The organism is Enterococcus sp. DIV0682, assembly GCF_051712685.1.
Lineage (GTDB): Bacteria > Bacillota > Bacilli > Lactobacillales > Enterococcaceae > Enterococcus > Enterococcus faecalis.
In genome coordinates, this window is record NZ_JBIOPK010000001.1 from 1,201,898 (window position 1) to 1,259,568 (window position 57,671).

A 57,671-nucleotide genomic window follows, 5' to 3' on the forward strand; every position below is an offset into this window, starting at 1 on the left:
ACGACAATTACTTCGGAAGAAAAAGTAATTGAAACAACCGAAACAACTGTTGCTACATCGACAACGTCCACTAGTAGTTCGTCATCTGAATCAAGTAGTTTTACCGATACGACTACCGAATCAACGAGTCAGTCAACGACAGAAACGACAACCACAAATACTAGTTCTGAAACAAAAAAAGAACCTACAGAGCCAACGGTATCATCAGAAATCACGCAGCCTGTTGAACAATCGCAACCACCACAAGTTCCTGTGACCAAGCAAGAACCTGAAGAACCTATTCAAGTTCCTGAAGCCACCAATAACGTTGTTGAAGAAAATCAGGCTGTATCGTTAAATCCGTCCCTCAAAGTAGATGAAATAGCTTCTTCAAATTTAAAAGGCTACGAACTTCCACTGTTGTCGTCTTTTGGCGAAAAGAAACGGGCAGTCGTGGTGGCTGAAGCATTAAGACACGTTGGGAAAACAAAAAAAGAATTTAATTTGACGGAGCAAGCATTGACCAGTAGTTTCCTTGCCCAAAAAATTTACCAACAATTATTTAAAATAGACATTGGCAGTACACCGCAAGAACAAATGACATTTGGTAAAGTTCGTTCTATAGAGGAGGCAGAACCTGGTGATCTGATTTTTTGGCAAACAGCTGAAGGAAAAACGCTTCAAAATGGTGTTTATCTTGGCCAAGGAAAATATTTAATTGCCGCAGCGGAAGCGGATTCTAAGGAGGAACCAGAAGTAATCGCTCAGTTAGAGAATATCTATACTGCCAAACAACAACCAGACTCAAAAGAGGAAATACGCTTGGTAGTGACTAATCCTTTCAAGGAGTTCACATTAACGGAGTATGGCAAAGAAGTTTTAGCAACATATGGTGCGTCATTTGAAATGCAGAAGTCAGAACAAACCACAGCGTTTATTAAAAAAATTGGTGAGACAGCCAGAGAACTTGGCGAAAAATACGATGTTTTTGCATCAGTGATGATAGCTCAGGCTATTTTAGAAAGTGGCTCTGGCGAAAGTCAACTAGCCAAAGAACCTTATTATAATCTCTTTGGCGTGAAAGGTTCGTTCCAAGGAAATAGTGTTAGCTTTTCAACAAAAGAGGCTGATCAGAGGGGCCAACTTTATACAATTTCCGCTGGGTTTCGCGATTACGGTGGCTATAATGACTCACTGCAAGATTATGTTCAATTACTCCGACAAGGGATTGACGGAAATCAAGATTTTTATAAACCAGCGTGGCGTTCGGAAGCCAAAAACTACCTTCAAGCAACGCGTTTTTTAACAGGTAAATATGCAACAGACAAGCAATACGATAATAAATTAAATTCGTTAATTGCGGTTTATAACTTAACGCAATTTGATTTACCAAAAACAGTGGACGGTTTGATTATCCAATCTAAAAATAAGCTGTCGGAAGCGGAACAGCAACAAATGCATTTTCCAGTCTATGATGGGATCAATTATAATCGAAGTGGTAGCTATCCCGTGGGCCAATGTACGTGGTATGTCTATAATCGTTTCAAACAGTTGGGCACTTCTTTGGATGAATTTATGGGAAATGGCAGTGACTGGGGAAGAAAAGGACGTGCATTAGGCTATCAAGTTAGTTCATTGCCTAAAGCTGGTCGTGCGATTAGTTTCCAACCAGGAGTTGCTGGCGCAGATAATCAATATGGACATGTTGCTTTTGTTGAAGCGGTCACTTCTGATGGAATCATTATTTCTGAAAGCAATGTCATCAATGATCAAACGATTTCGTATCGTGTCTTACCTAATGCAATTGCTTATAGTAGTGGCGTGACCTACATTGGCGCTTAAGCGACTCATTCAACAGGAAGAAGTGTGGATGTTTAAGTAAAAAATTAGCACAATGATCCATGTGTGAACTAACAAATTAAAATAACCAGAATCGACCAATGAATTGATTTTGTCATGTATAAAATGACAAGAACAGTTTGGCGGTTGATTCTTTGTTTTTCATCAACGAAGAGACAATAGTCCTCATGATTCGTTAGAAAAAGATGAATAGTCCAAAGTACTCTTTCTTGATGCTTTGTTATTTTATGTTTTTGTTTGCAGGAAACTACTGAAATCGCTATACTAAATTTATGTGAATATACTAACAGACAATCAATTTTTTTATCTCTTTTATTGGTGTATAAATTGATTGAACATTATAATCATTTGTCTTTTGTTGTGTAATTTTATATCTTCTTGAGAAAGGGATGAGTGAACAAATGGCTATTTATATATTAGAAGACCAAATTATTCAAGCAAAAGCGTTAGAAGCATTGTTAACAAATATCCTACATTCAAGAAATATTTATAATGAAACAATCCATTTATTTTCACGTTCAGATGAATTATTACAAGTGGCACACCAGGACGCCCAACTAAATATCTTTTTCCTAGATATTCAAATGAACAATCATATCCAGGCAGGATTTGAGGTTGCTAAAGAAATCAGAAAAACAGACAGTGAAAGTCTGATTGTATTTATTTCTACTCACACAGAATTAGTTTTAACTTCCTACAAATATATGGTTTCAGCTCTTCAATTTATTCAAAAGAACGTGGATTTTCTAGATTTCCAAAAAGAAGTTGAAACATGTGTCGATGCATATATTCAACAAAAAGAAAATATAAAGACAAAAAGTGAATATATTATCATTAACTTAAAAGCGTCTTCTATAAAAATGGATATTAATGATATTTATTTCTTTCAAACGGAATACGATCATCGTGTATCAATGGTTGGTAAAAATTTTAAAAGAGAATTTTATGGAACGTTATCAAAAATTGAACAACTGCATCCAGATTTGATTAGAGTCCATCAATCAATCATCATCAATAAAAAATATGCGTCAAAATTAAATTATAAAACGCATCTTTTAACCATGAGAGACGGAACGGAAGTACCAGTCTCAAGAAGATATTATACTCAGGTCAAGGCACTATTTCTTACTTAGGGAGGGATAATGACTAATTAAGGAATTATCTATCTATTAGTCGCTATATTCGTTATAATTTAGTGCAATACTTGAAGAGGAGGGCGATATGCTAATCGATTGGATTCTAAAAAATATTATGGATATGGATCAGGAAGATCAATCAGGAAAAACACAATGGACAAAGTATTATCTAACCGTTTATTTTTCTGGCTTATTTAATTTTCTGATGATTCTGATTTTATCAGTTTTATTTGGGACGTTAAGCGAAACCTTTATTGTATACGTCGTACTGATTTTTTTACGGCCTGTCGCAGGTGGCTGGCATGCAAAAACTAAATGGCTCTGTCGTCTAGAAAGCATTGTTATCTATGTCGCCATACCATTTGTATTGAAAAATTCTTCTGTGAGCTTACCGTTTATTTATAAAATTCTATTGATTTGCCTCTTAGTTGTATTATTTTATTGGTATGCGCCACAAGGAACAGCAATTGAACCTGTTCAACCATCTGATTTAAACGTGCTCAAAAAGCAAAGCTTTATAAGGGTGTGTTTACTTATTTTATGTAGTCTGTTTGTCAAAGAAAAGATTGCTTCAGTAATACTCTACGGTCTCGTCATCCAAGGTCTGATGATACTCCCTGTAACAAAAAATTTAATTGAAGGAAGTGTTTTTATGAAATTTGGTAAAAAAATAATTAAAAATGTTATTGAAAAAAGAGTTGCAAAAGTCAGTGATGGTGTGGGAACTAAGCCTAGATTAAATCAAAATTCGCCCAATATATTTGGACAATGGATGGGACAAACTGAAAAACCTAAAAAGAATATTGAAAAATGATTTTGTCGTTATTAGCTACTAACGTTTTGCTTGTATCTAGCTTTATCGTTTTTGTCTTTTTACGAGTAACATTGATTAAGATTGAATGTAAAATACCGTTACTTTCATTGCTTATTGTCATTAATCTTTGTTCGTTTGCGGCATTAATGTTGGGCTACTCTTGGTTGATTTATGCGCTGACAGTCGTTGTTTTTACAGGATTTTTACTCATTCACAAAAAGAGGTTCTCAATTTTTAAAGCGATATTTTTATCCGTTTTTACATTGCTTATGGTTTCGTTTATCAATTACACGGAGCAAACGATTTTAAGTGTTTTTTTTCAACAGATTTATCAAAATAAATTATTATGGATTGCCTCAAATGTTCTTCTGTTGCTTATAAATATCTGGATTGCTTTAAAAATTCCCAATAGTGTTTTTTTAAGATTAAATCGTGTGTTAGAAAATAGCCGAATTTTTTTTGGTTGTTTACTTTTATTGTTGATTCTGTTGTTACTTTTTGTGTTTTTGATTTCGCCAGAGATTTCACCTGACTTTATGCGAGGATTTGTCACGGTAAATAGTTCTAAATTGGAGTTATTAATAAGTGTAGGTTTATTTTTAATTCTGATTGGTTTAGTCATTGAAGCTTATTTGGAAGAACAACGTATCAACACTCAATTATTGAATAATTTAACGATTTATACTGAAAAAATAGAATCCATTAACGAAGAGCTAGCGATGTTTCGTCATGATTATAAAAATTTATTGTATAGTTTACAAATTGCTATTTCATACGAAGATATTCTGGAAATCAAAAGAATTTATGAAGAAACGATTGCACCAACCAAAAAAATTATTGATAATGAAGAATTTGAACTTATGAAGTTAAATCGTTTGAAAAATATGGAACTTAAGGCACTCATAAGTATGAAAATTAATACCGCAAAGCAAGCAAAACTAAAAGTGATTGTTGATGTGCCAGAAGTATTTATTCTTGATACATCAATCGACTTAGTGGTTGTGATTCGTTTGTTGGCTATTCTATTAGATAACGCGATTGAAAACAGTGCAAAATCAGAATTGAAAATGTTCGCTATCTCAATTTTCAATAAAAATGAAACACAAGAGTTTGTGATAACAAATAGTGTCCAAGCCGAATTTGATTTTAAAATTATGAAGAAAACCAAATTTAGTTCTAAAAGTAACCCAGAAGAGCACGGTTGGGGATTGTTATATGTAAAAGAAATTGTTGATTTTTCAGATCAATTTGATTTGCAAACGTCCTTCAATGAAGGATCGGTTACTCAACATTTAATTATTGAAAAAAATCATAATAGTAAAAAAGTTGTTAACGAATGAATTTGTTAACAACTTTTTTGCTATGGTATTGAGTTATGAGGGGCAATACAGGGAAAAATGTCGGCTGATTAAGGAATTTAGATAGTGCCGGTTAGGTAGTTGTCTATAATGAAAATAGCAACAAATATTTACGCAGGGAAAGGGGCGGTCGTTTAACGGGAAAAATTAGGGAGGATAAAGCAATACTTTTGTTGGGAAAAGAAATAAAAGGAAACTGGGGAAGGAGTTAATTGTTTGATGAAGGGAAATAAAATTTTATACATTTTAGGTACAGGCATCTTTGTTGGAAGTTCATGTCTATTTTCTTCACTTTTTGTAGCCGCAGAAGAACAAGTTTATTCAGAAAGTGAAGTTTCAACAGTTTTATCGAAGTTGGAAAAGGAGGCAATTTCTGAGGCAGCTGCTGAACAATATACGGTTGTAGATCGAAAAGAAGATGCGTGGGGGATGAAGCATCTTAAGTTAGAAAAGCAAACGGAAGGCGTTACTGTTGATTCAGATAATGTGATTATTCATTTAGATAGAAATGGTGCAGTAACAAGTGTTACAGGAAATCCAGTTGATCAAGTAGTGAAAATTCAATCGGTTGATGCAATCGGTGAAGAAGGAGTTAAAAAAATTATTGCTTCTGATAATCCAGAAACTAAAGATATTGTCTTTTTAGCTATTGACAAACGTGTAAATAATGAAGGGCAATTATTTTATAAAGTCAGAGTAACTTCTTCACCAACTGGTGACCCCGTATCATTGGTTTATAAAGTGAACGCTACAGATGGAACAATTATGGAAAAACAAGATTTAACGGAACATGTCGGTAGTGAAGTAACGTTAAAAAACTCTTTTCAAGTAACGTTTAATGTACCAGTTGAAAAAAGCAATACGGGAATTGCTTTACACGGAACGGATAACACAGGGGTTTACCATGCAGTAGTTGATGGCAAAAATAATTATTCTATTATTCAAGCGCCATCACTAGCGACATTAAATCAGAATGCTGTTGACGCCTATACGCATGGAAAATTTGTGAAAACATATTATGAAGATCATTTCCAACGACACAGTATTGATGATCGAGGGATGCCCATCTTGTCAGTTGTTGATGAACAACATCCAGATGCTTATGACAATGCTTTTTGGGATGGAAAAGCAATGCGTTATGGTGAAACAAGTACACCAACAGGAAAAACGTATGCTTCCTCTTTAGATGTAGTTGGTCATGAAATGACACATGGTGTGACGGAACATACTGCCGGTTTAGAATATTTAGGACAATCAGGTGCGTTGAATGAATCTTATTCTGATTTGATGGGTTATATTATTTCGGGTGCATCTAATCCAGAAATTGGTGCGGATACTCAGAGTGTTGACCGAAAAACAGGTATTCGAAATTTACAAACGCCAAGTAAACACGGACAACCAGAAACCATGGCTCAATACGACGATCGAGCACGGTATAAAGGAACGCCTTATTATGATCAAGGCGGTGTTCATTATAATAGTGGAATTATTAATCGGATTGGTTACACCATTATCCAGAACTTAGGCATTGAAAAAGCACAGACTATTTTCTACAGCTCGTTAGTAAATTACTTAACACCTAAAGCACAATTCAGTGATGCTCGTGATGCGATGCTTGCTGCTGCAAAAGTTCAATATGGCGATGAAGCAGCTTCAGTGGTGTCAGCAGCCTTTAACTCTGCTGGAATCGGAGCTAAAGAGGATATTCAGGTAAACCAACCAAGTGAATCTGTTCTGGTCAATGAATGAAAAAAATTCCCCAATTAAATAAAAATGGATAAGGAGTGGCATAATCTTATGAAAAAGTTCTCCATACGAAAAATTAGTGCTGGTTTTTTGTTTCTGATTTTAGTAACTTTGATAGCCGGTTTTAGCTTGTCTGCAAATGCAGAAGAGTATATCGTTCCTGCCGAAAGTCATTCACGACAAAAAAGATCGTTACTGGACCCTGAAGACAGAAGACAAGAAGTGGCAGATACAACCGAAGCGCCTTTTGCGTCAATCGGAAGAATCATTTCCCCTGCCAGTAAACCAGGCTATATTTCTTTAGGAACAGGCTTTGTTGTTGGAACCAATACAATTGTCACCAATAATCATGTGGCTGAAAGTTTTAAGAATGCCAAAGTATTAAATCCGAATGCCAAAGATGATGCTTGGTTTTATCCAGGTCGAGATGGCAGTGCGACACCATTTGGCAAATTCAAAGTGATTGATGTAGCTTTTTCCCCGAATGCGGATATTGCGGTAGTGACTGTCGGCAAACAAAACGATCGTCCAGATGGCCCAGAGTTGGGAGAAATTTTAACGCCATTTGTTTTGAAAAAGTTTGAATCTTCAGATACCCATGTCACAATATCAGGCTATCCAGGTGAGAAAAACCACACACAATGGTCTCATGAAAATGATTTGTTCACATCTAACTTTACAGACTTAGAAAATCCATTACTATTTTATGATATCGATACAACCGGTGGTCAATCTGGTTCACCAATCTATAATGCTCGGTTTGAAGTAGTTGGTGTTCATTCCAATGGGGGTATTAAGCAAACAGGAAATCATGGTCAAAGACTAAATGAAGTGAATTATAACTTTATTGTCAATCGAGTGGATGAAGAAGAAAATAAACGTTTATCCGCTGTGCCAGCAGCGTAAAGAACCATAAAAATACTCGGAATTTCCAGAATCACGGGAAATTTCGAGTATTTTTGTTTTTTAAGATAGTGTAAGTTACGATAAAAGTACCTTGTAATTATCGGTTAAAAGCATATAATAGTGCTGAAAAGAAGGCAAATAATCCGATTAAGTTAGTATTTCTAAACCATCATAACTCGTAATGATTTCATGCTTTTGAGATAAAGCCGCCATCTCCGCATAAGACAAGCCGCCATTGTGAGAAAAATGGTTGGCAACGTAAATCGTTTTATCTGTGACGAGTTTTCTTTCTTTTAATTCTGCAATTAATTTTAAATTTTCTTCCCAATTCATATGACTATTGCCAGTTTCGTTTGTTTGACTAGTACAATCTAAAGAAACAATACTAAGAAGTAAGTGGCTCTTTTCAAGATATTCAAACATTTCTGACGTAAAGTAACCTGTATCATGGGTGGATAAAAAAGCATCTTTACCATCGTCTATAACGAAAATAAAACAATCTTCACTGAAATTTCCATGTTGTGCAGGAAGGGGATAAATCGTATAGTTCGCAATAGTAAAACATTTGTAGGGCTGAATAACCTGATACTGTAATCGGGTATCGTCTTGGCGACCTTCTAAATCAAAGGCGCGCTGATAAAACGTCTTAACTGCTTCATTTCCGTAAACAGTTAAACGATTGGGAATATCTAATGCATAACCAGACATTCGATAAGCCAAATCCTCACCGTAAAAATGATCGGAATGCCAATGAGAGATTAGTAAAGAGTTAAATTCTGCAAAACACAAGTCGTACTGCAACAGGTGTAAATAAGAATCCCCTGGAAAATCAATCAGCAGGACATCATCAATAATTAATTGAGTTTGTGTACGAATTTCTCGTCCTTTTTTCTCTCGAGCGTACTTACATAATTTACAATTACAAAAAATTCCTGGAATCCGTTCTGCTGCACCCGTACCTAAATAGTTGATTTTCATTGGGAGTACCTAACCTTTCTTTGACATTCTTCATACTTAGTAGATAACGCTGAACCTTAAAGTAAATGGGCATGGAAACTGAAACATTTGTTGTGTCCATCTTACCTTTTTTAGAAAAGAATTGAAATGGAATTTCTTAAGTAAATTTGCGTAAAATAGAAAAAGCTAGACGCCTTTGTTAATAAGCTGAATTTACTGCGAATGCTCGTACTATTTCCGAAAAAAAGTTTTACCAAAGGCACTTTCATATCCATCTGCTATTAGTTATAGAAAAATAACAAGATGGACATAGCTTATTAGAGCAAAAATAACTACGCTATTGATAAAGAGTGAGGCGTGTTTTGAACAGGTTACGTGGGCAAATGAATTTGAATAAAAGGGATGACAAAAGATGACTATTGAAAAATTAGAATATTTTTATACCATTGCAAAATATAATAGTATTTCCAAAGCAGCCTCTGAACTCCATGTTAGTAAATCAACCTTAAGTGCGTCATTAAAAGATTTGGAAAGTGAATTGGGCCATTTACTTTTTGACCGTAACGGGAATTCTTTGACGTTAAATTCCTATGGTGATAAAATCGTCCAATCTGTATATATCATTTTAAACGAGGCTAAGAAAATGAAACTTAATTTGCATGAAATGATTGAGAATCCAGTGATGCGTTTAGGTTTTGGAAATACGTCCTTGATGTATAAAGTGACAGAAAATGAGGATCAACTGAATCGTTTTTGGGAATGTTACCATGGTTCATCGTTTGAGTTATTGAATAAATTGGAGAATCATGAGTTGGATTTTGTGATTACTTCTGCAGATGTGAATAGTCCAGTTTTAAAGAAAGAACAATTAATTGAACTAAAAATGTATCTTTGTGTTTCAAGAGAAATTAAACAAGAAATTGAGGAAGAAGGCTTCACCTGTTTGACCAACTATCCATTTCTATTTTTGCCGCATCACTTAGATCATTTAGAAGCTACCAAGAGTGTGCTAGAAATGTTGCACTTAACAAGTCCGCTTGTTTGTTGCTACGATACGTTGATGCTTACTCGTCTCATTGAAAAAAGTAAAGGAGTTTATGCGGTGATCTCTCTTCGGAAAGAACAACTGCAGGAAATTGATTCTAAACTCTTCTTTTTACCGATTGAACGAAAACAAAAATTTTATTTATACCGAAATGTTTCCAGTTCGGTTTTTGTCCAACCTGGTCAAATCAAGGCAACTTTACAAAAGTTGCTAGAGACTTAGCCATTAAAATTACTTTGGAATAGTTACCAAAAATAGCTTTATTCGCTTAGATTTACTTCTGCTGCGGATAAGGCTATTTTTGTTGTTCATTGTTTAAAAGAGATGCTCAATTATGGGGCTGTTCGATATTTCTGAACAGAATGTTCAATTATTTAATAACTTAAGAATCGATAAATCGTATCTATTACGGTTCAATTTAAAGGGGTTCTGGTGTATAGTTTGGCTATCTAAAGATTTACTTTTTTAAGTATAAAATAACTAAATGGCAAGCAATATAAAGAACTGTTGATACGTGAGTACTTGCGATAACTGTGTCGTTAGAAGTTTAAGTGTCATTGTTGCTTTTCCTGTTTTATGTAGTTGCTAGAAAGGACTGTTTTTATGATCGATAGAAAAAAAGTTATTTTGTATACTTGTTGCATGAGTTTGTTTGTAGTGACCATGGATGTTACGGTTGTCAATGTGGCGTTACCATCCATTCAAAGTGATTTTCACACGAATCTGTCTACATTACAGTGGGTAACAGATGGGTACACTTTAATGGTAGCATCCTTATTATTGTTATCTGGGTCTACAGCAGATCGAATTGGCCGTAAACGAGTCCTTCAATTGGGCTTAGCCTGTTTTGGTTTAGCGTCTTTCCTATGTGGGATTTCGCAAACCCCAGGGCAATTGATTGCGTTTCGCATGTTGCAAGGGATTGGTGGTTCTATGTTAAATCCGGTAGCAATGTCTATTATTACACAGGTATTTACCGAAAAGTTAGAACGTGCGAAAGCAATTGGCTTGTGGGGCTCTGTTACAGGGATTTCCTTAGGCATGGGCCCGATTATTGGCGGACTGATTGTTTCTTATTTTAGCTGGCGGTATGTCTTTTTTGTAAATGTACCGATCATTGCTGCGGCAATCATCCTTACACAAAAGTTTGTACCTGAGTCAAAAGTAGAGAAAACGGTGAAAAATGATTTTGTTGGTCAAGCATTGATGATTCTTTTTCTATTTAGTTCTATCTATTCCATTATCGGACTACCTAGAAAAGGGCTTTTCGCGCCAGATATTTTAAGTACTGGGATAATCGGCTGCTTAGCCATTGTCATTTTCTTTATTTATGAATATAACATTGACAATCCGTTAATCAACCCGCGTTTCTTTTTATCTATTCCATTTACATCGGCTTCTTTTTTAGCTATTTTTGGCTTTATCATATATAACGGCTATTTATTTTTAAACACGCTATATTTGCAAGAGATGAGAGGCTTCAGCCCGTTGGAAGCTGGCTTATCAACCATTCCTTTGGCTTTTGTTAGTTTTCTTGTTGCCCCGAGAGCCGGCGAAATGGTAGGGAGAATAGGGACGAAACGTCCTATTATGCTTTGTGGTATTTCAATGTTGGCTGTTAGCTTTTTACAATTATTTGTAACTAAAACAACGCCTATGATTATTTTATTTATTATTTATATCTTTTTAGGCATTGGGTTTGGGATGTTAAATTCGCCGATTACCATTACAGCGATTGAAGGAATGCCACTTTCTCAGTCAGGAACGGCAGCAGCCATTGCGGTGACATGTAAGCAAATTGGCAATTCTTTAGGGGTTGCGCTACCAAGTCTTTTAATTACAAAGCCTATTACTAGTTCGCTTACTCGAACACCTTTTACAAACGTATGGCTTTTATTTGGATGTTGCGCCATTGCGATTATCTTTTTAAGTTATTTATCCAATTCTCCGCTAGCGAAAAAGTCATTGCGCAGAGTTAGGTTTTATTTTTAACAAATCAAGATTTTTTTGAAGGGAAAGGAAGACAAACTTAGATGAAAAAAATAAATAACCGATTAGGACTCTTTTTATTTTTTGTTTTACTCTTTTGGGCAAAAACGATTCTGGCGTATTACCTAGATTTCTCATTGGGCGTTAAGGGCAGTCTCCAGCGAGAAATTTTATGGTTCAATCCAGTTGCTACTACGCTGTTATTATTTGGTTTTAGTTTGTATTTTAAAAAGCATAAAACATTTAGAGAGTGTAAAATATTTTGTGTAAATGAAAAAATCCATACAAAAAAGGAAGTCGCTTCTGTAGAATAAAGTTAACGACAACCAATTCACAGAAAAGAGGACTTCCCTATGAATGATTTTACTACAGAAATTGTGCAAACTCTAGTCACTAAAGGCGATTTAAATGAATTATTCCGTTCGCACTTAGAAAAAGCGATAAACACACTCCTACGGACTGAATTAACGGCTTTTTTAGATTACGAAAAATATGATCGCACTGGTTTTAATTCAGGTAATTCGAGAAACGGTTCTTACTTTCGATCAATCAAAACCGAATATGGTGAATTAACATTGGAAATACCTAGAGATCGTAATGGTGAGTTTAAACAACAAACTTTACCAGCCTACAAAAGAACAAACGATACATTGGAAACCACTATTATCCATTTATTCGAAAAAGGTGTTACGATGTCTGAAATTGCTGATTTGATCGAAAAAATGTACGGTCATCACTATACTCCACAAACCATGTCCAACATGACTAAAGTTCTGACTGAAGAAGTAAATGCCTTTAAATCCAGAGCCTTAAATGATAAGTATGTCGCTATTTTTATGGACGCTACTTACATTCCACTAAAACGTCAAACCGTATCCAAAGAAGCGATTTATATTGCCATTGGTATACGAGAAGACGGCACTAAAGAAGTACTGAGTTATGCGATTGCTCCAACTGAATCAACATACGTTTGGAATGAGCTGCTACAGGATATTAACTCCAGAGGAGTTCAAGAAGTCTTGCTTTTTATTACGGACGGCTTAAAAGGCATGAAAGATACTATCCATCAAATTTATCCTAAAGCAAAATATCAGCATTGTTGTATCCATGTATCTCGTAATATCGCTCATAAAGTACGTGTCAAAGACCGAAAAGAAATCTGTGATGACTTTAAGGCTGTTTATCAAGCTAACTCAAAAGAAGAAGCGAATACCTTCTTATCCGGCATGATTGAGAAATGGAAGAAAAACTATCCTAAAGTGACGCAGTCACTCATAGAAAACCAAGACTTATTAACTTTTTATGATTTTCCACCTAGCATTCGTAGAACCATTTACTCAACCAATCTAATCGAGTCTTTCAATAAGCAAATTAAAAGATACAGCCGTAGAAAAGAGCAGTTTCAAAATGAAGAATCACTAGAACGCTTTCTAGTCAGCATTTTTGATACATACAATCAAAAATTTCTAAACAGAAGCCATAAAGGTTTTCAACAGGTAACCGATACATTAGTTTCAATGTTTACTGAGTAACTAATTATTTTGCAGGAGGACAATTTATTTACACAAAATTATTGACGCTCCCAACATTTATGCTTAGCTTAACTCTTTTAAATGTTTTAAATACATTAATTTTATATTTGAATATTATTTTTTATCGTGAATTCACTGACTTTATTACCATCCAATCTGTTTTTGGCTTTTCAAAAGTTTCAGAAGGGATTTCTGGTGATTTACTTGCTTTAATGAGAGTCCACGATGTCTTTTATTGGCTAGATACTTTAGTACTGCTCGTTTTGGTATTTTACTCTTTTAAACAGCGACGGAATCATCAAGTCTTTGTGACCAAACCTATCAACAGAAGATTGGCGATCTCAATTAGTTGTTTAAGTGTCTTGCTCTTTTCGGTTAACTTATTTTTAAGCGAAACCGATCGTCCTCAATTGCTTCAAAGAATTTTTGACCGTAATTATATTGTAAAATATCTTGGCTTGGATGCATTCACAGCCATCGATGGTGTCAAAACAGCCATGTCAAATGAGGTAAGAGCAGAAGCTAGTTCAAACGAATTACCTGAAATCATGAAATTTACCAAGCAAAACAATTTACCGCTTAATCCACAGTATGCCGGAATTGCCAAAGGAAAAAATGTATTTGTGATTCATTTAGAAAGTTTTCAACAATTTTTGATTAATATGAAAGTCCAAGGCCAAGAGGTTACACCGTTTTTAAATCAGCTCTATCAAAACAAAGCGACAATCAGTTTTGATAATTTCTTTCATGAAGTAGGGCAAGGAAAAACGAGTGATGCGGAGAATATGTTGGAAACAGGAACATTCGGGCTCCCGCAAGGCTCTCTTTTTACACAATTAGGATCAGACAATACTTTCGAAGCGGCTCCTGCAGTTTTAGGACAAAAAGGCTATACAACCGCTGTTTTCCATGGAAATGTGGGGAGTTTTTGGAATCGAGACCATGTGTATAAAAACTTAGGTTATCAATACTTTTTTGATCGGTCATATTTTTCAAAAGATGACAAAATGCTAGGTTACGGTATTTTAGATAAACAATTGTTGCGTGAATCAGCTAGTGAGCTTGAACATTTACAGCAGCCATTCTATGCGAAGTTTTTAACTGTGACCAATCATACCCCTTATTATACGGATGACCAAAACTTCCCGTTTCCTAAATTGAACACAGGCAATTCGATTGTGGATGATTATGTTCGAACAGCGCACTATTTGGATCAATCGCTAGAACAATTTTTCCATTACTTGCAAACAACAAGTTTATACAATCATTCTATTTTTGTTATTTATGGTGACCACTTCGGTATTTCAGATGCGAACAACAAGGACTTATGTAAAGCCTTCAACCGCGATCCAAAAACGTGGACAAACTATGACAATGCGCAATTGCAAAGAGTACCTTTGATGTTTTACATGCCAGGCTATACGCAAGGGAAAATCATGCACGAATATGGTGGGGAAATTGACGTTTTACCGACACTGTACCATCTTTTAGGTGTCGATGATAAAAATTATATCCATTTTGGCACGGACCTTTTATCTCCTCAATGTAAACAAGTGGTTCCTTTTAGAAATGGCGATTTTGTAACGCCTCAATTTTCGTATCTAGGTGGGGAAATCTACAATAATCAAGGGAAAAAATTAGACCAAGTTCCAGCAGATTTAAAAGCAGAAGTCACGAAAGATAACGATTGGGTGAAAAAATCGTTAAGTTTATCTGACAAATTAAATCAGGAAAACCTTTTACGTTTTTATAAACCACAAGGATTCCAAGAAGTGCAACCAAAGGACTACAACTATGATGTAGCTTTTGAAAAAAACAAAGTCTTAGAAGTAGAAAAACAAAAAAATGCACAATCAACTAGCTTGTTTAGTCAAAATGGCAATCAAACGACAGTCCAAAATTATCCGACTACGCCATAGATCATTTAAGAAGGATAACTTTTGGAAGGGAAAGAGAATCATATATGAAGTGAAAGAGGTCAGAACAGAGCCGTTTATTTTCGAAGGAATTGCTTCTGTTCCCGCCGTTTATCCGGTTTTGAGCCTGGAACAAAAATCCAAAGTGATTTTTGTCCCAGGCTTTTTCGCTCTTTTATTGAGTAAGAAGTCAGTTTAGAATTTATATTAAGTTTCGCTGTACATTTTAAAATTATAATCAACAGAAAATACAACAGGCGGATTTTTAGATAAAAAAATTAGTAAAACAAGTATTAAATAAATAGTATTTTTGAGGATAAAGTAAGAGAAATGTTGTTTTTTTTATAGTTGTTAACGGAAAACAAAATTATTTTATAGCCATAAAATATATTTTTATTATAATTATATTATAAAACAATGAGCATATGATTTGCAGATAAGTTTTTCAGGGCCTATTCTGAATAGGAACTTAGCTATAAAAATAAAAGAGGAGAGTGGTTTTGATGAGAAAAAATCAGAAGATTGTGCCAATTGTGACAGCTTCAGACGAAAATTATGCTCCTTATTTGAATGTAATGATGACAACTGTTTTAGAAAATTGTCATTCGGAGAGATCTGTTCATTTTTATGTGATTGATGATGGGCTGTCGCTATCTAGCAAAAAAGCACTCCAAGAAACGGTTAGTAGTAACTCACAAAATGCGACTGTTGAATTTCTAACAGCAGACAAAGAAGTCTATCAAAATTTTTTAGTGAGTGATCATATTACAACGACCGCATACTTACGCATTTCTTTACCGTCACTTTTACAAAAATATAGCTATAAAAAGGTTCTTTATTTAGATGCAGATACGCTGGTTTTAGATGATATTGTCCAGTTGTATGATACGCCATTAGTGAACCAAACGATTGGCGCGGTTATTGATCCTGGTCAAGCATATGCCTTGAAACGTTTGGGCATCCATTCCTCCGATTATTATTTTAATTCAGGAGTTATGATTATTGATATTGACCGATGGAACGAGAAAGCAATCACGCAAAAAACAATTCAGTATCTAGAAGAAAATGGGGACCGCATAGTTTATCATGACCAAGATGCTTTAAACGCCGTTCTTTATGAAGATTGGCTAGCTTTAGAACCAAGATGGAATATGCAGACGTCTTTAGTTTTTAATCGTCATGAAGCGCCTAATGAGGCTTACCAAAAATTATATGCAGCGGGAAATCAAGAGCCAGCGATTATTCATTTTACTGGTCACGATAAACCCTGGAATACGTTAGAAAATCATCCTTATACAGCTCTTTATCTAAACAAGTTAAAGAAAGTAGGTGCAAGAAATGGAAAATAGAAAAGAATTAGCGATTGTCTCATGTTGCAATACCAACTTTGTACCGCATCTTGCTGCTATGTTTGTTTCAATTTTAGAAAATAGTCCTTCAGCGGCAGCTGTTCATTTTTATGTGATTGATGACAATATCAATTTTGAAAGCAAGCAACTACTGTATTTTACGATTAAACATACCCAAATCAATGCAGAGTTAACATTTTTAAAAATCAACCCCCATTTTTTCAAAAATGTTGTAACCAGTGAACGAATTCCCAAAACAGCTTACTACAGGATTGCTATTCCAGAGTTGTTTAGAGGAAGCCAGATCGAACGGCTGTTGTATATGGATTGTGACATGATTGCCTTAGATGATGTCGCAAAATTATGGACAGTTGATTTAGGTGAAAATATCATCGCCGCTGTTGAAGATGCAGGGTTCCATCAACGTTTGGAAAAAATGGCGATTCCTGCAGAATCTATGTGTTATTTTAACTCAGGCTTGTTGCTAATCGATGTTAAAAAATGGTTGAATTTAGATGTAACCACTAAAGTCTTAAGATTTATTGAAGAAAATCCAGATAAATTACGTTTCCATGATCAAGATGCATTGAATGCGGTTTTACACGACCGTTGGACCCAGTTACATCCTAAGTGGAATGCCCAAGGTTATATTCTGTCAAAAGCGAAAAAACATCCGACTATTTATGGAGAAAGACAATATGACGAAACGAGAAGAGCACCATCCATTATCCACTTTACTGGCCATGTCAAACCTTGGACGAAAGAATTTCAGTGGTATACCAAGCGTTATTATGATCAATATGCGAACAGGACTGCCTTTCGTTGTGTCAACACATTCAATCAATATTTATCTTATACGAAAATTAGCAGAAGGATTGAATATGCTCAATAATGAATATTGTCATGGATTTCGTAAAATCAGTTACTTGTTAGTTGTTGCCAAAACCAAACAATAGAAACGAAGAAGTCGGGATCGAACTGTTTTTCAGATTTTGAGTATGAGACAAAAATCTAAAGTGATTTTTGTCTCATACTCTTTTTTGTCTATTTAAAATAAAGCCAGCAACTGGTATCATATTTAAGGATGGTTTTTTATAAAAAAATGATTTCTTGAGGGAAAAAATATTACAATAAAGAAAAATAAAAAAATGTAAACGTTATCATTTCAAGGTTATAGCGGTATGAAGATATTTATTAATACTTTTTATTGACAAAATAAAAAAAACCACCGTACTATTGGTTTGTGGTTATAACCAGTTAGGGTAAAGGAGAAAGTTATGGAAAATGCCTTTAAAAACAAAGCTTTGTATCATCAACTTGTTGATTTGCTGCAGGAACGAATCGAAACATGCATGATTCCTCATGACAAGTTGCCCTCTGAACGTGAATTGACTGCACAATATGGAGTGAGTCGGACGACGGTCCGGTTAGCGCTACAAGAACTAGAAAATAGAGGTTCCATCTATCGTCGTCATGGCAAAGGAACATTTGTTTCAGATATAAAAAAAGAGGCCGCTGATTTAGCTGGCGCATATAGTTTTACAGAACAAATGAAAGGGCTGGGTCGAAAACCACATACCCGTATATTATCCTTCGAAAAATTGGAAGCGGATAAATTTATTTGTCAGCATTTGAATCTTTCGTTAGGAGAGGCAGTTTTTAAATTAAGTCGGTTGCGGATTGCTGATAACGAGCCATTAATGGTTGAAGACACATACTTGCCTGTGAAATTTTTCTTATCACTCACGGATCAATTACTACGTAGCAAACCATTATATGATCTATTTTCGGAAGATTTTAAGCAAACCGTTCGTTTAGCTGATGAAGAATTATACGCTAGCATTGCTTCAAAAGAAGATGCCAAATTATTGATGATTCCAGAAGGAGCGCCAGTCCTTCATTTAGCACGCCAGACATATAACATGAAAAATGAAATTATTGAATTTACGTTGAGTGTGGCACGAGCAGACCAATTTCATTATCAGATACGCCATATTCGGAATAGTTAGGAGAGTTAAGTATGTTTACAGCAGAAAAAGAAGAACTAGAACAACTAGGAGCGGAAATCACGACACGTGAAATTCGTCAGCAACCTGAGCTTTGGCAAGAAACCGTGACACTTTATCATGAAAATCAAACAGCTTTGGAAAACTTTTTAAAAGAAGTCCAAGCCAAAGCGCAAGGAAAACGCACAAGAGTAATTTTTACAGGAGCAGGGACTTCGCAATATGTCGGTGATACGGTTGTACCTTATCTCCGAGCACACGGCGACACACAAGCTTTTTCATTCGAAAGTATTGGGACAACGGATATTGTGGCCAAACCAGAAGATTATCTGATTAAAGACGAACCAACATTGTTAGTTTCGTTTGCAAGAAGTGGAAATAGTCCTGAAAGTTTAGCGGCAGTTGAAGTAGCTAATCAAGTGGTTGAAACAATTCATCATTTAGCGATTACTTGTGCTGAAGAAGGACAACTGGCACAAATAAGCCAAAAAGAAGAAAACAGCTTTTTATTCTTAATGCCAACACGTTCCAATGATGGTGGTTTTGCGATGACTGGTAGCTTTTCTTGCATGACCTTGGGTACATTACTACTCTTTGATCAAACAGCCTTTGAGCAAAAACAAGATTATGTAACCGCTCTAATTAAATTAGGTGAAGAAGTGCTATCCCGTGAAGAAGAATTAAATGAAATTGTTAACCTTGATTTTGAACGCATTGTTTATGTTGGTTCTGGAAGTTTAGCTGGTTTGACAAGAGAAGCGCAATTGAAAATTTTAGAACTAACAGCCGGCAAAGTTGCCACAATTTTTGACTCTTCTATGGGCTTCCGTCATGGACCAAAATCATTTATTAATGAAAAAACAATAATGTTTGGTTTTGTTAATAATACACCATACACAAGAGATTATGACTTGGATATCTTAGAAGAAGTTCACGGTGACGAAATTGCGGCGGGTGTTTTTGCGATTGCTCAACCTGGCAAACGTAATTTCTCAGGTTCAACTATTGAATATTCCGCAGAAACTGCTCTATTACCTGATGGCTATTTAGCATTAGCAGATATCATGGTAGCCCAAACAGTCGCACTTTTAACATCTATTAAAGTTGGAAATAAACCGGATACCCCTTCACCGACAGGTACAGTGAATCGTGTGGTTAAAGGTGTAACGATTTATGACTATAAATAATACAACATTTGGAGGAGGAACTATGCTTACGTTAACAGCTGGAAAAAAAGCGGCAATGGATCGTTTGTCAACCCAAGAAGGAATCATTAGCGCATTAGCCATTGATCAACGAGGTGCCTTGAAAAAAATGATCAAAGCGCTAGATGTAGAGCCAACTGATGCACAAATTGAAACGTTTAAAGAATTAGTCTCGAAAGAATTGACACCTTATGCGTCCGCCATTTTATTGGATCCAGAATATGGATTGCCTGCTGCAAAAGCACGCGATACCGAGGCTGGATTGTTACTCGCTTATGAAAAAACGGGCTATGATGCAACAACTCCGGGACGATTGCCTGATTTACTAGCAGATTGGTCTGTTTTACGCTTGAAAGAAGAAGGCGCAGATGCGATTAAATTTTTACTCTACTATGATGTGGATGAGGATCCAGAAATCAATCATCAAAAACATGTATTTATTGAACGCTTAGGGAGTGAATGTGCAGAAGAAGACCTACCATTTTACTTAGAATTAGTTTCTTATGATGCACAAATAGCAGATGCAACTTCTTTAGAATATGCAAAAGTTAAACCGCATAAAGTGAATGAAATGATGAAAGAATTTTCTAAACCCCAATATAAAGTAGATGTATTGAAAGTGGAAGTTCCAGTTAATATGAATTTTGTAGAAGGTTTTGCGCCGGCTGAAACAGCGTATACAAAAGAGGAAGCGGCGAATTATTTCTTAGAACAAAGTCAAGCCACTGATTTACCATTTATCTTTTTAAGTGCCGGTGTCTCAACAGAGCTATTCCAAGAAACACTACGTTTCGCTAAAGAAGCTGGTTCAACATTTAATGGTGTTTTATGTGGCCGTGCTACGTGGAAAAATGGCGTGAAACCTTTCGTTGAAGCAGGAGAAACTGCGGCTTGTGATTGGTTAAAAACAGAAGGCCGAGAAAACATTGAAAGTTTAAATGAAGTCATCGCAGCAACCGCCAGCTCTTGGCATGCGAAAGTTCAAGTAAACGAAGGGTAATTGGGAGGCATAGCTGTGATAGTAACAGTAACAATGAATCCGTCAATTGACATCTCCTACCTATTAGATCATCTAAAGCTTGATACCGTTAATCGGACCAGTCAGGTGACCAAAACCCCTGGTGGCAAAGGACTAAATGTCACTCGCGTTATTCATGATTTAGGTGGAGATGTTATCGCTACCGGCGTTCTTGGTGGTTTTCATGGGGCGTTTATTGCAAATGAGTTAAAGAAAGCAAACATCCCCCAAGCATTTACGTCAATCAAAGAAGAAACACGTGATTCGATTGCGATTTTGCACGAGGGGAATCAAACTGAAATTTTAGAAGCTGGACCAACTGTTTCCCCAGAAGAAATCAGTAACTTCCTTGAAAATTTCGATCAATTAATTAAGCAAGCAGAAATTGTCACAATTTCTGGCAGTTTAGCGAAAGGATTACCATCAGATTTTTATCAAGAATTAGTTCAAAAAGCTCACGCACAAGAGGTTAAAGTGCTACTAGATACTTCTGGTGATAGTTTAAGGCAAGTTCTTCAAGGACCATGGAAACCGTATTTAATTAAACCTAATTTAGAGGAACTAGAAGGATTGCTAGGGCAAGATTTTTCAGAAAATCCATTAGCAGCTGTACAAACAGCTTTAACAAAACCAATGTTTGCGGGAATTGAATGGATTGTCATATCTTTAGGAAAAGATGGTGCAATTGCCAAACATCACGATCAATTCTATCGTGTAAAAATTCCAACGATTCAAGCTAAAAATCCTGTTGGTTCAGGAGATGCAACCATTGCTGGTCTTGCATATGGACTAGCCAAGGATGCCCCAGCGGCCGAACTGCTAAAATGGGGCATGGCGGCTGGAATGGCTAATGCCCAAGAAAGAATGACTGGGCATGTAGACGTAGAGAACGTGAAGAAACATCTTATGAACATCCAAGTAGTCGAAATTGCTAAATAAAGAGCTTTCTTTATTTAGCAATTATCCAGTGATTGAAAGCGTTTACTAGAAAGGGTGGCAATGTGGACAGATTTGAAATTAAAGAGGAGTTTCTTTTAAATGGTCAACCATTTAAAATTTTATCAGGCGCCATTCATTATTTTCGTGTAGATCCCTCAGATTGGTATCATTCACTTTATAACTTGAAAGCTTTAGGCTTCAATACAGTTGAGACATATGTACCATGGAATTTACATGAACCGCAAAAAGAAACATTTCATTTTGAGGGAATATTAGATTTGGAGCGCTTTTTAAAATTAGCACAAGAACTTGGACTATATGCGATTGTGCGGCCGTCTCCTTATATTTGTGCAGAATGGGAGTTTGGCGGTTTTCCAGCCTGGCTATTAAATGAACCAGGACGGATGCGTTCGAATAATCCAACCTATCTGAAGCATGTTGCGGAATATTATGATGTTTTAATGGAAAAAATTGTTCCGCATCAACTTGCTAACGGTGGCAATATTTTAATGATTCAAATCGAAAACGAATATGGTTCATTTGGCGAAGAAAAAGCGTATTTACGGGCGATTCGCGATTTGATGATTGCACGTGGCGTGACAGCACCATTTTTTACTTCTGACGGGCCATGGCGCGCAACATTGCGGGCAGGCAGCATGATTGAAGATGATATTTTAGTAACTGGGAATTTTGGCTCAAAAGCCAAAGAAAATTTCGGTATGATGCAAGCCTTTTTTGAAGAACATGGTAAAAAATGGCCGCTAATGTGTATGGAATTTTGGGATGGCTGGTTTAATCGTTGGAAAGAGCCAATTATTAAACGAGATCCGCAAGAATTGGCTGAATCAGTTAGAGAAGCATTAGCATTAGGCAGTATCAACTTATATATGTTTCATGGCGGCACCAATTTTGGGTTTATGAATGGCTGCTCCGCACGAGGAACCATTGATTTACCACAAATCACTTCCTATGATTATGATGCGCCACTTGATGAACAAGGGAACCCAACCGAAAAGTATTTCGCGTTACAAAAAATGCTTCACGAAGAGTACCCTGCGTTACCACAAGCTGAACCATTAGTAAAAGATTCTTTTGCGCAAACAGCAATTCCTTTAACCAACAAAGTGAGTTTGTTTGCGACTTTAGAAACGATTAGTCAGCCAGTGGTCAGCGTTTATCCGCAAACCATGGAACAATTAGGACAAAATACCGGCTATCTTCTTTACCGAACAAGCATTGAAAAAGATGCTGCAGAAGAAAAGCTAAGAGTGATTGACGGTCGTGATCGTCTGCAATTATTTGTCAATCAGGTACATCAAGCAACGCAATATCAAACGGAAATTGGCGAAGATATTTACGTTACACTGCCGCAAGAGAATAATCAAATCGATATTTTAATGGAAAATATGGGTCGTGTCAATTACGGGCATAAACTATTTGCAGATACTCAGAAAAAAGGGATTCGAACGGGTGTCATGGCAGATTTACATTTTATGACGCAATGGCAACAATATTGTTTACCTATGACAAGCTGTGAACAGGTAGACTATTCAAGAGAATGGCAACCTGATCAACCAAGCTTTTACCAGTATCATATGGAGTTAGCAGAAGTGAAAGATACATTTATTGATGTTTCTAAATTCGGCAAAGGAATTGTTTTTGTTAACCAAACCAATCTTGGTCGTTTCTGGAATGTTGGTCCGACGCTTTCCTTATATATTCCCAAAGGATTATTAAAAGAAGGGCAAAATGAGATCGTCATTTTTGAAACGGAAGGAACGTACCAACCAGAAATTCAGTTAGTAAAAGAACCACTATATAAAGAAATGAAAGAGGGATTACAATGAGTATTATTGGCGTAAGAATTGATGGACGTTTGATTCATGGACAAGTGGCAAATTTATGGGCGACAAAATTGAATATTTCCAGAATTATGGTCGTTGATGATGAGGTTGCAGGGAATGCCATTGAAAAAAGTGGTTTGAAATTAGCAACACCAGCTGGCGTGAAACTAAGCGTGTTACCAATTGAAAAAGCTGCTCAAAATATTTTAGCAGGAAAATACGACTCACAACGTTTATTAATTGTGGTACGGAAACCAGATCGTTTATTAAAACTAGTAGAACTTGGGGTGCCGATTAAAGAAATCAATGTTGGGAACATGTCTCAAACAAACGAAACACGGTCGATTACTAAGTCAATCAATGTGGTCGATCAAGATATTGAGGTTTTTAAAGAGTTAAATGCTAAAGGTGTCCATCTGATTGCTCAAATGGTGCCAAGTGACAAAGCGGAAGACTTTATGAGTTTGATAACAAAATAGGAGGGAACAAAAAATGAATATCTTATGGTGGCAGATCTTATTATTAACATTATACGCAGGATACCAAATTTTAGATGAATTACAAATTTATTCTTCATTAAGTGCACCAGTGTTTGCAGGTCTTTTTGCAGGATTAGTGATGGGGGATATTAAAGCAGGACTTATTATTGGTGGAAGTATGCAATTAACTGTATTAGGAGTTGGGACTTTCGGGGGTGCCTCCAAAATTGATGCTAACTCAGGTACGATTCTTGCCACAGCATTTTCTGTGTCTTTAGGAATGAACCCTGAACAAGCAATCGCTGCTATTGCAGTACCAGTTGCTAGTTTAATGATTCAATTAGACATTTTGGCTCGTTTTGCGAATACCTACTTTGCACATCGGATTGATAAAATGGTCGAAGATATGAACTACAAAGGAATTGAACGTAACTTCTTAATGGGTGCCTTACCTTGGTCTCTTTCTCGAATGATTCCAGTCTTCTTAGCACTTGCTTTTGGTGGTGGTTTAGTACAAAAAGTTGTATCTGTCCTAAATGGCGATTTGAAATGGTTAGGTGATGGCTTGTCTGTTGCTGGGGCGGTCTTACCAGCGGTCGGTTTTGCAATTTTACTACGTTACTTACCAGTGAAAAAACATTTCCCTTATTTAATTCTTGGTTTCACTGTAACTGCTTTACTAGGAACAATCTTTACAAACATGCAACTTTTAGGAACATCTGTTGCGAGCGTTGTGAAAGACTTCAGTGGTGTATTTAACGCACTACCAATGTTAGCAGTCGCTTTAATTGGTTTCGCTTTAGCCGCAATTAGCTACAAAAATGGCCAAATGATTCCGAGTGGGCCAGCAGCCAAAAAAGAACATGCAGCGAATGATTCAGACGAAGGAGAGATTGAAGATGACGAAATCTAATTATAAATTGACGAAAGAAGATTTTAAACAAATTAATCGCAGAAGCTTGTTTACTTTCCAATTAGGTTGGAACTACGAAAGAATGCAAGGATCAGGTTACTTGTATACGATTTTGCCACAATTGCGTAAAATTTATGGGGATGATACGCCTGAATTAAAAGAAGTAATGAAAACACACACGCAATTTTTCAATACTTCAAACTTCTTTAATACAATTATTACAGGGATCGATTTGGCCATTGAAGAAAAAGAAGGCATTGCTGGAAAACAAACAGTTTCAGGTTTGAAAACTGGTTTAATGGGACCGTTTGCAGCAATTGGGGATTCAATTTTCGCAGCTTTAATTCCAACTATTTTTGGGGCGCTAGCTGCCAACATGGCGATTAATGGCAACCCAACTGGTATCTTTATCTGGATTGTTGCTCAAATTGCCGTGATGGTCTTCCGTTGGAAACAATTGGAATTTGCGTATCGCGAAGGAATTTCTTTGGTAACAACTATGCAACACCGCTTAACTGCCTTAACAGACGCTGCAACTTTACTAGGGGTCTTCATGGTTGGCGCTTTAGTGGCAACGATGGTTAATGTCAAACTATCATGGGCACCAAGTATTGGGGATGTAACACTTAACATGCAAAATAACTTGGATATGATTTTACCACGCCTACTTCCTGCAGGAATTGTCGGTGGCGTTTATTGGATGCTAGGTAAAAAGAATATGACGTCTACTAAAGCCATTTTTATCGTATTAATTGTCTGTGTCGCATTGTCTGCGTTAGGTGTTATTTCAAAATAAGTAAGACAGGAGAAAATCGATGAGTGAACATTTAGTTTTAGTAAGTCATGGCCGTTTTTGCGAGGAATTGAAAAAAAGTGCGGAGATGATTATGGGACCGCAAGAAACAATTTCCACTGTTGCTTTATTACCAGAAGAAGGTGAAGCTGACTTTTTAGAAAAATTTGAAGCGATTACGGAATCGTTAGAAGATTTTGTTGTCTTTGCTGATCTATTAGGGGGGACACCTTGTAATATATTATCTAAAAAAATTATGCAAGGTGCTTCGTTTGACTTATATACTGGAATGAATTTACCGATGGTTATCAGCTATGTAAATGCAAGTTTATTAGCGATTGAAGGTGACTATGTTAAGGAATCAGCAGAAAGTATTGTGAAAGTCAACGAATTGCTGCTAAATGTTGCAGTAGATGACGAGGATGAATAATTCTGACTTGTTGTCGTAAGTAATCAAAGTTTTTAAGAGAATGATTTAGAGATGGACGTTCCAAAAATAAAAGAATTTATTTTTGGAACGCCCCTTTAATTGTTAATAATGAAAGCGTGTTCAAAAAATGTTAGGGGGCTGATTTATCAGATGAAACATGGAAAAATAAAACGATTTAGTACATTGACACTATTGGCAAGCGCAACGATTTTAGTACCATTAAGTACGTCTGCAGAAGAAACAACAAACAGCAGCACTGAAACAAGCTCATCAATGGTGGAACCTGCCGCAACAGAAGAAAAATTGTGGCAATCTGATTTTCCAGGAGGGAAAATTGGTGAGTGGCAAGATGTGATTGGTAAAACAAATCGAGAATTAGCAGGAGAGTCATTGGCGATTTCACGAGATGCAGCAGCAGGTAATAATGCCGTATCTTTAAATTTAGATTCCCCTAAATTAGCTGATGGTGAAGTAGAAACAAAGTTTAAATACACTGCTGGAAGCGGTCGAACGGGTGTGATTATTCGTGGTAATACCAAAGATAGCTGGGTTTTTGTAGGCTACAACGCGAATGGCAAATGGTTAGTTGAAAGCCCTAATTCGTGGAATGATTCGATTTCTGGGCCAACGTTAAATGAAGATACGAATTATTTGTTGAAAGTACGTTATGTTGGTGAAAAAATTACTATCTGGCTTAACACCACGTTGATTTACGAAGGAGAACCTGTTTTGGCCAACGGAGACAAAATTCCAACAGAAGCCGGACATGTGGGTGTCCGTTTGTGGTATGACAAAAAAATTGTCAATTATGACTATTTTAAAAATGGCCCCGTAGATAGCATTCCAGAAATTGTGCCAGAAGTGACACAAATTGCGCCAGTCAAAGTTTTTACAAAAATTGGTGTCGCACCAAAATTACCGAAACAAGTAAAAGTGACCTATAATACTGGTAAAGAAGCCAATGAAGCAGTCCGTTGGGATGAAATCGATCCTGATGCATACAAAGAACCAGGGACTTTTGAAGTCGACGGTACTTTGGAAAATACAAACATCAAAGCAAAAGCCAGCGTTGTTGTTGCTAAAGACAATGAAGCTGAAAAAGGCGACAAAATCTCTTCTGCAGATTTAACAGCCGTGGTTGATCCACAATTTCCACGAATTATTCGCTACGAAGACCCTCAGAGTAATCAAGTGATTTTTAATGGCCAACACGAGAAAATTGACCAAGTAATGATTGATGGCAAAGCATATAAAGCAACTGCTGAAAAACAAAAGAGTGAAGCAAATCAAGCCGTTTATAACGTAGCTGTCCCAGAAATTGGCCTGCGTTTCACAACGACATTGACTGTTTCCGAAGGCCAAGAATTAGCTATGAAACTCTCAGATATTCGTGAAGAAGGAACCAAAATACACACAATTTCAATTCCAAATCAAGGCTTGATTTCTGTCAATAGTACAGATGAAGGGGCGACTTTTGCTGGCGTTGTGATGAATACTGGGACAAATGCAAATAACGGAAATAAAAATGGTGATACTATCCAAGATTTAACTACAACTAGTCAAGAAGAAACGAAAAAATATATGTACGGTTTCTTAAATACAGCAAATTATGCTGCAAGTTTTTGGACGAACGCCTATGGAGACGGCTCTGTCGATGGTAGTGACAACAATCGAATCCATAAACAAACAAAAGAAGCGGCGACTGGTTTTGTAACAACCTTGTCAAGTGGGGCATGGACCTATCGACCATTTGATGCACCGGAAGATTACACAACTGGAGAAACGCCAGAAGTGAAAGTTAAATTCTCAAAAGATAGCAACGACGACAAGCGGGTGGATTGGCAAGATGCGGCAATTGGGTTCCGTTCAATTATGAATAACCCAATGGGCGCGGAAAAAGTCCCTGAATTAGTCAACCAACGGATTCCTTTTAACTTTGCTAGTCAGGCGACGAACCCATTCTTAGTGACGTTAGACGAATCAAAACGCATTTACAATTTAACAGATGGATTAGGACAAATGAATTTACTAAAAGGGTATCAAAATGAAGGACATGATTCTGCGCATCCAGATTACGGTGCTATTGGTCAGCGACCTGGTGGGGAACAAGCGTTGAATCAATTAATTGATGAAGGCCATAAATTAAATGCCGTTTTCGGTGTGCATATTAATGACACCGAGTCTTACCCAGAAGCAAAAGGATTTAATGAGGAATTAGTTGATCCAACGAAGCGTGGCTGGGATTGGTTAGATCCGTCTTATTTTATTAAACAAAGACCCGATGCATTGAGTGGTCGTCGTTATGAGCGCTTTAAAGAATTAAAACAAAAAGCACCGAATCTAGATTATATTTATGTTGATGTTTGGGGCAATCAAGGCGAATCAGGTTGGGCAAGTCGTCAACTAAGTAAAGAAATTAATTCACTCGGTTGGTTTACAACCAATGAATTTCCGAATGCTTTAGAGTATGACTCGGTTTGGAACCATTGGTCTGCAGAAAAAGATTACGGCGGTACAACAACGAAAGGCTTTAACAGTACAATCGTTCGTTTTATTCGGAATCATCAAAAAGACACTTGGATTATTTCGGACAACCCTTTGTTAGGTGGAGCTGAATTTGAAGCCTATGAAGGTTGGGTGGGTAAAACCAATTTTAATACCTATCGCCAAAAAACTTTTGCCATTAATGTCCCAACTAAGTTCTTACAACATTACCAAATTACAAACTGGGAAACTACAACAGCAGCAGATGGTCAAATCTATGGCACAATTAAATTAGCGAACGGTGCTGAAAAAGTGACCGTTACTCAAGCAGATGCTAATTCGCCAAGAAGCATTACGTTAAATGAGAAAGAAGTTCTAAAAGGTGATGCGTATCTACTGCCTTGGAATGTCAATGGTCAAGACAAACTATATCACTGGAATCTAAAAGGCGGTACCAGCACTTGGTCATTGGATAAGAAAATGCAAGGAAAAACGAATTTACATTTATATGAATTAACAGATCAAGGGCGTATTGACAAAGGCACAATTGCCACTACAAATAACCAAGTGACCATCCAAGCCGAGGCTAATACACCGTATGTCATTGCTGAACCTGACAGTATTGAACCGATGACATTTGGAACAGGAACACCATTTAAAGATCCTGGATTTAATGAAGCCAATACCTTAAAAAATAACTGGAAAGTTTTCCGAGGTGATGGAGAGGTTAAAAAAGATGCTAACGGTGATTATGTCTTTAGTTCAGAAAAAGAAAGAACCGAAATCAAACAAGACATCAATCTTCCTAAATCAGGAAAATATAGTTTGTATCTAAACACAGAAACACATGATCGCAAAGCCACAGTAACTGTTAAAATTGGTGGTAAAAAATATACGCGGACAGTGAATAATTCGGTTGCCCAAAACTATATTCAGGCAGATATTAACCATACAAGCAGGAAAAATCCGCAGTATATGCAAAATATGCGAATTGATTTTGAAATCCCAGATAATGCCAAAAAAGGCTCGGTGACGTTAGCGGTTGATAAAGGCAATTCCGTTACAAAATTTGATGATTTACGAATTGTTGAGCGTCAAACGGATATCATGAACCCAGACAAACAAACAGTTATTAAGCAAGATTTTGAAGACACACAAGCAGTTGGGTTATATCCGTTTGTTAAAGGCTCAGCTGGTGGTGTAGAAGATCCACGGATTCATTTATCAGAAAGAAATGAACCTTACACACAATATGGTTGGAATGGAAACCTTGTTTCAGATGTATTAGAAGGCAACTGGTCCTTGAAAGCCCATAAACAAGGAGCAGGTTTGATGCTTCAAACAATTCCGCAAAATATTAAATTTGAACCGAACAAGAAATATACGGTCCAATTTGATTATCAAACTGATGGTGAAAATGTCTTTACTGCTGGGACCATTAATGGGGAGTTGAAAAATAACAATGACTTTAAGCCAGTCGGTGAGTTGACTTCGACAGCAGCAGATGGTCAAACCAAGCATTATGAAGCAGAAATAATTGGGGATGCTTCAGGAAACACTACGTTTGGTATTTTTACAACAGGTGCCGATAAAGATTTCATTATGGATAACTTTACGGTCACAGTGGAATCGAAAAAATAAATTTAGTCTATCTAAGCAACTTGGGCTACAAGTTAAACGTACTTGTAGCCCAAATTGCTTCTTTTATGAAAAGAAGAAAGGCCTAGTGCCTCATTTTTATACTGCAGAATAAACAGACACATTTTTTAAAGTGTTTGGCTTCTTTGTGTATTTCATCAAGAACGAATGGACAAACTTGCCTTTTGCCACAAATCGTTTACAATTACAATGATAGGCATAATTTATTTAGAGGTGAAGTGATTGAAGAAATACAATGTTGATTGGAATTACTGGGTTGTCCGCTTTTTATTTGTAATGGCGCTGATTGTTGGCTATTTATTAATCACGAATTATCAGCACTTTGTCCATAGTGTTTCGGGTTTGTTAGGCATCTTATCCCCATTCATTACTGGGTTCGTGATTGCTTATTTATTGAGTGGAAGTCAGAAAAAAATCGAGGGATTACTAGAAAGAGTTCCTTTACCAGTCGTTAAAAAAGCGAAACACGGCTTGAGTGTACTCCTTTTGTACCTGATTATTTTGTTTATTTTTGTCTTGACATTAAACTATATCGTTCCGCTACTCATTAGTAATTTAGTAGATTTAGCAAACTCTTTACCCACTTTTTATGATCACATGGTTCAGTTTGTGATGAGTTTAGAAGATAAAGGGATTTTAAAAACAGCCGCGATTGAAAAATATTTAAATAGTGTCCTTAAAGATTTGTCGCCGGAACGTTTTTTAAATCAATGGACACAAGCGTTATTTTCATTAGGAACGTTGACTAAAAATGTTTCCTCATTCTTTTTAAATGCATTTTTAACGTTGATTATCTCAATATATGCGCTGGTATTTAAGCAATCTATTTTGACATTTGTTGAAAAGGCCGCCCACAAATTGCTGTCTGAAAAAGTGTACAAGCAAACACAAACCTGGTTAAATACAACGAATAAAATTTTCTATAAATTTATCAGTTGCCAATTTCTTGATGCTTGTATAATTGGCGTTTCATCAACGATTTTGTTAAGTATTTTGAATGTGAAATTTGCTGTGACTTTGGGGATTTTATTAGGTATTTGTAATATGATTCCTTATTTTGGTTCGATTTTTGCGTCAATTGTTGCTGGTGTGATTACGCTTTTCACAGGTGGTGTTACTCAAGCCATTACGGTGTTACTAGTTTTATTAATTTTACAACAAATTGACGGTAATATTATTGGTCCTCGAATTATGGGAGATGCCCTAAATGTCAATCCGATTTTAATTATTGTTTCAATCACGATTGGGGGAGCGTACTTCGGCGTCTTAGGGATGTTTTTAGCAGTTCCTGTTGCTGCAATCATTAAAATTATTGTCTCGGAGTGGCTAAATGAATCAAAAGAAAATGATAAGATTGTAGATTCTATTGAATCCTAAAGTAAAACTTTTCGTCTCGCGCTGACGAAAAGTTTTTTAGTGGAAAAGAAAGTTTCATTATTTGGAATTTTTGATATGCTATACTTAAAGTAAATAGAAAATCAAAATTGAGGTGAATAAATGCAGCTTTTAAAAAAATATGGCGGCTATTTTTTAGTTTTAGGGGTCTTACTTGATTTTTTTACACCTTATTATGTCGGATTCAAAGATCAAGGTTACAATCAATTGACAGAAGTAATTAGCTTATTAGGTGATGTGAATAGTCCAGTTAGGGAAAACTTTAATCGGTTAACTATCATTGCGGGAATGTTGATGTTAGCAAGTTTACCTAGGATATATGCTATTTTTTCCAGAAAAACGAAAAAAGGTGCTTGGTTAGTAGTGGCAATGATTGGCGCTTATGGTTTATTTGATTGTATTTTCAGTGGGCTCTTCAGCGTAGACACTTCAAGCGCTGGCACAGTTGCTACCGCGCTTCATAACGGAGGATCAGCAGTCGGTTATACAGGCTTTTTGTTATTATCGGGCGTCTTAACCATTATCTATAGTAAAGACGGTTCGCAAAAAAATAAAAACCTTTTTGGCTTTTTGTTTATTTTATGTATGCTTGCAGCCAGCTTATATGGCTTAGCAAGGATTCCACAGCTACAACAGGTAAAACCATTTAATTATTTAGGCTTATGGCAAAGAGTGAGTTCATTTTGTAATTATCTACCAATGCTGGCACTGTGTTTACAAACTAAAACCAATGACAAATTTGATTGAACATTTGTCATTGGTTTTTTACTAGTTAAAATTGTCTGGTAAGAACTTAATTATTGGCTACGGTGACTTCACCAGTAACAGTGGCACCATCTTTTTCTAAGTCAGCAGAATCTTTGTATTCTTGTTTATCAAAAGTAATATTGCCATTAACTTTGGTACCATTTAAAGTAAAGCCATTTGCTTTCACCTCAATATCACCTTTGACAGTCCCGTGAACGATGTTGAAATTTTCAGAAGAAACGATTAGCTTAGGAACCGTGATTTCATATTCAGCAGTTACTTTTTTATTATCATCTTGAGAATAAAGCGCTAATTTACGATAGACATCGTTGGAATCTTTCCCCTTATCATGGAAAGTACCAGCAACTGTTACCTCTTTATCAAAAGTGACATTGTCAGTAGCTGCGACAATCCAATTTCCTTTATCACTTAACGCCATTTCGAGCTCTTCAGGCTTGGCACTAATTGAAGCACCAGAGACTACTTCTGTACTTGAATTAGCTGTTTCTTTGCTACTAGAACTACTATCTGTTTTTTTATCAGATGAACAAGCACTAAGCAACACAAGAGCAGCAGTTGCCGTCAAAACAGTGGTGAGTACTTTAGACATTTTCATGAAAATCCCTCCAAAAAATTTATTTATTTCTTCCTTTATCATAACTGATTCAAAGGGAAATGAGTAATCATACACTCAAAGATTGAGAAGTTTGGCCAACGGGAAATTAGGTTTATTCTCTCAAGAATGTTCAGGAAATATTCAAAGTAATCATTTCTTTTTCAAATGTTCCTTTTCTGTAGTAAGCTAGTAATAGACAGAATTTAAGGAGGAGATTTTGATGCCTTGGAATATGAATGATTATCCTACATCAATGAAAAATTTAGCACCTTTGATTCGGAAAAAAGCGATAGATATTGGCAATGCGTTGCTTGCGGATGGCTACCCTGATGATCGCGCCATTCCAATTGCGATTAGTCAAGCGGAGAAATGGTATCAAGAGGCAAGTGCAGCAGACAAAAAGGCATTTGAACAAGAAGCAAATCCTACGAAACAAGATTCGCATAAACAGAATAAACATGCGGGAAAATTATTAACGGCGGCTGTCAACGTTAAATATAAAGACGGCCAATGGTTGGTGATTTCAGACAGCGCTGAAAAAGCAAGTAATACATTTACCCACAAACAAGAGGCGGTTGAACGAGCTCAAGAAATTGCTCGGAATAAGCAAACAAAGCTGAAAATCTATAAGCAAGATGGTACGTTACAAGAAACCAAAGAATATACTGAATAATTTTTCGAAACCTTGATATTCCGTTGCAATTCAAGAAACGGTTATCAAGGTTTTTTTGCGAGGAGAAATGGACAAGTAAGAAAAAATAACAAAAGTTAAGAATGAGAATAAGACTTGCTTTTCTAGTTTTTGGTGGGTACAATTACACTAATTAAGATAAAAAATCAAAATAATTGAGGTGCTACGACAATGGAAAAAGCCAATCTTGATTGGAATAATTTAGGATTTTCTTACATTAAAACGCCCTTTCGTTATATTAGTTATTGGCGAGATGGCAAGTGGGAAGAAGGCACGCTAACAGATAACAATCAGTTAACGATTAGTGAAGGTTCGCCTGCTCTACATTATGGCCAACAATGTTTTGAAGGATTAAAAGCGTATCAATGTGCAGATGGTTCTGTCAATTTGTTTCGTCCAGATGAAAATGCCAAACGGCTACAAAAAAGTTGTGCGCGTCTACTGATGCCACAAGTACCAGTAGAAACCTTTGTTTCTGCATGTCAAGAAGTGGTGAAAGCCAACCTTGCTTATTTACCGCCATATGGAACGGGCGGTACGTTGTATCTTCGCCCTTATATGATTGGTGTCGGCGATAATATTGGCGTAGCACCTGCCAAAGAATACATTTTTTCTATTTTTTGCGTGCCAGTTGGTTCGTATTTTAAAAATGGTTTAGCACCAACTAACTTTATCGTTTCTGACTATGATCGAGCGGCGGGCCGAGGAACTGGGGCCGCTAAAGTGGGGGGCAATTATGCAGCCAGTCTTTTACCAGGTGCAGAAGCACATGAGAAAGAATTTAGTGATTGCATTTATTTAGATCCGTATACGCATACGAAAATTGAAGAAGTTGGTGCAGCTAATTTCTTTGGCATAACCAAAGAGGGTACTTTTATTACGCCGAAATCAGCGTCTATTTTACCAAGTATTACTAAATATTCATTATTGACGCTAGCAAAAGAACGTTTAGGGATGACGGCGCTTGAAGGAGACGTTTACATTGATCGATTAGCGGACTTCTCCGAAGCAGGTGCTTGTGGCACAGCGGCGATTATTTCTCCTATCGGTGGGATTCAAAATGGCACAGATTTCCATGTGTTTTATAGTGAAACGGAAGTTGGACCAGTGACTAAGCAACTATATGATGAACTGGTTGGCATACAGTTTGGTGACAAAGAAGCGCCAGAAGGCTGGATTGTAAAAGTTTAAAGAGATAAAAAAGAGAGAATTCATGCTCTCTTTTTTTGTGTAGAATATTCAGAATTTTCTATAAAAAGATTGACTTTGATACTATTTAAAGGAATAATGGAAGATACAAGATTTAAAAAAGGAGGGAAAGCTATTGCTTATTAAATCAGCAGAATCAGAAGAAATGACGATTTTTTTTGATAAAGAAAACCAACCAAATGCACAAGTTCAAATGGGCATTATTACATTACAGCCTGGTGAAAAACGGCCTTTAGCTGGATATGCTCGCCATGAACAAGATGAATATTCTTATGTGATTTCTGGCGAAGCACATACGATTTTAGAAGATGGTCAAGACTTAGTCGGAAAAGCTGGACAAGCCCAATTAATTGAAGCTGGTGAAGGTCACATTAATTATAATGATGGGGAGGAGCCAGCGGTCGTTGTCTGGATGCTTGTGGAAAGGACAAAATAAAAGGGGAGCTGTCTTTCTGTAAGTAAGAGCATAAAAAAATGAAGAGTTATAGGAGAAAGAAGATGAAAAAGTATTTAAAAATCACAATGGTTTGTATTTTATTGGTAGGATTTTTAGCTGGGTGTACCAATAAAAATGAAAATAAAAAGAAACAGAAAAATACCAAAGAAGCCGTTCAACTGATGTCACCCTCGGAATTAACAACGCTCAACACCTCTGTATTATTGGATTTCCCAGATGCTATTGTCCAAACAGCAGCGTTTGAAGGGTTATATAGTTTAGATGAACAAGACCAATTGGTACCAGCCGTAGCAAAAGCATTGCCGACGATTTCAGAAGATGGAAAAACCTACACGATTTCTTTGAGAAAAGAAGCGGTTTGGAGTAACGATGATCCTGTCACAGCGCATGATTTTGAATATGCTTGGAAAAAAATGATTGATCCTAAAAACGGCTTTGTTTATAGCTTCCTCATCGTTGAAACAATTCAAAATGGTGCAGAAATCTCAGCTGGGAAATTAGCACCCAATGAACTAGGTGTCACAGCTGTGGATGATTATACATTAAAAGTGACGCTCAAAGAGCCAAAACCGTACTTTACGTCCTTGTTAGCTTTTCCTACATTTTTCCCGCAAAATCAAAAAGTAGTCGAACAATTTGGTGCGGACTATGGAACTGCTAGTGATAAAGTCGTCTATAATGGCCCGTTCGTGGTAAAAGATTGGCAGCAAACAAAGATGGACTGGCAACTAGCAAAAAATAATCGCTATTGGGATCACCAGAACGTGCGCTCAGACATTATCAATTATACGGTTATCAAAGAAACATCTACTGCATTGAATCTTTTTGAAGATGGACAATTAGATGTGGCTACACTAAGTGGTGAACTGGCGCAACAGAATAAAAATAATACGTTGTATCATTCGTATCCAACAGCGACAATGAACTATTTGCGCTTAAATCAAAAACGGAAAGGGCAAGCAACGCCGCTTGCAAACGAAAACTTGCGTAAAGCGTTGGCTTTAGGCATAGATAAAGAAAATCTAGTCAATAATATTATTGCAGATGGTTCTAAAGCGCTACATGGTGCAATCACGGAAGGCTTTGTGGCGAATCCCACAACGGGACTCGATTTTCGTCAAGAAGCAGGTGATTTAATGGTTTATAACAAAGAAAAAGCGCAAAGTTATTGGAAAAAAGCACAAGCAGAATTAGGAGAAAAGGTTAACGTTGAATTGATGGTAACAGATGATGGTTCTTACAAAAAAATTGGTGAAAGTTTGCAAGGCTCGCTACAAGAACTGTTTCCTGGTTTGACAATAGAGCTAACCGCATTGCCGACCGAAGCTGCATTGAACTTTGGGCGAGAAAGTGACTATGATTTATTCTTAATTTACTGGACACCAGACTATCAAGATCCTATTTCTACCCTGATGACTTTATACAAGGGCAATGATCGCAATTATCAGAACCCTGTCTATGACAAATTATTAGATGAAGCAGCCACAACCTATGCCTTAGAGCCAGAAAAAAGATGGGCGACACTGATTGCAGCTGAAAAAGAAGTGATTGAAACGACTGCTGGTATGATTCCACTTAGCCAAAATGAACAAACAGTCCTGCAAAATGATAAAGTCAAAGGCTTGAATTTTCATACCTTTGGCGCTCCATTAACGTTAAAAAATGTTTATAAGGAAAAATAAAAAGAGAGCCTAGGCTGAAAATCGCTTTTGATTTTCGGCCCAGGCTTAAATCCTGCTTTTTAACCCAAAATTTGTCACCATTTAGCCTTTTCGGGTTTTATCTCGAACGCTTCTGTTCCAATAGTTCAGAATCAGGTGCAGTGTGTGGCTGGGCATATTTTTTCATATATATCGGCAAGGCTTGACTAATCTTCGTTGGTAAAACAACATAGTCGGTTTTGGCCAAATCATCACCAATGAGACTGTGTAAGTAGACGGCGCCAGCAACGGTTTCAATTGTCGGCTTAAACTGAGCTAAAAAACCAGCAATGATGCCAGCCAAGGTATCCCCAGTTCCGCCAGTAGCCATCCCAGGGTTGCCGCCTGTATTTTGAAAAGGTTCTCCTGCGTGGAAAATTGTGGTGCGATGACTTTTTAAAACAATCGTACTGCCTAATTTTGCTTGTTGGCGCTGGTTATTTACCAGTGTTTGTTGCTCAATAGGTAAGTGACTCAAACGTTGCCATTCCATTTGATGAGGTGTGAAAACAACTTTTTCAGGATAGGTAAGGGAAAAATTGCCTTGGCTAAACAGGGTAATCGCTGAGCCATCGATAATTAACCATTGTTGTTTTTGATGTTGGGCGAGTATCATCTTTAATATTTGTTGTGCAGTAGCATCTAAGCCTAAACCTGGACCAATTAAAATAACCTCCGCTTGCTCTACGACGTCCGTCAGAAGGGCTGTTTCTTCAAAGCCCACGACCATCGCTTCTGGGCATCTTGCATGTAAAGGCCCGTGATTTTTAACATCAGTAATCACAGTGGTGAGACCAGCGCCACTATTGATACACGCTTCGGTACTCATGATGATGGCTCCGCCATATTGTCGGTTTCCTCCGATTAATACAACACGCCCAAAATTGCTTTTATAAGAGTCGGAGGGGCGTTGAGTGATGACTTCCTCTAAAATGTCCTTGCTTAAATAGCGCATTCTATCACTCCTTTTCTTGGGATTTCTTTGTTCTCAGTATACTACAAGAGCCCCGAAAAAATCAGTTTATTTAATGTTAAAAGTTACTCTATTGAAGGCAATGAGGTGTATAATAAGGACCAGATAAATGAGTTAGGAGAGTGAAACAGATGGAAGAGAAAAAAACATTTTATATGAGTGGCTACGTAGGAATTGCGAGCTTATTAGTTATTTTAATTGCGGGAATTGGTTTATTTATTTATGGAGCGAGTCATACCAATGGAGTTCTTGTTGTTTTAGGTATTATTTTGTTAATTGGCGCTATTTTATTTTTAAGTTCCTTAACCATTGTTAGTCCCAATCAGGCGAAAGCTATTTTATTTTTTGGTCGCTACTTAGGTACGATTAAAGAAAATGGGTTGTTTATTACCATTCCATTTACGCAAAAAATGAACATTTCTTTGAAAGTACGAAATTTCAATAGTTCTCTATTAAAAGTCAATGACTCTGACGGGAATCCAATCGAAATCTCTGCGGTCATCGTTTTTCGGGTAGTCGATACAGCTAAGGCGTTATTTAATGTCGATTATTATCAAGACTTTGTGGAAATTCAAAGTGAAACGGCAATCCGGCATGTAGCAACACAATATCCTTATGACACTTTTTCAGATAATGATGTAACTCTGCGAGGAAATACCGAACAAATTTCCGAGGAGTTAACCAAAGAATTGCAAGAACGCTTAGCAGTGGCTGGTGTAGAGGTTATCGAAACACGGTTGAATCATTTAGCTTATGCAACTGAAATTGCTAGCTCCATGTTGCAAAGACAGCAAGCAAAAGCAATCTTAGCGGCTCGACAAACAATTGTTGAAGGTGCGGTAAGCATGACACAAATGGCCTTAGAACAGATTGAAGAAGGGCAAGAAATTAATTTTACCGATGAACGAAAAGTACAACTTATTAATAATTTACTAGTCTCAATCATTACTGATAAGGGCACACAACCAGTTATTAATACAGGCGACGTTTCTTCTTAAAGAGGAAGCAACGCTAAAAATAGCAAAAAAGAGTCATCTTTCCGATGGCTCTTTTTTTGGTAAACACGAACATTATATAATCTTAATGTATAATATTTCGGTTTTTCTTTGACATCTCTTTTTCTCATTGTTAGAATAACAGTGAAAAAAGGCGGAAGGAGTTATTACATTCATGAAACCATTAGTCGCTGTGATTATGGGAAGTACTTCAGACTGGGCAACGATGAAAGCTGCTTGTCTTGTGTTAGAAGGGTTGAAAATTCCTTATGAAAAACGAGTGATATCAGCACATAGGACCCCTGATTTGATGTTTCGTTTTGCAGAGGAATCACGAACAAAAGGATTGAAGGTTATTATCGCTGGCGCTGGTGGAGCGGCCCATTTACCAGGGATGGTAGCTGCAAAGACAACCTTACCTGTCATTGGTGTTCCAGTTAAAACACGAACATTAAACGGTATTGATTCACTGTTGTCTATTGTGCAGATGCCAGGGGGAGTTCCTGTAGCAACAACTGCGATTGGCTCAGCAGGTGCTACCAATGCTGGGTTATTAGCTGCAGAAATACTAAGTATTGATGATTTACAGTTAGCAGAAAGAATCCAAGCAAGGCGACAATCATTGGAAAAAGCGGTTATGGAAAGTGGGGAACAACTTGAATAAACCCTTAAAAGTCGGAGCAACTATTGGCATTATAGGTGGGGGACAATTAGGGCGAATGCTAGTCATGAGTGGTAAAAAAATGGGTTTCCAAATGATTGTGTTGGACCCAACGCTCAATAGTCCAGCTGGTCAAGTAGCTGACCGTCAAATTGTGGCAGCCTTTGATCAGATATCTGCTTTAACTGAACTAGCAGAGTTATGCGATGTGATCACTTATGAATTTGAAAATATTGAAGTGGCCTCCCTAGAAAAGGCCATTCCACTAAAAAAGTTGCCACAAGGAACAGAATTGTTAAAAATTACTCAAAATCGATTGCTTGAAAAAACGTTTCTTCAATCGATTGGCTGTAAGATTGCCCCTTTTGCGGAAGTGAAAAGTCAGAAAGAGCTGCCACAAGCAACAGAAAAGATTGGTTTTCCATGTGTCTTAAAAACTATTCAAGGGGGATACGATGGAAAAGGACAGGTCGTCTTAAAATGCGAAGAGGATTTCTCCCAAGCGACTGAATTATTAGCTAACGCTACTTGTGAATTAGAAAAGTGGGTGCCTTTCACTAAAGAACTTTCAATCATCGTTGCAGGGAATAAGCATGGTTATCAAAGCTTTCCTGCATCTGAAAACATTCATCGAAAGAATATCTTGCATGAATCAATTGTGCCAGCTCGAATTTCTGAGAATGTGCAACAAAAAGCAGCGGAATTGGCGCAACACATTGCTGAGGAATTAAATTTATCTGGGGTTTTAGCTATCGAACTGTTTTTAACGGATTCAGAAGAGTTGTACGTCAATGAATTAGCGCCACGGCCTCATAACTCAGGTCATTACTCTATTGAAGCTTGCTCATTTAGTCAATTTGATGCGCATATTCGAGGGATTAGCAATTGGGGCATTGGGTTACCCCAGTTACTTCAACCAGTGGTTATGGTGAATCTCTTAGGTGAACACTTAGAAAAAAGCTACCAGTTATGCACGTCAAAACCCACTTGGCAAGTCCATTACTATGGGAAAGCCGAATCAAAAGTTGGCAGAAAAATGGGCCACGTCACCATTACAACACCTTGCTTATCAGAAACGTTAAAGGAAATTGAGACTGTTGGTATTTGGAACGTAACTTAATAAATGCTTGCTCCAAGCAAGTTTTTTATTTTTACATTCAGCAAACACGAACGATTATTGTTTTTTTGTAACTAATGTAAGTTTTTGTCTGATGTAAATCAGCTGACTTAGAAAGAATAGGGTTCATGAAGCTAACGAGAAGAGGGAAAGAATGGAAAAGAAAGCACTTGTGTATACAGGAAAAGCGAAGAAGTTGTATCAAACAGAAAATGCAGCGGTTCTTTTTGTGGAATATCTTGATCAAGCAACAGCTTTAAACGGTCAAAAAAAAGACAAAGTTCTTGGGAAAGGCGCTTTAAATAATCAAATCACTAGTCTGATTTTTGAACATTTACAGCAACAAAAGATTCCCAATCATTTTATCAAAAAAGTATCTGAACACGAACAATTAATTCAGGCCGTAGAAATGATTCCTTTGGAAGTTGTCGTACGTAATTATGCGGCAGGAAGTTTTTCAAAGCGTTTAGCGATTGAAGAGGGCACTAAATTAGTGACGCCCATTATCGAATTTTATTACAAAGAAGATCGTCTGGATGATCCTTTTATTAACGAAGACCATATTCAATTTCTAAAAGTAGCCACTCCTGCTGAAATTGTGGAGATTAAAGCATTGGCTTTACAAATTAATCAGGCGCTTAGTCAACTCTTTCAACGCCTCAATATTTGTTTGATCGATTTTAAAATCGAGATTGGTCGGACGAAGGCCAATCAATTGTTACTGGCAGATGAAATTTCTCCAGACACCTGTCGTTTATGGGATTTAAACACAAACGAACATCTGGATAAAGATGTTTATCGCCGTGAATTAGGAGAAATAGTTCCTGTATATGAAGAAGTTTTACAACGTTTACTAACAGCTAATTGAGGAGGAAGCGCGTATGTATTTTGTCAAAGTCTATGTTACGTATAAAGAATCAATTTTGGATCCCCAAGGTGAAGCGGTTAAGGAAGCAGTCCATCGGCTTGGTTTTACAGAAGTAGCCGAAATCCGTGTCGGTAAGTATTTTGAAATGCACGTCCAGCAGACAGAAGCAATTGAAGAGAAAATTGAACAAATTTGTGATCAACTATTAGCCAATGTAAATATGGAATCCTATCGTTTTGAAATTTTATCTTTGGAGGAAATTTAAATGAAATTGGCAGTGATTGTTTTTCCAGGATCTAATTGTGATGCAGACTTATTGTGGGCTGTCAAAGAGGTGATGGGCGTCGATGCAGAATTTGTCCGACACGATGCCACTTCTTTAGCAAAATTTGATGGCGTGTTATTGCCGGGCGGTTTTTCTTATGGCGATTACTTACGTTGTGGTGCAATTGCTCGGTTTTCGCCAATTATCAATGAGGTGATTCGCTTTGCTACAGAAGGCAAAATGGTTTTTGGTACTTGTAATGGCTTTCAAATTTTAACAGAAATTGGCTTGCTTCCTGGTACGTTGTTAAGAAATGATTCGCTTCGTTTTATTTGTAAAAGTGTCCCATTGAAAGTGAATACGCACACAAAGTTTACAAGCGAGTATCCTGAAAATGTTTCGATACATTTACCAGTAGCGCATGGCGAAGGGAATTACTATTGTGATGAAAAAACGTTGAAAGAGCTGAAAGAAAAGAACCAAATTGTTTTTACGTATCAAGAAAAGGTGAACGGTAGTCTTGCGAATATTGCTGGTATTTGTAATGAACAGGGCAATGTTCTAGGAATGATGCCTCATCCGGAACGAGCGATGGAAGAATTGTTAGGTTCAACAGATGGACGCAGCTTTTTTGCTTCAATCATTAAAAACTTTGGAAAGGAATTAAGCCAATGATGAATGAACCAACACCAAAAGAAATCAAGGAGACACGGTTGTATGCAGAATGGGGACTAACAGATGAAGAATATCATCAGATTGAGACCATTTTGCAAAGAGAACCTAATTATACAGAAACTGGCTTATTCTCCGTGATGTGGAGTGAACATTGCTCTTACAAAAATTCCAAGCCCGTTTTAAAAAAGTTTCCGACGGAAGGGCCACAAGTGCTTCAAGGCCCTGGTGAAGGAGCTGGGATTGTCGATATTGGTGACGGATTAGCTGTTGTTTTTAAAGCAGAGAGCCATAATCATCCTTCTGCAGTAGAACCTTACGAAGGAGCAGCTACAGGCGTTGGTGGAATTATTCGCGATATTTTCAGTATGGGGGCGCGGCCGATTGCTTTACTGGATTCGCTAAGATTTGGCGAACTGACGGATGCACGAACACGTTATTTGTTTCAAGAAGTTGTGGCGGGGATTAGCGGTTATGGAAATTGTATTGGTATTCCAACCGTTGGCGGTGAAATTGCTTTTGAGCCATGTTATCAAGGAAACCCACTTGTTAATGCTATGTGTGTGGGATTGATTCGTCATGATGAGATTCAAAAAGGCCAAGCAAAAGGCGTCGGAAATAGCATTCTTTACGTAGGTGCGAAAACAGGACGAGATGGAATTCACGGTGCGACCTTTGCTTCAGAAGAATTTAGTGAAGGTGAAGAACAGCAACGATCTGCGGTACAAGTAGGTGATCCGTTTATGGAAAAATTATTATTGGAAGCTTGTCTTGATTTAATCAAAAATCATCAAGATATTTTAATCGGCATCCAAGATATGGGGGCGGCTGGCTTGGTTTCTTCAAGTGCTGAAATGGCATCAAAAGCAGGTTCAGGCTTGATTCTAGAGCTGGATAAAGTTCCGCAGAGAGAGACGCAGATGAGCCCCTATGAAATGCTCTTGTCTGAGTCCCAAGAACGGATGTTAATCTGTGTGGAAAAAGGAGCAGAACAGCAAGTTTGTGAATTGTTTCAAACGTATGACTTAGAAGCGGTAGCGATTGGCTCCGTAACAGATGATGGACAGTATCGTGTCTTTCACGGTGGCAAAATAGTCGCAGATGTACCAGTAGATGCTTTGGCAGAAGAAGCCCCTGTCTACCAGAAAGCCTATCAAGAACCAGAGCGGATGCGTGCTTTTAAAAAATTAGCGCCCTTCATTCCAGAAATTACGAATAGCACGGAATTATTAAAACGCCTATTGCAACAGCCAACGATTGCATCGAAAAAATCAGTTTACGAAACCTATGATAGTCAAGTACAAACGAATACAGTGGTGCAACCAGGAAGTGATGCAGCTGTTTTAAGAGTGCGGGGCACCAATAAAGCCTTAGCGATGACGACAGATTGTAATAGCCGTTATTTGTATTTAAATCCTGAAATTGGTGGGCAAATTGCGGTTGCAGAAGCAGCCCGTAATATTGTAGCAAGTGGAGCACAACCTTTGGCTATCACTGATTGTTTGAATTATGGTTCCCCTGATAAACCAGAAAGTTTTTGGGAATTATGGACGTCGGCGGATGGAATCGCCGCAGCCTGCCGTCAGCTAGGAACACCCGTGATTTCAGGGAACGTCTCTCTTTACAATGAAACAGATGGTCAAGCCATTTATCCAACGCCAATGATCGGCATGGTGGGAGTGATTGAAGATGTTTCACAAATTACCACACAAGCGTTTAAACAAGTTGATGACTTAATTTATCTCATCGGTGAAACCCACGCAGATTTTAACGGCTCAGAAATTCAAAAAATGCAACTGGGTCGAATTGAAGGGCAATTACGCTCATTTGATTTAAAAGAGGAAAAAGCAAACCAAGAATTAGTTTTAAAAGCAATTCAAGCAGGCCTAGTTGCTAGCGCGCATGATTGCGCTGAAGGCGGCATTGCCGTTGCTTTAGCCGAGTCGGCTTTTGCTAACGAACTGGGGTTACAGGTGACACTGCCATTAAAAAAAGAATATCTATTTGCGGAGACGCAATCCCGTTTTATTCTTTCAGTTAGTCCCCAGCATCAAGAAGCATTTGAAACACTTATAGGAAAAAAAGCCCAACATATTGGGAAAGTGACTGAAACTGGTTTGGTCATTCATGCGTTAGATGATGTGATCAATTGTTCAACAAAAGAAGCCAAAGCCTTATGGGAGGATGCGATTCCATGTCTTATGAAGCAAAAAGCTTAAATGAAGAGTGTGGTATTTTCGGTATTTGGGGTCATCCTGATGCGGCACAAGTGACCTATTTTGGCTTACACAGCTTGCAGCATCGAGGCCAAGAAGGCGCGGGAATTGTGGCGAACAATTCTGGGAAATTAGATGGCCACCGTGATTTAGGTTTATTAGCAGAAGTATTCCAAAAGCAAGAACAACTGAATGCGTTAGAAGGAACGGCGGCTATTGGTCATGTACGCTATGCAACCGCTGGTACGGGTAGCGTGGATAATATTCAGCCATTTTTATTTAAATTTTATGATAGTCAAATTGGGTTAGCACACAATGGCAATTTGACAAATGCCAAACGTTTACGAAAACAACTAGAAAGAGAAGGCGCTATTTTTCATTCCAATTCAGACACTGAAATTTTAATGCACTTGATTCGAAAAAGCACTGCTGCCTCGTTTCTCGATAAATTAAAAGAGAGCTTGAATTTGGTTAAGGGTGGCTTTGCTTATCTTTTATTAACAGAAACGATGATGATTGCTGCACTGGATCCCAACGGCTTTCGCCCTCTCTCCATCGGACAAATGAACAATGGGGCGTACGTTGTGGCATCCGAAACGTGTGCATTAGAAACAGTTGGGGCTCGCTTTATTCAAGATGTGGCGCCTGGTGAAGTAGTCATCATTTCTGATGAAGGCTTGAAAATAGAGGTTTTCACTACGGAAGTCCAACCGGCGATTTGCGCAATGGAATATATTTATTTTGCACGACCAGATTCAAATATTGCTGGAGTTAATGTGCATACAGCTCGTAAAAGAATGGGAAAGAACTTGGCAATCGAAAGTCCAGTCGCAGCTGATATGGTAATTGGGGTACCGAACTCGTCATTGTCTGCAGCTAGCGGCTATGCAGAAGAAGCACAGATACCTTACGAACTAGGTTTAGTAAAAAATCAATATGTCGCTCGAACGTTCATCCAGCCGACACAAGAATTAAGAGAACAAGGTGTCCGAATGAAACTATCGGCAGTTCGTGGCGTGGTCAAAGGAAAAAAAGTCGTTTTAGTAGATGATTCGATTGTTCGCGGAACCACTATTCGGCGCATTATCCATTTATTAAAAGAAGCAGAAGCGCAAGAAGTTCATGTCAGAATTGCTTCACCACCATTAAAATATCCGTGTTTTTATGGCATTGATATACAGACGCGGGACGAACTAATTGCGGCAAACTATTCAATTGAAGAGATCAAAGAGCAGATTGGCGCAGATTCGCTGGCTTTTTTGAGTGAAGCAGGGCTGATTGATGGGATTCAATTAAATTATGATGCTCCTTATTCTGGGCTGTGTATGGCTTACTTTAATGGAGACTATCCAACGCCTTTGTATGATTATGAAGAACAATATCAAGCATCCTTGAAAAAAGAAACTAGGAGGAATTGACATGGAAAATGCCTATTCAAAAGCTGGCGTAAATGTTGAGGCAGGATACGAAGTAGTGGAACGAATTCAAAAGCATAGCCAAAAGACACAACGGACGGGAACGTTGGGCATGCTTGGTGGTTTTGGTGGTTGTTTTGATTTAAGTAGTTACAAGCTTAAAGAACCAGTTTTGGTATCAGGAACGGATGGCGTAGGCACAAAGTTACTCTTGGCAATTGAAGAACAGAGACACGAGACAATCGGAATTGATTGTGTAGCAATGTGTGTCAATGATGTCGTCGCACAAGGCGCCGAACCGTTATATTTTTTAGATTATTTAGCGTTAGGGACCGTTAATCCAGCTAAAGTTGAAGCAATTGTTGCGGGTGTTGCGGCTGGCTGTTGTGAGGCGAATGCAGCCTTAATTGGGGGCGAAACAGCTGAAATGCCTGATATGTATGAAGCAGATGCTTATGACGTGGCTGGTTTTGCCGTGGGTATTGCTGAGAAAAGTCAACTCTTGACTCCAAGTAACGTAAAAGAAGGCGATTTCTTGATTGGTCTTCCTTCAAGTGGTCTTCATTCTAATGGTTACTCTTTAGTAAGAAATGTTTTTTTTAAGAAACATTCGTTTAAAACAACGGACGAGCTTCCAGAATTGGCACCCAAAACGTTAGGGGAAGAATTATTAACACCAACAAAAATTTATGTGAAGGAATTATTGCCATTGTTAAAAGCAGGACTCGTGCATGGGGCTGCGCATATTACTGGCGGCGGGTTTTTAGAAAATCTACCAAGAATGTTTTCTTCCGCATTAGCTGCAGAGATTCAATTAAATAGTTGGCCAGTGCTACCAATTTTTAAATTGCTTCAAAAATACGGTGAAATTCCACCTGAAGAAATGTATGAAATTTTCAATATGGGCTTAGGAATGATTTTAGCGGTGAGTCCAGAGCATGTTGAAAAAGTTCAGGAGCTTTTGCCAGAAGCTTTTGAAATTGGTCGTTTGGTACCTAGGAAAACGAAAGCCGTTATTTTTAAGGAAGCCTTATGAAGATAGCTGTTTTTGCATCTGGCAATGGTAGCAATTTTGAGGCGATTGCTGCAGCTTTTTCCCAGAAAAAAATCGCAGGGCAGTTGAGCTTAGTCTTTTGTGACCAGCCTGAAGCCCATGTATTGACCCGTGCCCAAAAGCGCAAGATTCCCGTTGTTTGCTTTTCGCCATCTGATTTTCCATCTCGTGGGCAGTATGAAGAACAAGTATTGAAACATTTAAAAGAGCATCAGATCGATTTAATCGTGTTAGCTGGTTATTTGAGAATTATCGGCAAGACTTTACTGGAGACTTATCCAAAGAGAATCGTCAATATTCATCCTTCTCTGTTACCTAGTTTTCCAGGTCTTCACGGAATTGAAGAGGCATTTCATTATGGAGTGAAAATAACAGGAATCACTATCCATTATGTTGACTCTGGGGTTGATACAGGACCGATTATTTTCCAAACAACCACCAAGATTGATACTGAAGATACATTGGACACATTAACAGAGAAAATTCATGCTCTTGAGCACGAATGGTACCCAAAAATAATTTCACAAATTGTAAAGGAGACAATGAAATGACCAAAAGAGCATTGATTAGCGTTTCAGACAAAACAGGAGTGACAACATTTGCAGCAGGCTTAGTTGCAAATGGCTTTGAAGTTATCTCCACTGGGGGAACAAGGACTGTCTTAGAAGAAGCGGGGGTACCGACACTTGCTATTGACGACATCACTGGCTTTCCAGAAATGTTAGATGGTCGTGTCAAAACGTTACATCCGAATATCCATGGCGGACTTTTGGCAAAAAGGGGAAACCAAGCGCATCAAAAAGCACTGACTGAACAAGGCATTCATTTTATTGACCTTGTAGTAGTGAATCTTTATCCATTTAAAGAAACAATTTTAAAACCAGCAATCTCTGAAGCAGAAGCGATTGAAATGATTGATATTGGCGGTCCTAGCATGTTACGTTCAGCGGCAAAAAATTATCAAGACGTAACAGCAGTGGTTGATCCTAGTGATTATGAACAGGTATTAAGTGAAATTAGCAGCACTGGAACTAGCCAGTTAGCCACTAGAAAAAGATTAGCAGCAAAAGTCTTTCGTCATACCGCTGCTTATGACGCGCTTATCGCTGACTATTTAACGACGCAAGTGGGTGAAACTGAACCAGAGAAACAGACGCTTACTTATGAACGTAAGCAAACATTGCGTTATGGCGAAAATAGCCATCAACAAGCCACCTTTTATCAATCCGTTGTACCTGTATCATTATCCATTGCTTCCGCTCGACAACTTCATGGCAAAGAACTGTCATATAACAACATTCGAGATGCTGATGCAGCACTCCGGATTGCTAGCGAGTTTACAGAACCTACGGTCGTCGCTGTTAAACATATGAACCCATGTGGAATTGGAACAGGAAAAACGATTTTGGCAGCCTATCGTCAGGCATTTGAAGCAGATCCAGTTTCAATTTTTGGTGGCATTGTTGTTTTGAATCGTCCAGTGGACCAAGCGACTGCGGCTGAAATGCATCAAATCTTTTTAGAGATAATTATTGCGCCTAGTTTTGAGGAAGAAGCTTTGGCACTGTTATCTCAGAAAAAGAATCTTCGTTTGTTAACGTTAGATTTTCATGCTCAAGAAAAAAAAGCGGTGGAATTAGTTTCTGTTATGGGCGGGTTATTAATTCAAGAACAGGATACAGTTGTTGAAAATGACCAAGCATGGCAAGTTGTTACAGAGCGCCAACCCACACCAGCTGAAAGAGACGCCTTGAACTTTGCTTGGAAAGCAGTCAAGCATGTAAAATCAAATGCTATTGTTTTAGCCAATGAAAGCCAAACGGTGGGGATTGGCGCTGGTCAAATGAATCGAATTGGGTCAGTAAAAATTGCAGTTGATCAAGCCCAAGCAGCTGGAAAATTACAAGGGGCCGTCTTAGCAAGTGATGCCTTTTTCCCCATGGCAGATAGCGTGGAATATGCTGCACAACATGGTATTCAAGCAATTATTCAGCCAGGCGGGAGCATTAAAGATCAAGCATCAATTGATCTAGCGAATCATTATGGTATTGCGATGATTTTTACTGGGACTCGTCATTTCAAACATTAATTTTTAAAGGAGAAACCGATGAATATATTAGTGATTGGACGTGGTGGTCGTGAACATGCAATCGCCAAAAAATTACAGCAAGAAGACAAAGTCAAGACTGTTTATTGTGCACCAGGTAATCCTGGTATGAGTGGTGATAATATTCGGACTGTACCTATCAGTGAAGAGCGACAAACGGAACTAATTCAATTTGCGAAGGATAATCAGATTGATTGGACATTCGTCGGACCGGAAACGCCATTAATTGAAGGGATTGTAGATGCCTTTCAAGCAGCGGGATTACTGATTTTTGGCCCGACAAAAGCAGCTGCAATAATTGAAGGTTCAAAAAGTTTTGCGAAAGATTTTATGCAAAAATACCAGATTCCAACGTCGGAATATCGGGTCTTTCAACGTTTGGCACCTGCCTTAGAATATATTGAACAGCAAGGAGTACCAATTGTTATTAAGGCGGATGGTCTGGCAGCTGGAAAAGGAGTAGTAGTTGCCGAAACAAAAGCAGCCGCAAAACGGGCGCTAGTTGCGATGATGGAGGACCAACAATTTGGAGCAAGCGGTCAAACGGTTGTAATCGAAGAATTTTTGCAAGGAGAAGAATTTTCCTTAATGGCTTTTGTTTCTAATGAGAAGGTATATCCGATGGTGATTGCTCAAGATCATAAGCGGATTTTTGATGGGGATGCTGGTCCGAATACAGGGGGGATGGGTGCTTACACACCAGTGCCTCAGATCCCAGAAGAAGCGGTTCAGCAAGCCATTAGCCAAGTCCTGAAACCGACTGCTAAAGGAATGGTGGCTGAAAAACGTCCGTTTCAAGGGATTTTATATGCTGGTTTAATCCAAACAGCAACTGGCCCCAAGGTTATTGAATTTAATGCTCGATTTGGGGATCCAGAAACACAAGTTGTGTTGGCACGTTTAAAGAGTCCCCTTTCAGAAATAATTTCTTCATTGCTGGCGAAAGAGCAACCAACGATTGTATGGAATGAGTTAGCGAGTGTTGGTGTTGTTGTAGCAGCAGAAGGCTATCCTAATCAATACAAGACAAATCTACCATTGCCCGAAATGTCTGGTGAAACCATCTATTATGCAGGGGTAACTCGTTCAGAACAGGCTCTGGTTTCGGCTGGCGGACGAATCTTTTTAGCAGAAGCAACTGCTTCGACTCTTGAAGAAGCCCGCAAAAAAGTTTATCAAACATTGGATAATTACTCATTTCCTGGAATGTACTATCGAAAAGATATAGGCGTGAAAGGCTTGATTTAGGATTTTCAAAAACAGAGGCAAGGACATTTAATCGAATGTTTCCTTGTCTTTTTTTTATTGCAAATTCAGATAGGGAGACATAAACTGAAAGTATATCCATCATTAAACTAGAGGAGAAAGCTAAATTAATGAGAGAGAAGCAGATTGAAAAAGTTAGTCAGGGGTTATTTATTGTTACAAGTGTCTTGGCAGTCAGTTTACTGTTATTAAGTGTGGTGGTTTATCCTGATTTACCAGCTCATGTGCCCATTCATGTGAATTTTTGGGGCGAGGGTAATTCGTTTGGCCCAAGATATAGTATATTTATGTGGCCAGCGGTCCTGTTTGGCTTGAGTATTTATCAACGAAGTTATCAATCAGTACAACCATACGGTAGGTGGCTGAAGGTGTTCTTAATTATTGTTAATCTTGGCGCTTTGTTTAGTATTCTGCGTCTATTTATTCATTTGTTGGTTTGAAGGGGTCGAAAGGTGAGAGAATGAGAAAGTTAATTTTGGTTTTTGTGGGCTGTGCCATGGCCTTTTGTTTATGGCCTAATCAAGCAGCGGCTGTAGCTGATGGCTACGGCGGTGGACGTGTAGAAAGTCCTAGCGGGGGGTAATACCTCGAATGGGTTTTCGCCAGGCGGTGACGGATCAAGAAGTTATGTTCATCATAACGAGACTGGGACCAGCAACACAACGCCACTGGAAGGCTTAATTTCAACAGTGTTTTTTGTTCTTTTTGGGGGCGCGATGATTTGGCAAAGACGCCGTAGAAATCAACCAGTCGATGAAGGTGCTTTTCAAGAAATGTGGGCAGCATTACTTGGAACATCAAAAGAAAAAAAGGCACTCTTAAAAGAAATACAACAAACGTTTTTAGAAATACAACAAGCGTGGGATCAAGAAAACTTGTCTGTAGTCAAAGATAACTATACAGAAAAACTTTATCAAAAACATCTTGCAGTATTACAAACAAATCAACAAGCGGGCATCAGAAATCATGTGAAAAAAGTGAAAGTAGCGCCAGCTTCGAATTATCATCATATTAGTGAAACCAGTTTTTCACTGATGCTTCATTTTTCTTGTATTGACTATGAGGAAGATACTCAAAGCGGTCGTGTTTTATCGGGATACAAGCATCAAAAACAATATTTTTCACAACTTTGGTATTTTGATTACAATCCATCTCTTGGAAAATGGCAAGCAGACTTCATTCAACCTAAAGGATAGTGCTAAAAAGAGGTCGGGACAGAACCGTTTAGCTCCGAGAAATAAGAAGAAATTTCCGAAAATTGCTCTTTAATTTTTGGAGAATTTCGGCTTATTTCCGAAGGAGTTGGTTCTGTTCCCGCCGTTTATCAGTTTTTGAGCGTGGAGCAAAAATCCAAAGTGATTTTTGTCCCACGCTCTTTTTTATTCTTCAATGCGTTTTACAAGCTGTATTTTTTTATTTAATACGTAAATCAGGATGCCGCCGACTGTCATTGAAAGAAGTTCACCAAGTCCAACGATCAACCATGTGTACCAAAAAGGTAACTGATAAAAGAACGTTAAAGGTCCGGCGACAGTGAACATGGACAAAGCAAAAAGAATGGACGTCAGCATTAGTTTAATCAATAAATTTTGCTGATTTTTTGTCGCAAAATAGGCAATCCATAAGACTGCGCACGTTCCAGCGCTACCGATGACTATATCGATGATACCAAGAGGCGAAGCGGTGTTGGCAATCGCAACACCTAACGTAATGGACCAGATATATCGCTTGTTAAAAACGCCTAAATAATTAAATAATTCGGCAAGACGAAGCTGTATCGGACCAAAACTAAGCGGAGCGAGAAGTACAGTGACAACGACATACAAAGCGGTAACCAGCGCCATTTTAGCCAAAGCCGTAGCTGACCACGTACTGGTTTGTGGATTTGATGAATGATTCATTTAAGATTCTCCTTTATAAAACAACGACGTGTTTTAGTGATAACCATAACCAAAGGAAGGGCAGTAAAGCCAACTGAAGTGTTATGGTGTGAGTTGCCTCACTGTGTTACATGTTACTGAAGAACAGACAATCTGTAAAGTCTTTTTATTTCATGGTCCAACCACCATCAATGGTCATAACTGTGCCGTGGATATAATCAGCGCCATCACTAGCTAGAAATAATGAAAGTTTTGCTACTTCTTGTGGTTGTGCCCAACGGCCCGCAGGTGTTTCACTTGCTACCCAAGTAGCCATTTCACCTTCTCCTGCAAAATCAGCTGCGTTCATGGGTGTTTGGATGGCACCTGGCGCAATCGCATTTGCTCGAATGCCTAATTTGGCATAATCGTAGGAAAGTTGTTTTGTATACCCGATGATTGCGTGTTTGGAGGCAGTGTACGCTGCGCCGCCGCCCCCAGCTACTAAGCCAGCGATAGATGCCATATTAACGATTACTCCTTTTTTTTGTTGGAGGAAATAAGGTAATAGAGCATTGGTCACTAAAAAGACACTTTTTAAATTGGTTGCTAAAATTTGATCCCATAAAGCTTCCGAAGTTTCTAGAGAAGGACGATAATCATCTAAAATACCTGCCGTATTTAATAAAATATCAATTTGGCCGTTGTTTTTCACAATTTGTTTCATCGTGGCTTGCACAAATGAGGGAGAAGACACATCACCGACAAAATAAGTAAATGGCTTAGTAGAATCTGGATTAACCAGTGCGGCTGTCTGTTTTAACCCCGTTTCGTCTAGGTCGATGCCAATAACCTCAGCACCTTGCTCAGCAAAGGCAATTGCTTGTGCTTGGCCAATCCCTGAAGCTGCACCAGTTACAAGCACCCGTTTTGTTTCAAATTCTTTTGGCATAAGAAAAACTCCTTTAAACATTTAAAAATTAAGGTCTGGAAGAACGAGCAATCGCCGTAATCTGCCAGACCTTATGTGTGTAGTTATACTTCAACAATCACCCAATCTTCTGCTAAGACATCACAAGGTGTTGGTGAAAACATGCTGTAGCCTTCATCAGAAGTTTTGATTAAAAAATACGGGGTAACTTGTAAAAATTCACCTTCGGAGGTGCCAATTTCATCACGTAATTCAATAAAAAGTTCGAAACCGCTCCAGCCTTTACGTACGGCTTTTTTTCCTGCTTTAATCTGTGGCAATACTTCTTCAAATGTCATTTGATTGTGCTCCTTTTTCGTTAAATGGTAGTTCGTGATAGCTCGTTGCGCCTTTTTCAATTGTCAACTGACCGTTAAGTAGATCCGTCATTTCAGCTATAAATGTTTCTGTTGCTTGTTCATCTACTAAACAAATTAACTGAATAGACTCTGTGTAAATAGTTTCTTTAAGCGTGTAGGGACTATGTTCCAAAAAGGCTTGGGCTTTTCCTAATAAAGGATAGGCGATCGTAATCAATAGTTCTTGTTGCAATTTGCCAATGACTAAACCAATTTCATCTAAAGTGTGGGAAAGAGCATGACTATATGCTCGGATTAAACCGCCAGCGCCTAATTTTATTCCGCCAAAATAACGAGTGACAACAGCCACTACGTTGATTAACTCTTTTTTCTTTAAGACTTCTAGCATTGGAACACCGGCAGTGCCACTAGGTTCGCCGTCATCGCTGCTCCGCTGAATGTCATTTTTTTCGCCGATCACAAAAGCACTACAATTATGATTGGCTTTCCAATGTTCTTTTTTTATTGCGGCGATAAAGGCTTTTGCTTCTTCTTCTGATGTTACGCGCTTTACAGAACAGATAAACCGCGATTTCTTGATTTCAATCTCGCTGAAACCATCTTGTTTGACTGTAATATAGCTTTCTAACATATGGGCATCCTTTTCTCTCGTAATAAAGTCAGTATAAAAAAGAATCAACTGAATAGCAACTTTTTCTCTCATCTTTTTTGTGAGATTTTTTGGAAAAAAACGTTATAATAAGGTATGATAGAGAAAAGGGAGGCGCTGGAAATGGTACATACACGACAGAAAAAATATGATACAATTACTCATTATTTGAAAACGAATGGCGGTTCCCAAGTTACCTTGACCTTTACCCAGTTTGATGAATTGTTATTCCCTCATTCTGGTTTACCAAAAACTGCTAAGACAGATGTCGATTGGTGGGCGAACGATTATAAGCATCCAGAAAAGGGCGCTTATGGTTGGTTGAATGCGAGTTACCAAGTAGTTCAAGTGAATTTGGAAAAAGAATATGTGGTATTTAATAAATTACTGAAATCAGCATGGTACGTTTAAACCAAGATTGTATCCGCTTTAAAAAACAAGAATGATTGACAAAAATTAACTTTACACTATAATATTTTTAATAGATAATGTTGAAAATTGAAAAAGGCAATGGTAAAAGGGGCTGTTAAAATGTCAAAAAAAACAATTATGTTAGTTTGCTCCGCTGGAATGAGTACTAGTTTACTTGTTACAAAAATGCAAAAAGCAGCATTTAATCAAGGCTTAGATGCCCATATATTTGCGGCTTCTGCATCGGAAGCAGAAACGAATTTAGAAAATAATCCAGTCGATGTGTTATTGTTAGGTCCACAAGTTCGTTATATGAAGAGTGATTTTGAAAAGCGTCTATCACCAAAAGGTATCCCAACAGATGTCATTAGCATGTCTGATTACGGCTTAATGAACGGGGAAAAAGTGTTGGAACAAGCCTTGGGTTTGTTAGCACAAGCAGATAAAAAAGAGTAAAAACAAGTTGTTTTTTCGAGAATTTTCGAAAAAGCAACTTGTCTTTTTTTATGACTTTAGTTAATTGGAATTGAGCTGAAACAGTCATTCTAGTTTATCAGTTCCATAAATTATAGAGCCGAAATTAGTCCTGTGAGCTAGAGAAAGACAACTGTCTTTAATTTTTTACTTTAATCTAGATACTAAAAAAACATACTTAACAATCTATTTTCTGAATAATGAACGCCTTTTTCCGTAGTCTGAAAGTTGTAATTCAAAGAATGATTAACAATATTTTTATATACGAGTCATTATAGTATGGCATAAGCATTTCGAATAACAGACTTATTCAGCAAATAAATGAGAGAGAATTCTGTTTTTGTTGTTTAAAAATAATGAGGTTATTTCATAAGGCATACTTTCTTCATACGTGATTTCTAAAGGACTATCTTTATCAAAAGAAATAATTTGTGAGTCAGGCATTGCTAGTAATATAGGTGAATGAGAGACAATAATAAACTGAGACCCCTCATCAATTAGTTTTTTTATAGATATCATTAAGGCTAGTTGGCGTTGAGGTGAGAGAGCCGCTTCAGGTTCATCTAACAGGTACAGACCATTTCCTCTAAACCGATGGTTCACCAGATTCAAAAAACTTTCGCCGTGTGATTGATGATGTAGGGATTTATCGCCATATTCAGAAAAATCTAAGTCTATATTTTCTGCATATGTAGCAACATTGTAGAAACTTTCAGCTCTTAAAAAGAAGCCATCCGTAGCACGCTTTACACTTTTTGCAACAGTTAAATAATTATGTAAATCCAAGTGAGTATCGTTTGTAGAGAAATTAAAATTAATACTACCGCCTTCAGGATTAAATCCCCAATTGACTGCGATTGCTTCTAATAAAGTGGATTTTCCAGTTCCATTTTCACCTGAAAAAAAAGTAATAGGTTTTTTAAAATTTAGTGAATTAAATTTATTCAGCCCTTCAATTTTTGAAAAAACAGAATCTTCTTCAAAAGCTTTGAATTCTAGTCTTTTTAAAAAAATATTTTCCATGATAAAGCTTGCTCCTTTCTAGTCTTTTCAAATTAAAGCTTGGATTACTAGATATACTTTAACATTAATTTTTCTTTAAAGGTAGATAAATTTGTTATAAAAAATCTGCATATAGATAAGTCGAAAGTGGAAGATTCGTGTAAACAATAAAGCGTATCAAGAGTTTGTTTAGTAGGTAACGACTAGATAAGAATAGAAAGATAACGGTGGGAGATTTCCTTTTTCGTAAAAAAGCTAGAGAAATGCGTATTTTATAATTGAGGTGGTTAACATGGAAGATTTGCATGGACGTAAAATAATTATTGAAGAAACAGAACCTTCAATACAGACAAAACTGGTTTATTTACCAACAATGTTAGAGCGTTCCCCCCTAACAATTCAATGTCAGCGGTGCGGGGAAGTCGTATCCAAAAAAGAAAACAGATTGGCGATAAATGCATACTACTGTCATGCATGCATTCAATTAGGCCGTGTGACTTCTTGTCAAAAATTTTGTCATTTACCAGAAAGGCCCAATAGCCCAAGAACTGTCTTTTTTGAGTGGTCTGGACAATTAACAAAGGGACAGCAAGCGATCTCGGTTGAACTTTGTGAGACAGCAAAAATAAGAGAGAATCGCTTAGTGTGGGCAGTTACAGGTGCAGGCAAAACAGAAATGTTATTTGCTGTTTTACACCAAACCTTACAAGAAGGGGGGCGGATTGCGCTGGCTTCGCCGCGTGTCGATGTTTGCTTAGAACTGTTTCCCAGAATCCAAGCGGTTTTTCCTCATGAAGCAATTGCTTTACTTCATGGAAACAGTCAAGAACCATATCGCTATACGAAACTAGTGATTTGCACCACGCATCAATTATTGAAATTCCATCAAGCGTTTGATTTACTTATCGTTGATGAAGTCGACTCTTTTCCTTTTGTTAATAACGAACATCTTTATTATGGAGTGCGTAACGCACGAAAAAAAAGAAGTAGTTTGGTGTACTTAACAGCAACGCCTACGAAAGAATTGCGGAAGCTTTTACAGCAAAAGAAGTTAGCGGCCAGTATTTTGCCAGCAAGATATCATCGTAGGCCATTACCTGTGCCACGCCGATTTTGGGTTCAGTCGTGGCAACGTCTTTCTAGCAAAAATATTAAAATCATTGCACATCATTTGAAACGTTTATTGGTGCGTAATTCAGTTTTAC

51 protein-coding genes and 3 pseudogenes (2 of these 54 running past the window's edge) are annotated in these 57,671 nt (G+C 37.6%); 46 read left to right on the top strand and 8 right to left on the bottom strand.

All coding sequences use genetic code 11. From position 1 onward, the window contains the following. The 6 genes from IGK96_RS05745 to sprE all read left to right on the top strand — a co-directional run. On the top strand, positions 1–1,821 hold the 3' portion of the coding sequence (locus IGK96_RS05745) for an amidase domain-containing protein (protein WP_085443063.1). 138 nt of this gene lie to the left of the window's left edge; 1,821 of the gene's 1,959 nt are visible here — the last part of the coding sequence; its start codon lies off the left edge, out of view; the stop codon is at positions 1,819–1,821. A 419-nt stretch (positions 1,822–2,240) separates the two neighbouring features. After that, entirely contained in the window at positions 2,241–2,972 is a 732-nt protein-coding gene (fsrA, locus tag IGK96_RS05750; protein WP_078126945.1) for a response regulator transcription factor FsrA, read from the top strand. A gap of 88 nt (positions 2,973–3,060) precedes the next feature. Further along, complete coding sequence (fsrB, locus tag IGK96_RS05755) at positions 3,061–3,789, top strand: quorum-sensing system protein FsrB (protein WP_085443064.1); 729 nt, start codon at positions 3,061–3,063, stop codon at positions 3,787–3,789. After that, positions 3,786–5,129: a sensor histidine kinase FsrC gene (gene fsrC / locus IGK96_RS05760; RefSeq protein WP_085443065.1), complete on the top strand. Its 1,344-nt coding sequence runs from the start codon at positions 3,786–3,788 to the stop codon at positions 5,127–5,129. The genes fsrB and fsrC overlap by 4 nt, the downstream gene beginning before the upstream one ends. A 234-nt stretch (positions 5,130–5,363) precedes the next feature. Beyond that, a complete protein-coding gene (gelE, locus tag IGK96_RS05765) occupies positions 5,364–6,896 on the top strand; it encodes a gelatinase GelE (RefSeq protein WP_080113944.1) in 1,533 nt (510 codons plus the stop codon). Positions 6,897–6,944: 48 nt separating this feature from the next. Further along, positions 6,945–7,799: a serine proteinase SprE gene (gene sprE, locus IGK96_RS05770; protein WP_010713320.1), complete on the top strand. Its 855-nt coding sequence runs from the start codon at positions 6,945–6,947 to the stop codon at positions 7,797–7,799. A 147-nt stretch (positions 7,800–7,946) separates the two neighbouring features. On the opposite strand, the gene IGK96_RS05775 is transcribed toward sprE, so the two are convergent. Beyond that, positions 7,947–8,777 (bottom strand): MBL fold metallo-hydrolase, encoded by an 831-nt coding sequence (locus IGK96_RS05775; RefSeq protein WP_070415799.1) that lies wholly within the window; start codon positions 8,775–8,777, stop codon positions 7,947–7,949. A 391-nt stretch (positions 8,778–9,168) separates the two neighbouring features. On the opposite strand from IGK96_RS05775, the gene IGK96_RS05780 reads away from it, so the two are divergent. The 19 genes and pseudogenes from IGK96_RS05780 to IGK96_RS05870 all read left to right on the top strand — a co-directional run bounded on the left by IGK96_RS05780 (position 9,169) and on the right by IGK96_RS05870 (position 32,499). Further along, a complete protein-coding gene (locus IGK96_RS05780) occupies positions 9,169–10,023 on the top strand; it encodes a LysR family transcriptional regulator (RefSeq protein ID WP_078126947.1) in 855 nt (284 codons plus the stop codon). A gap of 381 nt (positions 10,024–10,404) precedes the next feature. Next, positions 10,405–11,793, top strand: coding sequence for an MFS transporter (locus tag IGK96_RS05785; protein ID WP_002382423.1), 1,389 nt, complete (start codon positions 10,405–10,407; stop codon positions 11,791–11,793). A 41-nt stretch (positions 11,794–11,834) separates the two neighbouring features. Then, positions 11,835–12,035: pseudogene (locus tag IGK96_RS05790) on the top strand (hypothetical protein); the annotation flags it as partial. Between the two features lie 108 nt (positions 12,036–12,143). Further along, positions 12,144–13,322 carry an IS256-like element ISEf1 family transposase gene (locus IGK96_RS05795; protein ID WP_000997695.1) on the top strand — a complete coding sequence of 393 codons (1,179 nt, stop codon included), beginning with the start codon at positions 12,144–12,146 and terminating at the stop codon, positions 13,320–13,322. Between the two features lie 53 nt (positions 13,323–13,375). Continuing rightward, positions 13,376–15,241, top strand: a pseudogene (locus IGK96_RS05800) (LTA synthase family protein); the annotation flags it as partial. Between the two features lie 500 nt (positions 15,242–15,741). Continuing rightward, positions 15,742–16,587 carry a glycosyltransferase family 8 protein gene (locus tag IGK96_RS05805; RefSeq protein WP_010713322.1) on the top strand — a complete coding sequence of 282 codons (846 nt, stop codon included), beginning with the start codon at positions 15,742–15,744 and terminating at the stop codon, positions 16,585–16,587. Then, positions 16,577–17,479, top strand: coding sequence for a glycosyltransferase family 8 protein (locus IGK96_RS05810; RefSeq protein ID WP_010713323.1), 903 nt, complete (start codon positions 16,577–16,579; stop codon positions 17,477–17,479). Before IGK96_RS05805 ends, IGK96_RS05810 begins: the two co-directional genes overlap by 11 nt. A gap of 385 nt (positions 17,480–17,864) precedes the next feature. Continuing rightward, on the top strand, positions 17,865–18,596 hold the full coding sequence (locus IGK96_RS05815) for a GntR family transcriptional regulator (protein WP_002360115.1): 732 nt from the start codon (positions 17,865–17,867) through the stop codon (positions 18,594–18,596). 11 nt (positions 18,597–18,607) lie between these two features. Beyond that, positions 18,608–19,780: an SIS domain-containing protein gene (gene agaS, locus IGK96_RS05820; protein ID WP_002357242.1), complete on the top strand. Its 1,173-nt coding sequence runs from the start codon at positions 18,608–18,610 to the stop codon at positions 19,778–19,780. A 22-nt stretch (positions 19,781–19,802) separates the two neighbouring features. After that, entirely contained in the window at positions 19,803–20,798 is a 996-nt protein-coding gene (lacD, locus tag IGK96_RS05825; RefSeq protein WP_002357245.1) for a tagatose-bisphosphate aldolase, read from the top strand. A gap of 15 nt (positions 20,799–20,813) precedes the next feature. Then, entirely contained in the window at positions 20,814–21,755 is a 942-nt protein-coding gene (locus tag IGK96_RS05830) for a hexose kinase (RefSeq protein ID WP_010706669.1), read from the top strand. 32 nt (positions 21,756–21,787) lie between these two features. Continuing rightward, positions 21,788–23,602, top strand: coding sequence for a glycoside hydrolase family 35 protein (locus IGK96_RS05835; protein WP_174115613.1), 1,815 nt, complete (start codon positions 21,788–21,790; stop codon positions 23,600–23,602). After that, entirely contained in the window at positions 23,599–24,078 is a 480-nt protein-coding gene (locus IGK96_RS05840; RefSeq protein ID WP_002408868.1) for a PTS system mannose/fructose/N-acetylgalactosamine-transporter subunit IIB, read from the top strand. Before IGK96_RS05835 ends, IGK96_RS05840 begins: the two co-directional genes overlap by 4 nt. A 13-nt stretch (positions 24,079–24,091) precedes the next feature. Continuing rightward, positions 24,092–24,991 carry a PTS mannose/fructose/sorbose/N-acetylgalactosamine transporter subunit IIC gene (locus IGK96_RS05845; RefSeq protein ID WP_002357253.1) on the top strand — a complete coding sequence of 300 codons (900 nt, stop codon included), beginning with the start codon at positions 24,092–24,094 and terminating at the stop codon, positions 24,989–24,991. Continuing rightward, complete coding sequence (locus IGK96_RS05850) at positions 24,978–25,787, top strand: PTS system mannose/fructose/sorbose family transporter subunit IID (protein WP_002357254.1); 810 nt, start codon at positions 24,978–24,980, stop codon at positions 25,785–25,787. The genes IGK96_RS05845 and IGK96_RS05850 overlap by 14 nt, the downstream gene beginning before the upstream one ends. Before the next feature lie 19 nt (positions 25,788–25,806). Beyond that, positions 25,807–26,214: a PTS sugar transporter subunit IIA gene (locus tag IGK96_RS05855; RefSeq protein ID WP_002361967.1), complete on the top strand. Its 408-nt coding sequence runs from the start codon at positions 25,807–25,809 to the stop codon at positions 26,212–26,214. Between the two features lie 150 nt (positions 26,215–26,364). Further along, a complete protein-coding gene (locus tag IGK96_RS05860; protein WP_113821047.1) occupies positions 26,365–30,339 on the top strand; it encodes an endo-alpha-N-acetylgalactosaminidase family protein in 3,975 nt (1,324 codons plus the stop codon). 240 nt (positions 30,340–30,579) lie between these two features. Beyond that, entirely contained in the window at positions 30,580–31,734 is a 1,155-nt protein-coding gene (locus tag IGK96_RS05865; RefSeq protein ID WP_002386882.1) for an AI-2E family transporter, read from the top strand. 120 nt (positions 31,735–31,854) lie between these two features. After that, positions 31,855–32,499, top strand: coding sequence for a DUF998 domain-containing protein (locus tag IGK96_RS05870; RefSeq protein WP_085443070.1), 645 nt, complete (start codon positions 31,855–31,857; stop codon positions 32,497–32,499). Positions 32,500–32,545: 46 nt separating this feature from the next. On the opposite strand, the gene IGK96_RS05875 is transcribed toward IGK96_RS05870, so the two are convergent. Continuing rightward, complete coding sequence (locus IGK96_RS05875; protein ID WP_002382413.1) at positions 32,546–33,157, bottom strand: lipoprotein; 612 nt, start codon at positions 33,155–33,157, stop codon at positions 32,546–32,548. Positions 33,158–33,335: 178 nt separating this feature from the next. Between IGK96_RS05875 and IGK96_RS05880 the strand changes: the two genes are divergently transcribed. The 4 genes from IGK96_RS05880 to IGK96_RS05895 all read left to right on the top strand — a co-directional run bounded on the left by IGK96_RS05880 (position 33,336) and on the right by IGK96_RS05895 (position 37,154). Further along, positions 33,336–33,788: a DUF2188 domain-containing protein gene (locus IGK96_RS05880; RefSeq protein ID WP_070415805.1), complete on the top strand. Its 453-nt coding sequence runs from the start codon at positions 33,336–33,338 to the stop codon at positions 33,786–33,788. A gap of 189 nt (positions 33,789–33,977) precedes the next feature. Then, positions 33,978–34,997, top strand: a complete 1,020-nt coding sequence (locus IGK96_RS05885) for a branched-chain amino acid aminotransferase (protein ID WP_010713328.1) — start codon at positions 33,978–33,980, stop codon at positions 34,995–34,997. A 133-nt stretch (positions 34,998–35,130) separates the two neighbouring features. After that, positions 35,131–35,451: a cupin domain-containing protein gene (locus IGK96_RS05890; protein ID WP_010707491.1), complete on the top strand. Its 321-nt coding sequence runs from the start codon at positions 35,131–35,133 to the stop codon at positions 35,449–35,451. Positions 35,452–35,513: 62 nt separating this feature from the next. Then, a complete protein-coding gene (locus IGK96_RS05895) occupies positions 35,514–37,154 on the top strand; it encodes a peptide ABC transporter substrate-binding protein (RefSeq protein WP_002360129.1) in 1,641 nt (546 codons plus the stop codon). 97 nt (positions 37,155–37,251) lie between these two features. Here IGK96_RS05895 and IGK96_RS05900 read toward each other — a convergent pair whose 3' ends face one another. Then, positions 37,252–38,127, bottom strand: a complete 876-nt coding sequence (locus tag IGK96_RS05900) for an NAD(P)H-hydrate dehydratase (RefSeq protein ID WP_010713329.1) — start codon at positions 38,125–38,127, stop codon at positions 37,252–37,254. A gap of 149 nt (positions 38,128–38,276) precedes the next feature. Between IGK96_RS05900 and IGK96_RS05905 the strand changes: the two genes are divergently transcribed. The 14 genes and pseudogenes from IGK96_RS05905 (at position 38,277) to IGK96_RS05970 (ending at position 51,977) form a co-directional block, all read left to right on the top strand. Continuing rightward, positions 38,277–39,143, top strand: a complete 867-nt coding sequence (locus IGK96_RS05905; RefSeq protein WP_002366818.1) for an SPFH domain-containing protein — start codon at positions 38,277–38,279, stop codon at positions 39,141–39,143. Positions 39,144–39,315: 172 nt separating this feature from the next. After that, a complete protein-coding gene (purE, locus tag IGK96_RS05910) occupies positions 39,316–39,804 on the top strand; it encodes a 5-(carboxyamino)imidazole ribonucleotide mutase (protein WP_010707494.1) in 489 nt (162 codons plus the stop codon). Beyond that, on the top strand, positions 39,797–40,921 hold the full coding sequence (gene purK / locus IGK96_RS05915) for a 5-(carboxyamino)imidazole ribonucleotide synthase (protein WP_010713330.1): 1,125 nt from the start codon (positions 39,797–39,799) through the stop codon (positions 40,919–40,921). Before purE ends, purK begins: the two co-directional genes overlap by 8 nt. A 151-nt stretch (positions 40,922–41,072) precedes the next feature. After that, on the top strand, positions 41,073–41,786 hold the full coding sequence (gene purC / locus IGK96_RS05920; protein ID WP_002357270.1) for a phosphoribosylaminoimidazolesuccinocarboxamide synthase: 714 nt from the start codon (positions 41,073–41,075) through the stop codon (positions 41,784–41,786). Positions 41,787–41,799: 13 nt separating this feature from the next. Beyond that, positions 41,800–42,051, top strand: coding sequence for a phosphoribosylformylglycinamidine synthase subunit PurS (gene purS, locus IGK96_RS05925; RefSeq protein WP_002357271.1), 252 nt, complete (start codon positions 41,800–41,802; stop codon positions 42,049–42,051). After that, positions 42,052–42,726, top strand: a complete 675-nt coding sequence (gene purQ / locus IGK96_RS05930; protein WP_002361952.1) for a phosphoribosylformylglycinamidine synthase subunit PurQ — start codon at positions 42,052–42,054, stop codon at positions 42,724–42,726. Next, on the top strand, positions 42,723–44,942 hold the full coding sequence (gene purL, locus IGK96_RS05935; protein ID WP_010713331.1) for a phosphoribosylformylglycinamidine synthase subunit PurL: 2,220 nt from the start codon (positions 42,723–42,725) through the stop codon (positions 44,940–44,942). Before purQ ends, purL begins: the two co-directional genes overlap by 4 nt. Beyond that, positions 44,918–46,357: an amidophosphoribosyltransferase gene (gene purF, locus IGK96_RS05940; protein ID WP_002394511.1), complete on the top strand. Its 1,440-nt coding sequence runs from the start codon at positions 44,918–44,920 to the stop codon at positions 46,355–46,357. Before purL ends, purF begins: the two co-directional genes overlap by 25 nt. Before the next feature lies 1 nt (position 46,358). Further along, positions 46,359–47,390 carry a phosphoribosylformylglycinamidine cyclo-ligase gene (purM, locus tag IGK96_RS05945; protein WP_016616889.1) on the top strand — a complete coding sequence of 344 codons (1,032 nt, stop codon included), beginning with the start codon at positions 46,359–46,361 and terminating at the stop codon, positions 47,388–47,390. Then, entirely contained in the window at positions 47,387–47,959 is a 573-nt protein-coding gene (gene purN, locus IGK96_RS05950) for a phosphoribosylglycinamide formyltransferase (RefSeq protein WP_016616888.1), read from the top strand. The genes purM and purN overlap by 4 nt, the downstream gene beginning before the upstream one ends. After that, complete coding sequence (gene purH, locus IGK96_RS05955) at positions 47,911–49,497, top strand: bifunctional phosphoribosylaminoimidazolecarboxamide formyltransferase/IMP cyclohydrolase (protein ID WP_016616887.1); 1,587 nt, start codon at positions 47,911–47,913, stop codon at positions 49,495–49,497. Before purN ends, purH begins: the two co-directional genes overlap by 49 nt. Positions 49,498–49,515: 18 nt before the next feature. Further along, on the top strand, positions 49,516–50,763 hold the full coding sequence (gene purD / locus IGK96_RS05960; protein ID WP_104846616.1) for a phosphoribosylamine--glycine ligase: 1,248 nt from the start codon (positions 49,516–49,518) through the stop codon (positions 50,761–50,763). Between the two features lie 128 nt (positions 50,764–50,891). Further along, entirely contained in the window at positions 50,892–51,221 is a 330-nt protein-coding gene (locus tag IGK96_RS05965; protein WP_085443072.1) for a DUF1648 domain-containing protein, read from the top strand. Between the two features lie 20 nt (positions 51,222–51,241). Next, positions 51,242–51,977, top strand: a pseudogene (locus IGK96_RS05970) (TIM44-like domain-containing protein). A gap of 183 nt (positions 51,978–52,160) precedes the next feature. On the opposite strand, the gene IGK96_RS05975 reads toward IGK96_RS05970, so the two are convergent. The 4 genes from IGK96_RS05975 to IGK96_RS05990 all read right to left on the bottom strand — a co-directional run bounded on the left by IGK96_RS05975 (position 52,161) and on the right by IGK96_RS05990 (position 54,633). After that, on the bottom strand, positions 52,161–52,682 hold the full coding sequence (locus tag IGK96_RS05975; protein ID WP_085443073.1) for a QueT transporter family protein: 522 nt from the start codon (positions 52,680–52,682) through the stop codon (positions 52,161–52,163). A 145-nt stretch (positions 52,683–52,827) separates the two neighbouring features. Then, a complete protein-coding gene (locus tag IGK96_RS05980; protein WP_161975050.1) occupies positions 52,828–53,613 on the bottom strand; it encodes a 3-oxoacyl-ACP reductase in 786 nt (261 codons plus the stop codon). Between the two features lie 62 nt (positions 53,614–53,675). Next, a complete protein-coding gene (locus tag IGK96_RS05985; RefSeq protein ID WP_070415811.1) occupies positions 53,676–53,909 on the bottom strand; it encodes a DUF2829 domain-containing protein in 234 nt (77 codons plus the stop codon). Next, positions 53,899–54,633 (bottom strand): YigZ family protein, encoded by a 735-nt coding sequence (locus IGK96_RS05990; RefSeq protein ID WP_016616883.1) that lies wholly within the window; start codon positions 54,631–54,633, stop codon positions 53,899–53,901. The genes IGK96_RS05985 and IGK96_RS05990 overlap by 11 nt, the downstream gene beginning before the upstream one ends. A 69-nt stretch (positions 54,634–54,702) precedes the next feature. Here IGK96_RS05990 and IGK96_RS05995 point away from each other — a divergent pair, with 69 nt between their 5' ends. Both IGK96_RS05995 and IGK96_RS06000 read left to right on the top strand, forming a co-directional pair. Continuing rightward, positions 54,703–54,990 carry a DUF7662 domain-containing protein gene (locus tag IGK96_RS05995; protein ID WP_002357286.1) on the top strand — a complete coding sequence of 96 codons (288 nt, stop codon included), beginning with the start codon at positions 54,703–54,705 and terminating at the stop codon, positions 54,988–54,990. Between the two features lie 120 nt (positions 54,991–55,110). Continuing rightward, the gene (locus IGK96_RS06000; RefSeq protein ID WP_002360150.1) at positions 55,111–55,446 is read left to right on the top strand and encodes a PTS sugar transporter subunit IIB; all 336 of its coding nucleotides are present in this window, start codon (positions 55,111–55,113) and stop codon (positions 55,444–55,446) included. Between the two features lie 324 nt (positions 55,447–55,770). Here the strand turns inward: IGK96_RS06000 and IGK96_RS06005 are convergent, their stop codons facing one another. Further along, positions 55,771–56,487, bottom strand: coding sequence for an AAA family ATPase (locus tag IGK96_RS06005; protein WP_010707508.1), 717 nt, complete (start codon positions 56,485–56,487; stop codon positions 55,771–55,773). A 271-nt stretch (positions 56,488–56,758) separates the two neighbouring features. On the opposite strand from IGK96_RS06005, the gene IGK96_RS06010 reads away from it, so the two are divergent. Next, on the top strand, positions 56,759–57,671 hold the 5' portion of the coding sequence (locus IGK96_RS06010; protein ID WP_010707509.1) for a DEAD/DEAH box helicase. 404 nt of this gene lie beyond the right edge of the window; only the first 913 of its 1,317 coding nucleotides appear in the window; its start codon is at positions 56,759–56,761; its stop codon lies beyond the right edge, outside the window.

Coding starts and splice junctions, on each gene's coding strand:
- fsrA (WP_078126945.1), top strand. CDS start 2,241: ATGGCTATTTATATATTAGAAGACCAAATTATTCAAGCAAAAGCGTTA.
- fsrB (WP_085443064.1), top strand. CDS start 3,061: ATGCTAATCGATTGGATTCTAAAAAATATTATGGATATGGATCAGGAA.
- fsrC (WP_085443065.1), top strand. CDS start 3,786: ATGATTTTGTCGTTATTAGCTACTAACGTTTTGCTTGTATCTAGCTTT.
- sprE (WP_010713320.1), top strand. CDS start 6,945: ATGAAAAAGTTCTCCATACGAAAAATTAGTGCTGGTTTTTTGTTTCTG.
- IGK96_RS05775 (WP_070415799.1), bottom strand. CDS start 8,777: ATGAAAATCAACTATTTAGGTACGGGTGCAGCAGAACGGATTCCAGGA.
- IGK96_RS05780 (WP_078126947.1), top strand. CDS start 9,169: ATGACTATTGAAAAATTAGAATATTTTTATACCATTGCAAAATATAAT.
- IGK96_RS05785 (WP_002382423.1), top strand. CDS start 10,405: ATGATCGATAGAAAAAAAGTTATTTTGTATACTTGTTGCATGAGTTTG.
- IGK96_RS05795 (WP_000997695.1), top strand. CDS start 12,144: ATGAATGATTTTACTACAGAAATTGTGCAAACTCTAGTCACTAAAGGC.
- IGK96_RS05805 (WP_010713322.1), top strand. CDS start 15,742: ATGAGAAAAAATCAGAAGATTGTGCCAATTGTGACAGCTTCAGACGAA.
- IGK96_RS05810 (WP_010713323.1), top strand. CDS start 16,577: ATGGAAAATAGAAAAGAATTAGCGATTGTCTCATGTTGCAATACCAAC.
- IGK96_RS05815 (WP_002360115.1), top strand. CDS start 17,865: ATGGAAAATGCCTTTAAAAACAAAGCTTTGTATCATCAACTTGTTGAT.
- agaS (WP_002357242.1), top strand. CDS start 18,608: ATGTTTACAGCAGAAAAAGAAGAACTAGAACAACTAGGAGCGGAAATC.
- lacD (WP_002357245.1), top strand. CDS start 19,803: ATGCTTACGTTAACAGCTGGAAAAAAAGCGGCAATGGATCGTTTGTCA.
- IGK96_RS05840 (WP_002408868.1), top strand. CDS start 23,599: ATGAGTATTATTGGCGTAAGAATTGATGGACGTTTGATTCATGGACAA.
- IGK96_RS05845 (WP_002357253.1), top strand. CDS start 24,092: ATGAATATCTTATGGTGGCAGATCTTATTATTAACATTATACGCAGGA.
- IGK96_RS05850 (WP_002357254.1), top strand. CDS start 24,978: ATGACGAAATCTAATTATAAATTGACGAAAGAAGATTTTAAACAAATT.
- IGK96_RS05855 (WP_002361967.1), top strand. CDS start 25,807: ATGAGTGAACATTTAGTTTTAGTAAGTCATGGCCGTTTTTGCGAGGAA.
- IGK96_RS05860 (WP_113821047.1), top strand. CDS start 26,365: ATGAAACATGGAAAAATAAAACGATTTAGTACATTGACACTATTGGCA.
- IGK96_RS05870 (WP_085443070.1), top strand. CDS start 31,855: ATGCAGCTTTTAAAAAAATATGGCGGCTATTTTTTAGTTTTAGGGGTC.
- IGK96_RS05875 (WP_002382413.1), bottom strand. CDS start 33,157: ATGATAAAGGAAGAAATAAATAAATTTTTTGGAGGGATTTTCATGAAA.
- IGK96_RS05880 (WP_070415805.1), top strand. CDS start 33,336: ATGCCTTGGAATATGAATGATTATCCTACATCAATGAAAAATTTAGCA.
- IGK96_RS05885 (WP_010713328.1), top strand. CDS start 33,978: ATGGAAAAAGCCAATCTTGATTGGAATAATTTAGGATTTTCTTACATT.
- IGK96_RS05895 (WP_002360129.1), top strand. CDS start 35,514: ATGAAAAAGTATTTAAAAATCACAATGGTTTGTATTTTATTGGTAGGA.
- IGK96_RS05900 (WP_010713329.1), bottom strand. CDS start 38,127: ATGCGCTATTTAAGCAAGGACATTTTAGAGGAAGTCATCACTCAACGC.
- IGK96_RS05905 (WP_002366818.1), top strand. CDS start 38,277: ATGGAAGAGAAAAAAACATTTTATATGAGTGGCTACGTAGGAATTGCG.
- purE (WP_010707494.1), top strand. CDS start 39,316: ATGAAACCATTAGTCGCTGTGATTATGGGAAGTACTTCAGACTGGGCA.
- purC (WP_002357270.1), top strand. CDS start 41,073: ATGGAAAAGAAAGCACTTGTGTATACAGGAAAAGCGAAGAAGTTGTAT.
- purS (WP_002357271.1), top strand. CDS start 41,800: ATGTATTTTGTCAAAGTCTATGTTACGTATAAAGAATCAATTTTGGAT.
- purQ (WP_002361952.1), top strand. CDS start 42,052: ATGAAATTGGCAGTGATTGTTTTTCCAGGATCTAATTGTGATGCAGAC.
- purL (WP_010713331.1), top strand. CDS start 42,723: ATGATGAATGAACCAACACCAAAAGAAATCAAGGAGACACGGTTGTAT.
- purF (WP_002394511.1), top strand. CDS start 44,918: ATGTCTTATGAAGCAAAAAGCTTAAATGAAGAGTGTGGTATTTTCGGT.
- purM (WP_016616889.1), top strand. CDS start 46,359: ATGGAAAATGCCTATTCAAAAGCTGGCGTAAATGTTGAGGCAGGATAC.
- purN (WP_016616888.1), top strand. CDS start 47,387: ATGAAGATAGCTGTTTTTGCATCTGGCAATGGTAGCAATTTTGAGGCG.
- purH (WP_016616887.1), top strand. CDS start 47,911: ATGGTACCCAAAAATAATTTCACAAATTGTAAAGGAGACAATGAAATG.
- purD (WP_104846616.1), top strand. CDS start 49,516: ATGAATATATTAGTGATTGGACGTGGTGGTCGTGAACATGCAATCGCC.
- IGK96_RS05965 (WP_085443072.1), top strand. CDS start 50,892: ATGAGAGAGAAGCAGATTGAAAAAGTTAGTCAGGGGTTATTTATTGTT.
- IGK96_RS05975 (WP_085443073.1), bottom strand. CDS start 52,682: ATGAATCATTCATCAAATCCACAAACCAGTACGTGGTCAGCTACGGCT.
- IGK96_RS05980 (WP_161975050.1), bottom strand. CDS start 53,613: ATGTTTAAAGGAGTTTTTCTTATGCCAAAAGAATTTGAAACAAAACGG.
- IGK96_RS05985 (WP_070415811.1), bottom strand. CDS start 53,909: ATGACATTTGAAGAAGTATTGCCACAGATTAAAGCAGGAAAAAAAGCC.
- IGK96_RS05990 (WP_016616883.1), bottom strand. CDS start 54,633: ATGAGAGAAAAAGTTGCTATTCAGTTGATTCTTTTTTATACTGACTTT.
- IGK96_RS05995 (WP_002357286.1), top strand. CDS start 54,703: ATGGTACATACACGACAGAAAAAATATGATACAATTACTCATTATTTG.
- IGK96_RS06000 (WP_002360150.1), top strand. CDS start 55,111: ATGTCAAAAAAAACAATTATGTTAGTTTGCTCCGCTGGAATGAGTACT.
- IGK96_RS06005 (WP_010707508.1), bottom strand. CDS start 56,487: ATGGAAAATATTTTTTTAAAAAGACTAGAATTCAAAGCTTTTGAAGAA.